Source organism: Streptomyces sp. NPDC058373, from assembly GCF_042723275.1.
Classification (GTDB): domain Bacteria; phylum Actinomycetota; class Actinomycetes; order Streptomycetales; family Streptomycetaceae; genus Streptomyces.
Genome location: NZ_JBHXJE010000049.1, coordinates 1 through 48,542 on the forward strand (window position 1 = coordinate 1; position 48,542 = coordinate 48,542).

A 48,542-nucleotide genomic window follows, 5' to 3' on the forward strand; every position below is an offset into this window, starting at 1 on the left:
GAGTACGTCCAGTACGAGGGAGATCCGGGCGCACGCCGAGAGCACGCACCAGACGCCGCAGGCTCTTCCACGAAGATCCGCCGGACAGGGCCTAGTCCCTCCGTCACCGCCGCACAGGGCTGTGATCAGGGCAACCGGGCCGGACGGAGTACGGCACGGGAACCCGTTCGGGCGGTCGGCGCCGTATGATCGAGGGAGTCCGGCAAGGCATGGCAGGTCGGTTCCTGGGGAATGGACGCCTCAGTGAATTGGTGTGTCGGCTCGAACCGGATGGCGAATTGGCGCAGAGGGGCGGGTTTCACGGGGGCGATTCCCTGCCTATCCTGAAGGGGACCCCCCTGTCGCCTCGGCGACTGCACGATGAGGAGGACTCCGTGCCGCTCTCAGAGCACGAGCAGCGCATGCTCGAGCAGATGGAGCGAGCGTTGTACGCCGAAGATCCCAAGTTCGCGACAGCGCTTGAGGGAAGCAAGCTGCGTACGTACACCCGTCGCCGGGTGTACCAGGCAGTCGTCGGCTTCCTCGTGGGTATCGTGCTCCTCATGGCCGGAATGGTCGCGCAGCAGATCTGGGTCAGCGTGGTGGGATTCCTCGTCATGCTGGGCTGCGCGGTACTCGCGGTCACCGGTTGGCGCAAAGCGCCGAAGCCGGGCGAGCAGCCGGCCCCTGGCTCCACGGATCCCGCGGATGCCGACATCAAGCGACGTCAGGGCAAGCAAGGCAGACAGCGCCGCTCCGTGATGAACCGTATCGAACAGCGCTGGCAGCAGCGCCGGGACGGACAAGGGCAGTAAGCGCGGGGGCCGGCCGGTCAGGCCGGTCCCGAGTGATGACGAGGTGGGGCTCGCCTTCCAGGGCGGGCCCCACCTCGTTGTGCGGTACATGGGTTTCGGCCGAGGCGGCGGGCGGAGGGCCGTGCCCGAGGGTGGCCGACCGGGCCGGGCACGCGCACGGCCGCCCCTGAGACCGCCCGGCGTACGTGAGCCCACGGGTACGCCCCACTCCGCTCCGCACACGGCACAGCGGAGGATGAGCCCGCCTCCCAGGCGGGCCCGCCCTCCGCTCAGCCGTCCCCCGGCCCGGCGCCTCAGCCGCCCTGAGCCCCGCGCCCCCGAAGCCGCGGCAGCCGGGCGGCCGCCGCCTCGCCGCGTCCCCGCAGCCGTGCCCAGCGGTCGGCCGCGGCCCAGATCACCCGGACGGCCGAACGCGGCAGCAGCAGTGCCCGCAGCCGGGTACGGCGGGAGGCCCGCGCGTGCAGGGCGGCCCGGACCAGGGCGACGTCGTCGGCGAGCCCCGCCACGGGGACCGGACGCGGCGCGTACAGCACCTGCTCCACCGCTCCCGCCACCCGGTGCACGGCCTCGGCGGCGTCCGGGCCCGGTTCGGCGAGCCGGACCAGCCGCTCGGCGGCCCGGCGGGGAGTCAGTGCCTCGTCTGGCGGGATGCCGTGGTCCCAGACGGTGTCGGTCAGCTCCTGCCACGCCGCGAGCGCGGAGACGCCGCGCTCGCCCGCGCCGCCGCCCACCGGGGTGAGCCGCAGCGTGCGGACCCGGCGGCGCCACACCATCGGGCCCAGCAGCGCGGCCGCCAGCAGCAGGAGGGCGCCGGTCACACCGAGCAGCGTGCCCCAGGGCGGGCCGCCGCCGCCCGCGGCCGCCCCGGCGTCGGGGTCCTCGGAGCCGCACTCGCCGAGCGCCCGCTCCGCGCGCGGGCAGTCCGGGTCGTCGCCCGACTCGGCGGAGGGGGCGGCGGAGGCCGACTCCTCGGGCTGCTCCGGGTCGTCCACCTCGCTGTCGGGGACGTCGGGCCGGGTGTACTCGGGCACCGAGCCGCGGTTCGGGGTCGGCTCGAACCGGGTCCAGCCGATGCCCTCGAAGTACAGCTCGGGCCAGGCGTGGGCGTCCCGCAGCCCCACCGACATCTCACCGGAGCTCTTCGCCGTTCCCGGCGTGAAGCCCACCGCCACCCGCGAGGGCATGCCGAGGGTGCGGGCCATCGAGGCCATCGCGAAGGAGAAGTGCACGCAGAACCCCTCCTTGTCGCGGAGGAACCGCGCGATGGCCTGCGCGCCGCTGCCCGCCCGTACCTGGGTGTCGTAGGTGAATCCGCCCTCCTGCGCGAACCAGTCCTGGAGCCGTACCGCCCGCTCGTAGTCGTTGGCGGCGCCTTCGGTCACGCGCCGGGCGGTGCGCTCCACCACGGCGGGGAGGGAGTCGGGGACGGAGGAGAACTCGCGGGGCAGCGTGTCGGCCACCCCGGCCGATTCGGCGGCGGAGAGCTGGGGGGCGGTGGGGCGCACCAGGAGGCTGTCGACGGAGTAGTTGACGCCCCGGGTGGTCTGGTCGCGGTCGCCGACCAGGGTGCGGCCGACCCGCTCGAACCGCCAGTCGCCCGGCACCTCGGCACGGGTCGCCGGATACGGCATCGGCAGCCAGTCCTGGGCGTACCAGTCGGCGGCCGCGACGTTGGTGGAGATCTCGGTGACCGGGACGTCGCCGGAGAGCCCGGCCGGGGGCGGCAGCCGCTCGGGCACGTCGGTGACCCGGCGGCCCGCCGACTTCCACGAGGAGCCGTCGAACTGGTCCAGCGAGACGATCCGCAGGTAGAGGTCGTCGGTCTCGGTGGCGTTGGTGCGGTACTTCAGCACCTCGCGGTTCTCCGGCTGGTTCAGGCTGTTCTGGAGCGAGACCAGCGGGTTGACGGCGGAGATCGTGCCCCCGCCGCCGCCCCCGCCGCCGCGTCCGGGACCGGTCCCGTCGAGCAGCCCCGTGCCGAGCGAGGGCAGCGCCAGCGGCACCACCAGGGCCAGGCCCAGCGCGACGGCGCCGATCCGGCGGCCCGAGCGCAGCGGGGCCGCGGTGCCGCCCGCTCCGCCCTCCGACCCCGAGGAGAGGCGGCCGCCGCGGGCCGGGCCGCCGAAGACCCGGCCCCACTGCGCCAGCCGGTCCCGGCTCTCGGCGAGGAGCAGCACCAGGTAGCCGGCGGCGGCCAGCGCGAACCACAGCGCGCCCGCGCCGTCGGCCGAGAGCCCGGCCGCGACCGAGTACAGCGCGAGCAGCGGCAGCCCGGCCGGGGCCGCGGCCCGGTAGGTGACGGCGAAGGTGTCGACCAGCAGGCCGATCGCCAGGACCCCGCCCACCAGCAGCAGCGCGATGCCGTCGGTCAGCGGCGCCGGAGTCGCGAACCGGCCCACGTCCTGCACCCCGGTGCCGATCAGCGTCCCCAGCTCGCGCACCGACCCCGGGGTCGGCAGGAAACCGAGGAACGCCTGGTTACGGGCGAAGACCAGGGTCAGCAGCAGCACCCCGACGACGAGCTGGGCGCCCGCCGTCAGCGGCCGGGCCAGCGGCACCCGGCGCGCCGCCGCGCCGGTGCCGGCCATCAGCCCCAGCAGCAGCGCGGCCTGGAGCAGCCAGGTGGAGCGGTCCACCAGCGGCAGCAGCGCGGCCGAGGCGAGCAGCGTCGCCGCCCACGAGGCGAGGAGAATGCCGATCCGTCCGCTCACGCGGTACCCCCCGAGGGCGTCGAAGCTGCGGTACGTGGTCCGGCCGGACCGGAACGGGGGACACCGGCGCCGCCCCACAGGGGGGCCAGCGCGACACCGGGCGGCACCGGGACCACGGTCCAGCCCGCCTCCCGCAGCCGCCGGGCCCGGGCGTCGAGCGCCTCGGTCCGCCCCTCGCCCGCCCAGACCTCGGAGTCCAGCAGGAACGCCACCGCCGTCGAGCCGGGGCGGCGGACCCGGGCGGCCAGCGTGGTCTGCTCCTCGTCCAGGTCGCCGAGGAAGGCCACCAGCAGGCCTTCGCCGCTCTGGCTGAGCGCCGCGTGGGCCCGCGAGAGACCGGCACCGTCGGAGTGCCCGACCACGGCGAGCAGGTCCATCATCAGCGCGGCCGTCTGTCCGGACTGGCCGCCGTACGCCTGCGGGGGCCCCTCGGCGGGGACCGCGTCGCCGGTGTCGGTGACCAGCCTGACCGTGACGTTGCGCTCCAGCAGGTGGAGCAGGGCCGAGGCCGCCCCCGCCACCGCCCACTCGAAGGCGGAGCCGGGGCCGGAACCGGCGTAACCGGCGGCCCGGGTGTCGAGCAGGACGGTGCAGCCCGCCCGTTGCGGCTGCTCCTCGCGGCGGACCATCAGCTCGCCGAGGCGGGCCGTGGAGCGCCAGTGGACCCGGCGCAGGTCGTCACCGTGACGGTAGCCACGCGGAATCAGGTCGTCCTCACCGGCCAGCGCCAGCGTGTGCTGCCGCCCCTCGCCGAAGCCCCGCGCCTCGCCGCCCGGCCGCAGCGGGGGCAGCCGTTCGACCCGCGGGACGACGGTCAGCGTGTCCTGGCCGGAGAAGGCGCGGTTCAGCTCGCACATCCCGAACGGGTCGGTCAGCCGGAGCTGGAGCGGGCCCAGCGGATAGCGGCCGCGCAGGTCGGAGCGGACACGGTAGGAGACCTCACGGCGGCCGCCCGGCTCCACCCGGTCCAGCAGGAAGCGCGGGCGCGGCCCGAGCACGTAGGGCACCCGGTCCTGGAGCATCAGCAGGCCGGTGGGCAGCCGCGAGACGCTGTCCACGCGGAGCGTCACCCGGGCCTCGGAGCCCGCCGGGACCTGGGCGGGGGTCAGCCGGCGGCTGCCCTCGACGCGGTGGCGGGTGCGGTACAGGAACAGGGCGCAGAGCAGCGGCAGCACGGCCAGCAGCAGGCCGACCCGGAGCAGGTCGCCCTGGCCGAGCAGGTAGGCGCAGAGCGCCGCGGCCAGCCCGGCGGCCAGGAACGAGCGGCCCCGGGTGGTGAGCCCGCCGAACGCCCCGCGCAGCCCGCCCCGGTCCTGCGCCTCCTCGGCGCCGGGGCCAGGGCCGGGCATCACATGCCCCGGGGGGCGGAGTACGGGCGCCTGCCGTGCGGCACCGAGCCGTTGGACGAGCCGGGGACGGGGGTGCCCTGGACGATCTCGTGGACCACCTGCTCCGAGGTGCGGTGGGCCAACTGGGCCTGGGCGGTCGGCAGCAGCCGGTGCGCGAGGACCGGTACCGCCAGCGCCTGCACGTCGTCGGGGAGCGCGAACTCCCGGCCGGCCAGCGCGGCGGCGGCCTTGGCGGCGCGCACCAGGTGCAGGGTGGCGCGCGGGGAGGCGCCGAGCCGCAGCTCGGGATGACTGCGGGTGGCGCCGACCAGGGCGACGGCGTAGCGGCGTACCGCGTCCGAGACGTGGACGGCGCGAACCGTGTCGATCAGTTTGAGGATGTCGTGGGCGTGCGCGACCGGCTGGAGGTCGTCCAGCGGGGAGGTGGCGCCGTGCACGTCGAGCATGCGCAGTTCGGCGTCGGGGGAGGGATAGCCGATGGAGACGCGGGCCATGAAGCGGTCCCGCTGCGCCTCCGGCAGGGGGTAGGTGCCCTCCATCTCGACCGGGTTCTGGGTGGCGACCACCATGAACGGGCCGGGCAGCGGGTAGCTGTGACCGTCCACCGTGACCTGGCGCTCCTCCATCGACTCCAGCAGCGCGGACTGGGTCTTGGGGGAAGCGCGGTTGATCTCGTCGCCGATGACGATCTGCGCGAAGATCGCCCCGGGCTTGAACTCGAACTCGGCGTGCTGCTGGTCGTAGACGCTCACGCCGGTGATGTCCGAGGGCAGCAGGTCGGGGGTGAACTGGATCCGGCGGACCGAGCAGTCCACCGATCTCGCCAGCGCCTTCGCCAGCATCGTCTTGCCGACGCCCGGCACGTCCTCGATGAGGAGGTGGCCCTCGGCCAGCAGGACGGTCAGGGAGAGCCGTACGACCTCCGGCTTGCCCTCGATCACCTCCTCGACCGACCTGCGCACCCGTTCCACTGTGGCGGTCAGATCTGTGAGGCTCGCTCGCCCGTCATAGGTCGTCACCCGGCCCTCCTCGGCCCCTTGTCGGGCCGGTGCGCGACGGCGCGGCCGGACCCTCCCCGATGCGTGGGCAGCGCGTACGGCCGGGGGCCGTCACGCGATGCCTCCTGCGCATTCTTGTTGCCGCCAAGGGCGTGTGTCACTCGCCCCCGGACGACAACTGCGGTTTTGCGGGGAATTGCCGTGTTCGGCGGGGAGGGTTCGGGGTGGGCGGCGGCTAGGCGGGGTCGATCTCGGTGAGAGCGCCGGTCTTCACGTCGAAGACGAAGCCGCGCACGTCGTCGGTGTGCAGGAGGAACGGTGAGGTCCGCACCCGCTGCATCGACTGGCGCACGTCCTGCTCGACGTCGCGGAAGGACTCCACCGCCCACGTCGGCCGCTGCCCGACCTCCGCCTCCAGGTCCTGGCGGAACTCCTCCGTCAGGCTCTCCAGGCCGCAGTTGGTGTGGTGGATGAGGATGACGCTGCGGGTCTCCAGCGCGCGCTGGCTGATGGTGAGGGAGCGGATCACGTCGTCGGTGACCACACCGCCCGCGTTGCGGATGGTGTGGCAGTCGCCGAGGTCCAGGCCGAGCGCGGCGTGCAGGTCGAGGCGGGCGTCCATGCACGCCACGACCGCGACCTTCAGCACGGGGCGAGCGTCCATGCCGGGGTCGGTGAACTTGGCCGCGTACCGGCCGTTGGCCTCGACGAGGCGGTCGGTGACGTCGGTGCCGGCCGGGGTGGGGCGGCCTTCGGTGTGAGCGGGAGTCGACATGGATACGAAGGTAATGCGCGCCGCCGCTCCGGGCTCGCGCGGAGGGGGGCGAAGCGCCCCGGCGGCACCCCTTGTGAGGTAACCCACACGGCGCAACCCGGCCACCCGCACCGCCCCGGGCGACGCGCGGAGCGGCTGATTGACCGCCGTCGGGAGTGGACTAAAGTGACGCGAAGTGGCAGGGGCGACACGCTCCCCGCCGCCACCGGGGGGACCACCGAACCGGCCCCCGAGAGATCTGACGCGTGCGGTGCGCGTACGGCGCGGCTCCCGACCGCTCGCCGCCCCCGGCGGGCACCCGGCCCCTCCGTGCGGCTCCGCGCCGGACCGAGAGGGCGCAATGCTGGGGCGCGACGCAGACGAGACGAGCGGCGCACAGAGCGCTGCCGGCCACCAGGCCCCGGCCCCCGAGGACGGCAACACCCGGCACGTCCCGGTGATGCTCAGCCGCTGCCTGGACCTCCTCGCCCCGGCCCTCGCCGAACCCGGCGCCGTCGTCGTCGACTGCACCCTGGGCCTCGGCGGTCACAGCGAGGCCCTGCTCGCCACCTTCCCCGCCGCCCGGCTCGTCGCCCTCGACCGCGACAAGGAGGCGCTGCGCCTCTCCGGGGAGCGCCTCGCCCCGTACGGCGACCGCGCCACCCTCGTGCACGCGGTCTACGACGAGCTGCCCGAGGTGTTGGCGAGGCTCGGCGTCCCCCGCGTCCAGGGCGTCCTCTTCGACCTCGGTGTCTCCTCCATGCAGCTGGACGAGGCCGACCGCGGCTTCGCCTACGCCCAGGACGCCCCGCTCGACATGCGGATGGACCAGACGACCGGCATGAGCGCCGCCGAGGTCCTCAACACCTACGCCCCCGGCGACCTGGTCCGCGTGCTGCGCGCCTACGGCGAGGAGAAGCAGGCCCGCCGCATCGTCTCCGCGATCGTGGACGAGCGCGCCAAGGAACCCTTCAGCCACAGCGCCCGCCTGGTCGAGGTCATCCGGGACGCCCTGCCGCAGGCCGCCAAGCGCACCGGCGGCAACCCGGCCAAGCGCACCTTCCAGGCGCTGCGCATCGAGGTCAACGGCGAACTGGCCGTCCTGGAGCGCGCCATCCCGGCGGCGGTCGGCTCGCTCGCCGTCGGCGGACGCATCGCCGTCCTGTCGTACCACTCGCTGGAGGACCGGCTGGTCAAGCAGGTCTTCGCGGCCGGGGCCGCCTCCACGGCCCCGCCCGGGCTGCCGGTGGTCCCCGAGCGCTACCAGCCGCGCCTGAAGCTGCTGACCCGGGGCGCCGAACTGCCCACCGATGCGGAGGTCGCCGAGAACCGGCGGGCCGCCCCCGCCCGGCTGCGCGGCGCCCAGCGCATCCGCGAGGAGTACCAGGAGTGAGCCGCCAGGTGGGCGGCCCCGAACTGCGCGGCCGTGCCGCCCGGCTGGCGCGGCTGCTGCCCGCCGGCCCGGCGAGCGCCGCCCGGACCCCGTTCGTGCTGCTCGTGGTGGTGCTGCTCGGCGGCGGCCTGATCACCCTGCTGGTGCTCAACTCCGCCCTCAACGAAGGCTCCTTCACCCTCAGCGAGCTCAAGCGCGAGACCACCGAGCTGACCGACGAGCAGCAGGCCCTCCAGCGCGACGTCGACGCCCGCTCCCGGCCCGACGCCCTGCGCCGCCGCGCCGACACGCTGGGCCTGGTCCCCGGCGGCATCCCGGTCTTCCTCGACCCGGACGGCACCGTCCGCGGCGTGCCCAGCCCCGCCCCCACCCCGGTCGTCGCCGAGGCGCCCCCGCCCCCCTCGCCCCAGGCGTCCCCCTCGCCCGGCGCGAGCCCGCCTTCGGGCGCCCCCGCCGCTCCCGCCGCCTCCGGCGCCCCGGCCCCCTCCCCGAGCCCGGCCCCACCGGACGCCCCCGCGCCCTCGGACACCCCCGCCCCGCCGCCCGCGGGCGAGCCCGCCCCCGCCGCCCCGACCCCTGGCAGGTGACGCCGTGTCCGACAGGCAACCCCCGCGCCGCCGCGTACCCGGCCCGGCCCGCCCGGCGGGCGGCTCCGGCGGTGGGCGCTCCGGCTCCGGCTCCGGCCGTTCCGGTGGCGGGGCCCGCTCAGGCGCCGCCGCCAGGAGCACGGCCCGCAAGCCCGCCGAGCGCCGCACGCCGCGCGCCGGGCAGGGCTCCGGCAGGCCCGCGCCCCGTCCCCGTAACCCACGGACCCCGCCCAGGGCCGCCAAGCTGCGGCTCGGCAGGCCCCGGCCCCGGCTGCGGCTGGTCGGGTTCGCGCTGACCCTGGTGATGGCGGTCTTCGTCGGGCGGCTGCTCCAGCTCCAGGCCGTCGACCCGCAGGCGTACGGCGCGGCCGCGGCCGCCAGCCGCTCGTACAGCGGGGTGCTGCCCGCCGAGCGCGGGCCGATCACCGACCGCAACGGCGTCGAACTCGCCTCCAGCGTCGACGCGTACGACATCACCGCCGACCCCTCGATGTTCACCCCGGAGAAGACCGGCGAGAAGGACGCGCCGCTGCAGGCCGCGCAGATCCTCGCCCCGATCCTCGGCGCCGAGGCCGAGGAGCTGACCGCCAAGCTCCGGCGCGACGACACCCGCTACGTGGTGCTGGCCCGGCGTCAGACGCCGCAGGTGTGGAAGCAGATCAAGGACCTCAGGAACACCTTCGCCGAGGAGCTCCAGAAGAGCGGGCGCAAGGCGGGCAACCCCGACCTGAACAGCGTCCTCGCCGGGATCTTCCCCGTCTCCACCAGCAAGCGCGTCTATCCGGGCGGCGACCTGGCCGCCGGGATACTGGGCTGGGTCAACGCCGACGGCAAGGGCGCGGGCGGCCTGGAGGCGCAGTGGGACAAGAAACTGGCCGGTGAGGACGGCCGGATCACCTACGCCCAGGCGGGCGGCCGCCAGGTGCCCACCGCCGGCAGCGAGGAGGACCCCGCGGTCCCCGGCTCAGGGCTGGAACTCACCATCGACCGCGACATCCAGTGGGCCGCCCAGAACGCCATCTCCGAACAGGTGGCCAAGTCCAAGGCCGCCCGCGGGTACGTCATCGTCCAGGACACCGCCACCGGCGAGGTCCTGGCCCTCGCCAACGCCCCCGGCTTCGACCCCAACGACCTGACCGGGGCCGCCGCCACCTCGATGGGCAACGCCGCCGTCCAGGACGCCTACGAGCCCGGCTCCACCGCCAAGGTCATGTCGATGGCGGCGGTGCTGGAGGAGAACGCGGCCACCCCCGGCACCCACGTCACCGTCCCCAACCGCCTCCACCGCGGCGACCGGCTCTTCCAGGACGACGTCGACCACCCGACCTGGTACCTCACGCTCAACGGCGTCCTCGCCAAGTCCAGCAACATCGGCACCATCCTCGCCGTCGAACAGCTCGGCAAGACCCAGCCCGAGGCCAACAAGGTGCTCCACTCCTACCTCAGGAAGTTCGGCATCGGCCGCCCCACCGGCCTGGGCTTCCCCGGCGAGACCCCGGGCATCCTCGCCCGGCCGGAGAGCTGGTCGACGTCGCAGCAGTACACGATCCCCTTCGGCCAGGGCGTCTCCATCAACGCCCTCCAGGCCGCCTCGGTCTACTCGACCATCGCCAACGGCGGCGTCCGGGTCGCCCCCACCCTGGTCCGCGGCACCCACGACGGCGAGGCGTTCACCCCCGCGCCCGAGGCCGAGAAGACCCGCGTGGTCAGCGAGAAGACCGCCAAGACCCTCGCCCTCATGCTGGAGTCGGTCGTCGACGACGAGGAGGGCACCGGCGTCAAGGCCCGCATCCCCGGCTACCGCGTCGCCGGAAAGACCGGCACCGCCAACCGCGTCGACCCCGAGACCGGCCGCTACAAGGGCTACACCTCGTCCTTCGCCGGCTTCGCCCCCTCCGACAAGCCCCGCGTCACCGTCTACTGCGCCATCCAGGACGCCACCAGGGGCAGCTACTTCGGCGGCCAGATCTGCGGCCCCGTCTACAAGCAGGTCATGGAATTCGCCCTGAAGAGCCTCCAGGTGCCGCCCAGCGGCGCCAAACAGGCCCGACTGCCCGTCACCTTCACCCCCGAGGACTGACCAGGAACCGCGTGGATACGATCACCCCCGAACCGGGGAACCACCGCCCGGACGGCAACGACGCCACCGGACCCGCCGCCCCCTCATTTCGCGACCCGAGGGGTGCGCCCGGTACGCTCACCGCCGTGCCACACGCTGATCACTCCGAAACACCGCAGGCCGCACTGAAGGGTGCTCCCGTGACCTACCCGGGGCCTCCGCGCCCGCTCCAGGTTCCCGCCACCACGCTGGAGGAACTGGCCGATCAGCTCGGCGTCGACGCCCGCGGGGCCGAGTACCCCGCCGCCGTCGCCATCAGCGGCATCACCCACGACTCCCGGGCCGTGCGCCCCGGCGACGTCTACGCGGCCCTGCCCGGCGCCCGCTTCCACGGCGCCGACTTCGCCGCCCAGGCCGCGGGCCTCGGCGCCGCCGTCGTCCTCACCGACCCGGCCGGAGCGGGCCCCGCCCTCGCCACCGGCCTGCCCGTGCTGGTCGTCGGCGACCCGCGCGGCCGGATGGGCGAGGTCGCCGCCACCCTCTACGGGCACCCCGGCCGCGACCTGCTCCAGATCGGCATCACCGGCACCTCCGGCAAGACCACCACCGCCTACCTCATGGAGGGCGGCCTGCGCGCCGCCCAGGAGGCCGAGGCGAAGGGGTCCGGCGAGGAGGTACCGCCGACCGGTCTGATCGGCACCGTCGAGATGCGCATCGGCGACGAGCGCATCAAGTCCGAGCGCACCACCCCCGAGGCCACCGACCTCCAGGCGCTCTTCGCCGTCATGCGCGAACGCGGCGTCCGCGCCGTCGCCATGGAGGTCTCCAGCCACGCCCTGGTCCTCGGCCGCGTCGACGCCTGCGTCTTCGATGTCGCCGTCTTCAACAACCTCAGCCCGGAACACATGGAGTTCCACTCCGACATGGAGGACTACTTCCGGGCCAAGGCGCAGCTCTTCACCGCCGCCCGCTCCAAACAGGGCGTCGTCAACTACGACGACGAGTACGGGCGCCGCCTGCTCACCGAGTCCGAGGTGCCCGTCATCTCCTTCTCCGCCGAGGGCCACCCCGACGCCGACTGGCGCGCCGAGGACGTGGTGGTCGGCAGCCTCGACTCCACCTTCACCGCGGTCGGCCCCAAGGGCGAGCGGATCAGCGCCCGTTCGCCGCTGGCCGGGCCGTTCAACGTCGCCAACACGCTGGCCGCCGTCGTCGCCCTGGCCGCCGCGGGCATCGACCCGCAGACCGCCGCCGACGGCATCGCCGCCGTCCCCGGCGTCCCCGGCCGCCTGGAGCGCGTCGACGCCGGACAGCCGTACCTCGCGGTCGTCGACTACGCCCACAAGACCGACGCCGTCGAATCGGTGCTGCGCGCCCTGCGCAAGGTCACCGAGGGGCGGCTGTACATCGTGCTCGGCTGCGGCGGCGACCGCGACACCACCAAGCGCGGACCGATGGGCGCGGCCGCCGCCCGCCTCGCCGACCTCGCCGTCCTCACCTCGGACAACCCGCGCTCCGAGGACCCCCTCGCGATCCTCTCCGCCATGCTCGCCGGTGCCGCCGAGGTACCCATCCACGAGCGCGGCGACGTCATCATCGACGCCGACCGGGCCGGAGCCATCGCCGAGGCCGTCGTCCGCGCCGAGGCCGGGGACACCGTCCTGGTCGCGGGCAAGGGCCACGAACAGGGCCAGGACATCAACGGCGTGGTCCGCCCCTTCGACGACCGGCTGGTGCTGCGTGCCGCCATCGAGCGGGCCGAGGCCCGCCGGGCCGCCGCGGACCGGCCGGGCACCACCCAGCAGGCCGCCGAGGCGGCCGCTGGCACACAGGCAGCCCCTCAGAAGAACGCGGGATGAACTTGTGATCGCCCTCTCCCTGGCCGAGATCAGCAGCATCGTCGGCGGGCAACCCGTCGACATACCGGACCTGGACGCCCAGGTCACCGGACCGGTCGTGATCGACTCCCGGCTCGCCGCCCCCGGCAGCCTCTTCGCCGCCTTCGCCGGTGAACGGGCCGACGGCCACGACTACGCGGCCACCGCCGTGGAGACCGGCGCCGTCGCCGTCCTCGCGACGCGGCCCGTCGGCGTGCCCGCCCTCGTGGTGGACGACGTGGAGCGCGCCCTCGGCGCGCTCGCCCGTGCCGTCGTCGAGCGCCTCGGCACCACCGTCGTCGCCCTCACCGGCTCCGCGGGCAAGACCTCCACCAAGGACCTCGTCGCGCAACTCCTGCAGCGCGCCGCGCCCACGGTGTGGACGCCCGGCTCCCTCAACAACGAGATCGGGCTGCCGCTGACCGCGCTGCGCGCCGACGCGGACACCCGCCACCTCGTCCTGGAGATGGGGGCCCGCGGCGTCGGCCACATCCGGTACCTCACCGGACTCACCCCGCCGCGGATCGGCGTCGTCCTCAACGTCGGCAGCGCGCACATCGGCGAGTTCGGCGGCCGCGAGCAGATCGCCCTCGCCAAGGGCGAACTGGTCGAGGCGCTCCCCGAGGACGGCGTCGCCGTCCTCAACGCCGACGACCGTTACGTCCGTGACATGGCGTCACGTACCAAGGCGCGCGTCGTCACCTTCGGCGAAGCGCCCGAAGCGGACATCCGCGCCGAGAATGTCCGGCTCACGGAGAACGGCCGCCCCGCCTTCACGCTGCACACACCCTCCGGGTGCGGCGATGTGACCATGCGCCTGTACGGTGAGCACCACGTGTCGAACGCGCTCGCCGCCGCCGCCGTCGCATCGGAACTGGGCATGCCCGTGGACGAGATCGCCCAAGCGCTCTCCGAGGCGGAGTCCCTGTCCCGCTGGCGGATGGAGGTCACCGAGCGCCCGGACGGTGTGACGATCGTCAACGACGCCTACAACGCGAACCCCGAATCCACGCGGGCCGCCCTGCGCGCGCTCGTGGCGATGGGCGGCGCCCGCCGCGGCGAGGGGGGCCGCACCTGGGCGGTGCTCGGACAGATGGCCGAGCTGGGGGACGAGGCGCTCACCGAACACGACGCCGTCGGACGGCTCGCCGTCCGGCTGAACGTGAGCAAGCTCGTGGCAGTCGGCGGCAGGGAAGCGGCCTGGCTGCGCATGGGCGCATACAACGAGGGTTCGTGGGGTGAGGAGTCGGTGCACGTGTCCGACGCACAGGCGGCGGTCGACCTGCTGCGCAGCGAGCTGCGCCCAGGAGATGTCGTACTCGTGAAGGCTTCCCGGTCCGTGGGACTGGAGAAGGTCGCCGCCGCTCTGCTGGCGGACGGTACGGGCGAGGGCGAGGTCGCCGCCCGATGATGAAGCAGATCCTGCTCTCCGGCGTCATTGGACTGTTCCTGACGCTGATCGGCACACCACTGCTGATCAAGCTGCTGGCCAAGAAGGGCTACGGCCAGTACATCCGCGACGACGGTCCGCGCGAGCACCACGCCAAGCGCGGGACGCCGACGATGGGCGGTATCGCCTTCATCCTCGCGACGATCATCGCGTACTTCCTGTCCAAGCTGATCACCGGCTACCAGGTGACCTTCTCGGGTCTCCTGGTCCTCGGACTGATGGCGGGCATGGGCCTCGTCGGGTTCCTCGACGACTACATCAAGATCGTGAAGCGGCGCTCGCTGGGCCTGCGCGCCAAGGCGAAGATGGCCGGACAGCTCACCGTCGGCATCGCCTTCGCCGTGCTCGCCCTCCAGTTCCCCGACCAGCGGGACCAGACACCGGCCTCCACCCGCCTGTCGTTCATCACCGACTTCGGCTGGAAGATCGGCCCGGTGCTCTTCGTCATCTGGGCGCTCTTCATGATCCTCGCCATGTCGAACGGCGTGAACCTCACCGACGGCCTCGACGGCCTCGCCACCGGCGCCTCCGTCATGGTCTTCGGCGCGTACACCTTCATCGGCGTCTGGCAGTTCCAGGAGTCCTGCGCCAACGCGGAGGTCCTCACCAACCCGGCGGCCTGCTTCGAGGTACGAGATCCACTCGACCTCGCCGTGGTGGCCTCCGCGCTGATGGGCGCCTGCTTCGGCTTCCTGTGGTGGAACACCTCGCCCGCCAAGATCTTCATGGGCGACACCGGTTCGCTCGCCCTCGGCGGCGCCCTCGCCGGTCTCGCCATCTGCTCCCGCACCGAGCTGCTGCTCGCCGTCCTCGGCGGCCTCTTCGTCCTCATCACCATGTCCGTGGTGATCCAGGTCGGTTCGTTCCGCCTCACCGGCAAGCGGGTGTTCAGGATGGCGCCACTCCAGCACCACTTCGAACTCAAGGGGTGGTCCGAAGTCCTTGTGGTGGTCCGCTTCTGGATCATCCAGGGCATGTGCGTCATCGTCGGCCTCGGCATCTTCTACGCGGGATGGGCAGCCACCAAGTGACCTGGAAGGACCAGCACATCACCGTGGCCGGCCTCGGTGTGAGCGGCATCAGCGCCGCCCGCGCCCTGGCCGGCCTCGGCGCGCACGTCACCGTCGTGGACGGCGGCGAGGGCGAGGCGCACCTGGCGCGCGCCGCCGAACTCACCGCCGCCTTCGACGCACCGGACACCCCCGGCACCGTCGCGGTCCGCCTCGGCGACGCCGACACCCTCCCCGAGCCGACCGACCTGGTCGTCACCTCACCCGGGTGGAAGCCCACCTCGCCGCTCTTCGCGGCCGCCGCCGAGGCGGGCGCCGAGGTCGTCGGCGACGTCGAGATCGCCTGGCGGCTGCGGCCCGAGGGCGCCGCCGACTGGCTCTGCGTCACCGGCACCAACGGCAAGACCACCACCACCCGGATGCTGGCCTCGATCCTCACCGCCGCCGGACTGCGCACCGCCGCCGTCGGCAACATCGGCACCCCGCTGATCGACGTGGTCCTCGCCGAGGAGTCCTACGACGTCCTCGCCGTCGAACTCTCCAGCTACCAGCTGCACTGGACGCCCTCGCTGCGCGCCCACTCCGGGGCGGTCCTCAACCTCGCCCCCGACCACCTCGACTGGCACGGCTCCATGGAGGCGTACGCCTCCGACAAGGGCCGGATCTACGAGGGCAACCGCGTCGCCTGCGTCTACAACACCGCCGACCCGGCCACCGAGGCCCTGGTCCGCGCCGCCGACGTGGAGGAGGGCGCCCGCGCCGTCGGGTTCACCCTCGGCGCCCCCGGCCCCTCCGAACTCGGCGTGGTCGAAGGGCTCCTGGTCGACCGGGCCTTCGTCCCCGACCGGCACCGGCAGGCCCAGGAACTGGCCGAGACCGCCGACGTGGACCCCCCGGCCCCGCACAACATCGCCAACGCCCTGGCCGCCGCCGCCCTCGCCCGCGCCTACGGGGTGCCCGCCACCGCCGTACGCGACGGGCTGCGCGCCTTCGCCCCGGACCCGCACCGGATCGAGAAGGTCGCCGAGATCGACGGCGTCACCTACGTCGACGACTCCAAGGCCACCAACACCCACGCCGCCGAAGCATCCCTCAACTCCTACCGGCCGATCGTCTGGATCGCCGGCGGGCTGGCCAAGGGAGCCACCTTCGACGAACTGGTCGCCTCCGCCGCCGACCGGCTGCGCGGCGCCGTCCTCATCGGCCAGGACCGCGCCCTGATCCGTGAGGCCCTCGCCCGACACGCCCCCGACCTCCCGGTCGTCGACCTGGACCGGACCGACACTGGGGCGATGTCCGCGGCGGTCACCGCCGCCCGCGGCCTCGCCGAGGCGGGCGACACCGTGCTGCTGGCCCCGGCCTGCGCCTCGATGGACATGTTCACCAACTACAACCGGCGCGGCGAGGCGTTCGCCGAGGCGGTGCGGGCGCTGGCCCCCGACGCCTGAGGGCCCGCGCCCGCCCACGGCGCGGCCCGCCCCGCCCTCGGAGGGCGGGGCGGGCCGCCGGGCGAGGACCGCCGCGCCGGGGACGACTGGAGGGGACAGCGACCATGCCGGCCGACACCGACCGGAGCCGGCGCACCGCGCCGCGCCCGCGCAGCGCCGCGCCCCCGGCCCGGCGCCCCCTCGGCGCCCGCCTGCGCGACAACCCGGCCGCCCGGTTCCGGCGCCGCGTGCAACGGGCCTGGGACCGGCCGCTGACCGCCTACTACGTCATCGTCGGCGCCAGCGTACTCATCATCGTGCTCGGGCTGATCATGGTGTACTCCTCCTCGATGGTGTACGCCATCAACAAGAACCTGGGCAGCTCCTACTTCTTCTCCAAGCAGCTCGTCGCCGCCCTCATCGGCGGGGTCCTGCTGGTGATCGCCTCCCGGATGCCGGTCAAGCTCCACCGGGCGCTGGCGTACCCGATCACCGTCGGCTCGGTCGCGCTGATGGCGCTGGTCCAGGTCCCCGGGGTCGGCCAGGAGATCAACGGCAACACCAACTGGCTCTCCTTCGGCGGCCCCTTCCAGATCCAGCCCAGCGAGTTCGGCAAGCTCGCCCTCGTGCTGTGGGGGGCCGACCTGCTCGCCCGCAAGCAGGAGCGGCGGCTGCTGACCCAGTGGAAGCACCTGCTGGTGCCGCTGGTCCCGGCCGCCTTCATACTGCTCGGCCTGATCATGCTCGGCGGCGACATGGGCACCGCGGTCATCGTCACCGCGATCCTCTTCGGGCTGCTGTGGATCGCCGGCGCCCCCACCCGGCTCTTCGCCTCGGTCCTCGCGGTGGCCGCCGCCATCGGCGCGCTGCTGATCTGGACCAGCCCCAACCGGATGGCGCGGCTCAGCTGCCTGGGGGCGACCGACGCCGGGCCCGCCGACATCTGCCTCCAGCCGCTGCACGGCAGCTACGCCCTCGCCTCCGGCGGATTCTTCGGTTCCGGGCTCGGTGCGGGTGTGGAAAAATGGGGTCAACTGCCGGAAGCGCACACCGACTTCATCTTCGCCGTCACCGGGGAGGAACTCGGCCTCGCCGGGACGCTGTCGGTACTCGCGCTCTTCGCGGCTCTAGGCTATGCGGGTATCCGCGTGGCCGGACGCACGGAGGACCCCTTCGTGAGGTACGCCGCGGGAGGTGTGATCACCTGGATCATGGCGCAAGCCGTGATCAACATCGGTGCGGTGCTCGGCCTGCTGCCGATCGCCGGGGTCCCGCTCCCGCTGTTCTCCTACGGTGGGTCCGCCCTGCTGCCGACCATGGCCGCCATCGGGCTGCTCATCGCGTTCGCGCGGGCGGACCCGGCCGCACGGGCGGCACTGGACACGAGACTGCCCGGCAGGAAGCGGGCAGCGGTGAGATGGAACACGATGCGACGGCGCGCCCGCGGGCGCACGTCCGGAGAGCGGTGAATTTCGGTGCATGTCGTACTCGCCGGTGGGGGGACCGCCGGTCATATCGAGCCGGCGCTCGCCCTCGCGGACGCCCTGCGCAGGCAGGACCCGACCGTGGGGATCACGGCGCTGGGCACGGAACGAGGCCTGGAGACCAGGCTCGTGCCGGAGCGCGGCTATGAACTGGCGCTGATCCCCGCCGTCCCCCTGCCCCGCAAGCCCACCCCCGAGCTGATCACCGTCCCCGGGCGGCTGCGCGGCACGATCAAGGCTGCCGAGCAGATCCTGGAGCGCACCAAGGCCGACGCGGTCGTCGGCTTCGGCGGCTACGTGGCCCTGCCCGGCTACCTCGCCGCCAAGCGGCTCGGCGTGCCCATCGTCGTCCACGAGGCCAACGCCCGCCCGGGCCTGGCCAACAAGATCGGATCCCGGTACGCCCACGGGGTCGCCGTCTCCACCCCCGACAGCAAGCTGCGTGACGCCCGCTACATCGGCATCCCGCTGCGCCGCGCCATCGCCACCCTCGACCGCGCCCGGGTCCGGCCCGAGGCCCGCGCCGCCTTCGGCCTCGACCCGAACCTGCCGACGCTGCTGGTCTCCGGCGGCTCCCAGGGTGCCCGGCGCCTCAACGAGGTCGTCCAGCAGGCCGCGCCCTCGCTCCAGCGGGCGGGCATCCAGATCCTGCACGCGGTCGGCCCGAAGAACGAACTGCCGCATGTCGACAACATGCCCGGGATGCCGCCCTACATCCCGGTACCGTACGTGGACCGCATGGACCTCGCCTACGCGGCGGCGGACATGATGCTCTGCCGCGCGGGCGCGATGACCGTCGCCGAACTCTCCGCCGTCGGACTCCCGGCCGCCTACGTCCCGCTGCCCATCGGCAACGGCGAACAGCGGCTCAACGCCCAGCCGGTGGTCAAGGCCGGCGGCGGACTCCTCGTCGACGACGCGGAGCTGACGCCGGAGTGGGTGCAGCAGAATGTGCTGCCGGTCCTCGCGGACCCGCACCGGCTCTACGAAATGTCCCGCGCAGCCTCCGAGTTCGGCCGCCGGGACGCCGACGACCTGCTCGTCGGCATGGTGTACGAGGCGATCGCCGCACGGCGCGCCAACCACTGAGGGGCGGCCTACGCCCCGCGTGACGCAGGAGGCGACAGGGAGCGTGGCCGCAACGACGACCGCCCGGCGCGGGCGGACCCCCGAGACCGAGGAACCGCCCGCGCGGACCGCGAAGGCACCGGGGTCCGGCCCGCGCCGCGGACGCCTCCTCCTGCTCCTCGCGGCCGCCACCGCCCTGCTGGGCGGGGCGGCCGTCTGGGCGCTCTACGGCTCCTCGTGGCTGCGGGTGGAGGACGTCCGGGCCGAGGGGACCCGGGTGCTGACGCCCGCACAGGTCCGCGAGGCCGCCGCCGTGCCCACCGGGGTCCCCCTGGCCTCCGTCGACACCGACGCCGTCGCCGTCCGCCTGCTCGACCGACTGCCCCGGCTGCGTACCGCCGAGGTCGAACGCTCCTGGCCGCACGGTGTCCTGCTGCGGGTGACCGAGCGCCGACCCGTTCTGATCATCGAGAAGAACGGACAATATGGTGAAGTGGACCGCGAAGGAGTGCGGTTCGCGACGGTGGGTACACGGCCGAAGGGCGTGCCCCTGCTGAAGCTGGACGCCGCCCGCTCCCCGAGCCTGAAGCGCTTTCCCGCGAGCAGGCTCCGGACCGAGGCGGTCACCGCGGCCGCCGACGTCCCCGCGGCGGTGCGGGGGGAGCTGAGGGCCGTACGGGTGCGTTCCTTCGACGCCATCTCGCTGGAGTTGAGCGGGAACCGCACGGTGGTCTGGGGGAGTGGTGAGAAGGGTGATACGAAGGCGAAGGCGCTCACCGCGTTGCTGAAGGCGGCGCCGAAGGCCCGTCACTTCGACGTGAGTGTGCCCACCGCCCCTGCGGCATCAGGTGGTTGACGGGAAATCCGCAGGCCAGCACCCTGGTTGGCCCGTGCTACGGGTGATCACATAGGGTGAAAAGAAAAACGGGAGGTTCGGCGTGTTCGTTGAACGCGCGCCGCTTGTCGACTTAGTGTCCTGTCCGGAACAGTCCAGGAAACAGGCACACTGGTAACCCTGAACTTCAACGTTAGGGTTCGGGTCGGCGTTCGGACCGTCCCCATTCGACATCAGTCGTCCGCCGAGCGGCATCGCCCGGCGGCGACACGTAATCGAGGCGAGAGGCCTTCGACGTGGCAGCACCGCAGAACTACCTCGCAGTCATCAAAGTCATCGGTGTCGGCGGCGGTGGTGTCAATGCCATCAACCGGATGATCGAGGTCGGTCTCAAGGGCGTCGAGTTCATCGCCATCAACACCGACGCCCAGGCGCTGTTGATGAGCGACGCCGACGTCAAGCTCGACGTCGGCCGGGAACTCACCCGCGGACTCGGCGCCGGAGCCAACCCGGCCGTCGGCCGCAAGGCGGCAGAGGACCACCGCGAGGAGATCGAAGAGGTCCTCAAGGGGGCCGACATGGTCTTCGTCACCGCCGGTGAAGGCGGCGGCACCGGCACCGGCGGCGCCCCCGTCGTGGCCAACATCGCGCGCTCGCTCGGCGCCCTCACGATCGGCGTGGTCACCCGCCCGTTCACCTTCGAGGGACGCCGCCGCGCCAACCAGGCGGAGGACGGCATCGCCGAACTCCGCGAAGAGGTCGACACCCTCATCGTCATCCCCAACGACCGCCTGCTGTCCATCTCGGACCGCCAGGTGAGCGTTCTCGACGCCTTCAAGTCCGCGGACCAGGTGCTCCTCTCCGGCGTCCAGGGCATCACCGACCTCATCACCACCCCCGGCCTGATCAACCTCGACTTCGCCGACGTCAAGTCGGTCATGTCCGAGGCCGGTTCGGCCCTGATGGGCATCGGCTCGGCCCGCGGCGACGACCGCGCGGTGGCCGCCGCCGAGATGGCCATCTCCTCCCCCCTCCTGGAGGCGTCGATCGACGGCGCCCGCGGGGTCCTCCTCTCCATCTCCGGCGGCTCCGACCTCGGCCTGTTCGAGATCAACGAAGCCGCCCAACTGGTCAGCGAGGCCGCCCACCCGGAGGCCAACATCATCTTCGGCGCCGTCATCGACGACGCCCTCGGCGACGAGGTGCGGGTCACCGTCATCGCCGCCGGGTTCGACGGCGGCCAGCCCCCGTCCAAGCGGGACAACGTCCTCGGCTCCTCCTCCGCCAAGCGCGAGGAGCCGGCGCCCGCCGCCCGCCCGGCGGCGACGCCCGAGCCCACCCGCCCCGCCTTCGGCGGCCTCGGCAGCGTGACCCCGCGCGAGGAGCCCACCCAGCAGCCGGCCGCCACCCCCGAGCCGGAGCCGGTTCCGGCCACCGAACTGCCCACCCCGCCGGTGACGCCGCCGCAGGTTCCCCCGGCCCGGTACGACAGCCAGGCCGAGGAACTGGACGTGCCGGACTTCCTCAAGTGATATCGCCGGTGCCCGGACCCGTGTCCGGGGAGCACGGCACCGCGGGCGGCGCCCACTTCGCCTTCACCGACCGGTGGGGCGGGGTGAGCGCCGTTCCGTACGAGCGGCTCAATCTCGGCGGGGCCGTCGGTGACGACCCCGCCGCCGTGCGCGCCAACCGCGCCCGCGCCGCCGAGGCCCTCGGGCTCGACGCGGCCGACGTCGTCTGGATGAACCAGGTGCACGGCCGGGACGTCGCCGTGGTCGACGGGGCGTGGGGCGAGCGGCCGGTCCCCGAGGTGGACGCCGTGGTGACCGCCCGGCCCGGCCTCGCCCTCGCCGTCCTCACCGCCGACTGTGTCCCGGTGCTGCTGGCCGATCCGGTCGCCGGGGTCTGCGCCGCCGCCCACGCCGGACGCCCCGGCATGGCCGCCGGGGTGGTGCCCGCGACCGTCGAGGCCATGGTGCGGCTCGGCGCCGACCCCGCCCGGATCACCGCCCGCACCGGCCCGGCCGTCTGCGGCCGGTGCTACGAGGTGCCCGAGGCGCTGCGCGCCGAGGTGGCGTCGGCGGAGCCGGCGGCGTACGCCGAGACGCGTCGGGGTACGCCGGCGGTCGACGTGGTCGCCGGGGTGCACGCCCAGCTGGAGCGGCTCGGGGTGACGGACCGGCAGGCCTCGCCGGTCTGCACCCTGGAGTCGGCCGACCACTTCTCGTACCGGCGCGAGGGGACCACGGGGCGGCTCGCCGGTTATGTGTGGCTGGCGCCGCGGCAGGCGAAGTTCGCCGGGGCACTGGACCGATGAGCGTGGCGGGACTGGAAGAGATGACCGACCGAAAGACCGAACTCGCCGCCAACCTCGAGCGGGTGGAGCAGCGGATCGCCGGAGCCTGCGCGGCCGCGGGCCGGGACCGGAGCGAGGTGGCCCTGATCGTGGTCACCAAGACCTACCCCGCCTCCGACGTGCGGCTGCTGGCCGAACTGGGTGTCAGGCAGGTCGCCGAGAACCGCGACCAGGACGCCGCCCCGAAGGCGGCCGACTGCGCGGATCTGGACCTCACCTGGCACTTCGTGGGCCAGTTGCAGACCAATAAGGCCCGTTCCGTGGCGGGTTACGCCGATTTCGTGCAGTCGGTCGACCGCGCGAAGCTGGTGACCTCTCTCTCCTCCGCGGCCGGGCGCGCCGGGCGCGAACTGGGTTGCCTGGTCCAGATCGCCCTCGACGCGGAGGCCGGCGGCCGGGGTGACCGGGGTGGCGTGGCGCCGGACGGTGCCGAGGAGTTGGCCGGCCTGATCGACGCGGCCCCGGGGCTGCGGCTCGGCGGCGTGATGACCGTCGCACCTCTGTCCGGCGCGTACGCCGGGCGGCCGTCAGCGGCCTTCGAACGACTGAGGGAAATCTCAACCTCCCTGCGCTCGGCCTGGCCTGCTGCCACCATGGTTTCTGCGGGGATGAGCGGGGATCTCGAACACGCCGTGGCCGCCGGGGCGACACATGTACGCGTCGGCAGTGCGGTACTCGGAGTCCGACCCGCGCTCGGGTAACGTCGCGAAGCAAGTCGGACCACAGCAGAAAATATGGTCATTCCCGCAGTTCGGCGGGGTGACTTCGTGGATCGCGGGCACGTTTGACGTCAGTTGATCCACCACAGAGCGGAGGACTCAGAGCATGGCCGGCGCGATGCGCAAGATGGCGGTCTACCTCGGCCTCGTGGAGGACGATGGGTACGACGGCCCGGGGTTCGACCCCGACGACGAGTTCGAGCCCGAGCCGGAGCCCGAGCGCGACCGGCGCCGACACGCTCCGGCGCACCAAGAGCCTGTCGAGGAGCCGGTACGCGCCCCCCAGCCGCCGGCGCAGCGCGAGCGCGAACCCGTTCCGCTGCCGGCGGAATCCGGACGACCCGCCCGAATCGCCCCCGTGGCATCCATCACACCTGAACGTCAGAGCCTGGAGAAGAACGCCCCGGTGATCATGCCCAAGGTTGTCTCCGAGCGTGAGCCCTACCGCATCACGACTCTGCACCCCCGGACCTACAACGAAGCCCGTACCATCGGGGAACACTTCCGCGAGGGCACTCCGGTGATCATGAATCTCACGGAGATGGACGACACCGACGCGAAGCGACTTGTCGACTTTGCCGCGGGTTTGGTCTTCGGTCTTCATGGAAGCATTGAGCGGGTGACGCAGAAGGTGTTCCTGTTGTCGCCTGCTAACGTCGATGTCACGGCGGAGGACAAGGCTCGCATCGCAGAGGGCGGGTTCTTCAACCAGAGCTGAGACGCCGACGACAAGACGACAGCATGAGTCAGGGGAGAGGGCAGCGCGGCAATGAGCGTTTTCGGGGATGTGCTCTACATCGCGCTGATGTGTTTCCTCATCGTGCTGATCTTCCGTTTGGTCATGGACTACGTGTTCCAGTTCGCCCGCTCGTGGCAACCGGGCAAGGCGATGGTCGTGCTTCTGGAGGCGACCTACACTGTCACCGATCCACCGCTCAAGCTTCTGCGGCGGTTCATCCCGCCTCTCCGTCTCGGGGGCGTAGCGCTCGACCTGTCCTTCTTCGTACTGATGATCATCGTCTACATCTTGATCTCCGTCGTGAGCCTGCTGTGAGCGTGATGTCAGCTACGTTCTTGCCGAATGCCGACGACTACGTTGAGGTGAAGAGATGCCGTTGACCCCCGAGGACGTGCGGAACAAGCAGTTCACGACCGTCCGCCTCCGAGAAGGCTATGACGAGGACGAGGTCGATGCCTTCCTCGACGAGGTCGAGTCCGAACTGACGCGCCTGCTCCGTGAGAACGAGGACCTGCGCGCCAAACTCGCCGCCGCCACGCGGGCGGCCGCGCAGAACCAGCAGCAGCAGGGGATGCGCAAGCAGCAGGAGCAGCAGGATCGTCCCGGTGCTCCGGTGCCCGCCGCCATATCGGGACCGCAGCCGGTGCCGCCCCAGCAGCAGCAACAGCAGCAGCACATGGGTGGCCCGCCGCAGCTTCCGGGCGGTGCCCCGCAGCTTCCGGCAGGCCCCGGCGGCCACGGCCACGGTCCCGGCCCGCAGGGTCAGCACGGCCCCGGCCCCCAGGGCCAGCACGGCCCCGGCCCGATGGGCCAGCAGGGTCCCGGCCCCATGGGCCAGCAGGGCCCCGGTGGTCCGATGGGCCAGCAGGGTCCCGGTCCGATGGGCCAGGGTGGTCCGATGGGTGGCCCCATGGGCGGCCACGGCGGCCCGCAGCTGCCCCAGCCCGGTCAGGGCCCCGGTGGCGACAGCGCCGCCCGGGTGCTCTCGCTCGCTCAGCAGACGGCCGACCAGGCCATCGCCGAGGCGCGTTCCGAGGCCAACAAGATCGTCGGTGAGGCGCGCAGCCGTGCCGAGGGTCTGGAGCGGGACGCCCGTGCCAAGGCCGACGCCCTGGAGCGGGACGCGCAGGAGAAGCACCGTGTCGCGATGGGCTCCCTGGAGTCCGCCCGCGCCACGCTGGAGCGCAAGGTCGAGGACCTGCGCGGCTTCGAGCGCGAGTACCGCACCCGCCTGAAGTCGTACCTGGAGAGCCAGCTGCGTCAGCTGGAGACCCAGTCCGACGACTCGCTGGCGCCGCCGCGTACCCCCGCCGCCGCCTCGCTGCCGCCGGCCCCGCAGATGAGCGGGTCCATGGCAGGAGCCGGTGCGAACGGCATGGGTGGGCACCCGAACCAGTCCATGGGCGGCAACCAGCAGTCCGGCGGCCCGTCGTACGGCGGCGGTCAGCAGCAGATGTCCCCGGCCATGACCCAGCCGATGGCTCCGGTCCGGCCGCAGGCACCCGCACCGATGCAGCAGGCTCCGGCCCCGATGCGCGGTTTCCTGATCGACGAGGACGACAACTGACGGCGCCCTAGGGTGTCCTAGGCATTCAGACGCGGGCCCGGCCCCCCTGGTGGGGGCCGGGCCCGCGTCGTCGTGCGTGCGGACCACGCGCGGGTCGCCGGGAAAGCGAAGAGCCGGGCGGTCCTCCGAGGAGGTCCGCCCGGCTCTTCGTCCGGGTGCGGCGTCCGTCAGACGCGGCGCAGCTGGAAGGTGAGGGTCAGCGGCTCGTCGGTGAACGGCTCGCCGTACGCCTCGTCACCCGAACCGGTGGCGAAGTCCGTGGCGAGGACCTCGTCGGCGATGAGCCCGGCGTGCTCGGTGAGCGCCTCCGCCACGGCCGGGTCGGTCGCGGACCAGCGCAGCGCGATCCGGTCGGCGACGTCCAGGCCGCTGTTCTTGCGGGCCTCCTGGATCAGCCGGATCGCGTCCCGGGCCAGGCCCGCCCGGCGCAGCTCCTCGGTGATCTCCAGGTCGAGGGCGACGGTGGCACCGGCGTCGGAGGCGACCGACCAGCCCTCGCGCGGCGTCTCGGTGACGATGACCTCCTCGGGGGCCAGCTCGATCACCTCGCCGTCCACGGTGACGGTGGCGTTCCCCTCGCGCAGGGCCAGTGAGAGCGCCGCCGCGTCGGCCGCGGCGACCGCCTTGGCGACGTCCTGGACGCGCTTGCCGAACCGCTTGCCCAGCGTCCGGAAGTTGGCCTTGGCGGTGGTGTCGACCAGCGAGCCGCCGACCTCGGAGAGGGACTCCACCGAGGAGACGTTCAGCTCCTCGGTGATCTGCGCGCGCAGCTCCGCGGGCAGCTCGGCGAAGCCGGTCGCGCCGACCAGCGCGCGGGAGAGCGGCTGGCGGGTCTTCACGCCGGACTCGGCGCGGGTGGCCCGGCCCAGCTCGACCAGGCGGCGCACCAGCGCCATGTGCCGGGACAGCTCGGGATCGACGGCGGCGGTGTCGGCCTCGGGCCAGGCCGCGAGGTGGACCGACTCGGGGGCGTCCGGGGTGACCGGCACCACCAGGTCCTGCCAGACCCGTTCGGTGATGAACGGCACCAGCGGCGCCATCAGCCGCGTCACCGTGTCGAGCACGTCGTGCAGGGTGCGCAGCGCGGCCGGGTCGCCCTGCCAGAAGCGGCGGCGCGAGCGGCGCACGTACCAGTTGGAGAGGTCGTCGACGAAGGCCGAGAGGAGCTTGCCGGCGCGCTGCGTGTCGTAGCCGTCCAGCGCCTCGGTGACGCCCTGCACCAGGGTGTTCAACTCGCCGAGCAGCCAGCGGTCCAGGACGCTCCGGTCGGCCGGGGCCGGGTCGGCGGCGGACGGCGCCCAGGTGGCCGTACGGGCGTACAGGGCCTGGAAGGCGACGGTGTTCCAGTAGGTGAGGAGCGTCTTGCGGACGACCTCCTGGATGGTGCCGTGGCCGACCCGGCGGGCCGCCCACGGGGAGCCGCCGGCCGCCATGAACCAGCGGACGGCGTCGGCGCCGTGCTGGTCCATCAGCGGGATGGGCTGGAGGATGTTGCCCAGGTGCTTGGACATCTTCCGGCCGTCCTCGGCCAGGATGTGGCCGAGGCAGACGACGTTCTCGTAGCTCGACTTGTCGAAGACCAGGGTGCCCACGGCCATCAGCGTGTAGAACCAGCCGCGGGTCTGGTCGATCGCCTCGGAGATGAACTGCGCCGGGTAGCGCTGCTCGAACAGCTCCTTGTTCCGGTGCGGGTAGCCCCACTGTGCGAACGGCATCGAGCCCGAGTCGTACCAGGCGTCGATGACCTCCGGGACGCGGTAGGCCTCCAGCTGGCAGTTGGCGTGGGTGCAGGTGAAGGTGATCTCGTCGATGTACGGGCGGTGCGGGTCCAGCTCGGACTGGTCGGTCCCGGTCAGCTCGCTCAGCTCGGCCAGCGAACCGACGCAGGTGAGGTGGGACTCCTCGCAGCGCCAGATGGGCAGCGGCGTGCCCCAGTAGCGGTTGCGGGAGAGCGCCCAGTCGACGTTGTTCTGGAGCCAGTCGCCGAACCGTCCGTGCTTGACCGAGTCGGGGAACCAGTTGGTCCGCTCGTTCTCCTCCAGCAGCCGGTCCTTGACCGCGGTGGTGCGGATGTACCAGGACGGCTGCGCGTAGTAGAGCAGCGCGGTGTGGCAGCGCCAGCAGTGCGGGTAGCTGTGCTCGTACGGCACGTGGCGGAAGAGGACGCCGCGGGCGTCCAGGTCGGCGGTGAGCGCCTCGTCGGCCTTCTTGAAGAAGACCCCGCCGACCAGCGGCAGCTCCTCCTCGAAGGTGCCGTCCGGGCGGACCGGGTTGACCACCGGCAGGCCGTACGCCTTGCAGACCTGGAGGTCGTCCTCACCGAAGGCGGGGGACTGGTGGACCAGACCGGTGCCGTCCTCGGTGGTGACGTACTCGGCGTTGACGACATAGTGCGCCTCGGCCGGGAACTCCACCATCTCGAAGGGGCGCTGGTAGCTCCAGCGCTCCATCTCCCGGCCGGTGAAGGACTCGCCGGTCGCCTCCCAGCCCTCGCCGAGCGCCTTCTCGAGCAGCGGCTCGGCGACGACCAGCTTCTCGGCGCCGTCGGTGGCGACGACGTACCGCACGTCGGGGTGGGCGGCGACGGCGGTGTTGGAGACCAGGGTCCACGGCGTGGTCGTCCAGACCAGCAGGGAGGCCTCGCCGGCGAGCGGGCCCGAGGTGAGGGGGAAGCGGACGAAGACCGACGGGTCGACGACCGTCTCGTACCCCTGCGCCAGCTCGTGGTCGGAGAGGCCGGTGCCGCAGCGCGGGCACCAGGGGGCGACGCGGTGGTCCTGGACCAGCAGCTCCTTCTCGAAGATCTGCTTCAGCGACCACCAGACCGACTGGACGTACGAGGGGTCCATGGTGCGGTAGGCGTCGTCCATGTCGACCCAGTAGCCCATGCGGGTGGTCAGCTCGGCGAAGGCGTCGGTGTGCCGGGTCACCGACTCGCGGCACTTGGCGTTGAACTCGGCGATGCCGTACGCCTCGATGTCCTTCTTGCCGTTGAACCCCAGCTCCTTCTCCACCGCCAGCTCGACGGGGAGGCCGTGGCAGTCCCAGCCGGCCTTGCGGCCCACGTGGTAGCCGCGCATGGTGCGGAAGCGGGGGAAGACGTCCTTGAAGACGCGGGCCTCGATGTGATGGGCGCCGGGCATGCCGTTGGCGGTCGGCGGGCCCTCGTAGAAGACCCATTCCGGGCGGCCCTCGGACTGCTCCAGGGTCTTGGCGAAGATCTTGTTCTCACGCCAGAAGTCGAGCACCGCGTGCTCCAGGGCGGGAAGGTCGACCTGGGCGGGTACCTGGCGGTACTGGGGCGGGGTCACCGGGGGTGTCATCGACGCGCTCCTCCAACGGACTGCTGCATTCCGTCGGAGGGACGACGGCCTCTCGGACCGCCGCGGTACCACCCTCCTTGGCCTGCGCCGTCGCCGGGACGGCGCCGCCCACTCATTGGGGGCGCGATGCCGGTTCTACTCGCCCTGCCGCGGGCTTTCCTCCGGCGGCTCCGGGGTGATCTTCACGTCGGGCGGACCCCCGGGCTTCCACCGTCCCCGGGTCGCTCACGGCCGCTGACGACGCTACTCGTCCCCATCGTCGCTTCTCGCTGCCGCCAGTGTACGGCGCCGGAGCGGACCGGCCGACCGGGTTTCCCCGGGCGCCGCGGGCGGCCGTCCGGGGCCGTCCGGCGGGCCGGGGGCATATCCGGCGGGCCGCGGGGGCACAAAGGAGTTCGGGCGCCCGACCGGCGTCCGGCGGGCGGTGACAGGTGGTGGCGTGCCCCGTTGCCGTCGGCCGGAAGTCGATTTATCGTCCCAGCACGACGCGCGAGCAGGTCACACCGGGTGAAGGGGCTGCCGGATGGCGACGGACAGAACAGCGGCAGCCGACCCGCCGCGCGACGGACAGGACGCGAGTGCGGGTGCCGCGGGCAGGATCCCGGAGAGGGCGGCCACGTCCCCGGGCAGGAAGGCCGCCGCCCCGGCGCCGGCCGACGAGACGCAGGAGGTCGGCTCCGTGGTGGCGAAGAAGACGGGTACGGCGGAGAAGTCCGGGCCGGTGCCGCAGGCACGCGCCGGGCACGAGGCGCTGGCGGTACGGCCGGGGGAGGACCCCTGGACCGAGGCCGAGGCCGAGGAGGCCCGGGCGGGGCTGCGCACCGACGCCGAGCGCATCCGCACCGAGATCGACGCGTCGGGCCAGGCGCTGGCCGGACTGATGCGGGACAGCGGCGGCGGGGCCGGGGACGACGAGGCCGACACCGGCACCAAGAACATCACCCGCGAGCACGAGCTGTCGCTCGCCGCCAACGCCCGCGAGATGCTCCGCCAGACCGAGCAGGCCCTTGTCCGGCTCGACGAGGGCACCTACGGCAACTGCGAGAACTGCGGCAATCCGATCGGCAAGGCCCGCCTCCAGGCGTTCCCCCGCGCCACCCTCTGCGTCGACTGCAAGCAGAAGCAGGAGCGCCGGGGCTGAGCGGCCCGCCCTCCGCCGGGGCGCGCCCCGGCGGCGTACGCGCCCGGGCGCTGCCCCGGGGGCGTACTGGCACCCGGGCGCGCGCGGCGGTGTCGTACCCTCGGGGCATCTATCCCATCGTCGAGGGACACACGTGGCAGAGGCGGAGCGCATCATCGGTATGCCTGAGACCCCTGAAGCGCAGGAGCCCGGCCGGGCCGAGCCGCCGGAGCCGACCGAGGACGGGCAGGACGGGGCCACCCCGGCCGCGCCGCGCGGGCCGCGCCGGGTCGCCGTGCTCTTCGCCGTCGCCGTCGTCGCGTACCTGCTGGACCTCGGCAGCAAGCTGCTGGTGGTGGCGGAGCTGGAGCACCACGCGCCGATCCAGGTCCTCGGCGACTGGTTCGAGCTGCGGGTCATCCGCAACGCGGGCGCTGCCTTCGGCATCGGTGAGGCGTTCACCATCATCTTCACGGTGATCGCCGCCTCCGTGATCGTCGTCATCGCCCGGCTCGCCCGCAAGCTCCACAGCCTGCCGTGGGCGATCGCGCTCGGCCTGCTGCTCGGCGGAGCCCTCGGCAATCTCACCGACCGCATCTTCCGGGCCCCCGGGGTCATGGAGGGCGCGGTGGTGGACTTCCTCGCGCCGAAGAACTTCGCGGTCTTCAACCTCGCCGACTCCGCGATCGTCTGCGGCGGCATCCTGATCGTGATCCTCTCCTTCCGCGGCCTCGACCCCGACGGCACCGTCCACAAGGACTGAGTTCCCCGGGGGCCGAGCACCCCCCCCGGGTCGTACCTCTGTCCGACGGCGGCGTCCGGCGCGCCTCCGCCGTCCGGCATACTCGACGGGTGAGCACGATTCCCGAGATCCGCACCCTGCCCGTGCCGGACGGCCTGGAGGGCGAGCGCGTCGACGCCGCCATCTCCCGGATGTTCGGCTTCTCCCGCACCAAGGCCGCCGAGCTGGCCGCAGCAGGCAAGGTGCTGGTCGACGGCGCCGCGGTCGGAAAGTCGGAGCGCGTGCACGGCGGCGCCTGGCTGGAGGTCGAGATGCCGGCCGCCCCCGCACCCGTCCAGGTCGTCGCCGAGCCCGTCGAGGGCATGGAGATCGTCCATGACGACGACGACATCGTCGTCATCGTCAAGCCGGTCGGCGTCGCCGCGCACCCCAGCCCCGGCTGGACCGGCACCACCGTCATCGGCGGCCTCGCCGCCGCCGGCTACCGCATCTCCACCTCCGGCGCCGCCGAACGCCAGGGCATCGTCCACCGCCTCGACGTCGGCACCTCCGGCCTGATGGTGGTCGCCAAGTCCGAGCGGGCGTACACGCTGCTCAAGCAGCAGTTCCGCGAGCGGACCGTCGACAAGCGCTACCACGCCCTCGTCCAGGGCCACCCCGACCCGATGAGCGGCACCATCGACGCCCCCATCGGCCGCCACCCCCAGCACGACTACAAGTGGGCCGTCACCGCCGAGGGCAAGCCCTCGGTCACCCACTACGACCTGATCGAGGCCTACCGCGCCGCCTCCCTGCTCGACATCAAGCTGGAGACCGGCCGCACCCACCAGATCCGGGTGCACATGTCGGCCCACCGCCACCCCTGCGTCGGCGACCTCACCTACGGCGCCGACCCCACCCTCGCCAAGCGGCTCGGCCTGACCCGGCAGTGGCTGCACGCGGTCCGGCTCGGCTTCGAGCACCCGGCTGACGGGAGCTGGGCGGAGTTCGCCAGCGAGTACCCGGCCGACCTCCAGCACGCGCTGGACACGGTGCGCGCCGAGAGCGGCGCCTGACCGCCCCGGCCCCGGTGCCGGGACCGACCCGCGAAGGAGACCCCGCGTGAGCAACCCCGCCCCCAGCGACGTGCGCGTACGCGTCGCCGAAGACCCCGCCGACCGCGAGGCCTGCTTCGCGGTCCGCAAGGAGGTCTTCGTCGCCGAGCAGGGCGTCCCCGAGGACATCGAGTACGACGCCTTCGACGCTCTGGGCGGCGACACCGTGCACGTCCTCGCCGAAGGCCCCGACGGACCGCTCGGCACCGGCCGGCTGCTGTACGGACCTGCCGCGGCCGACCGCACCGGCGGCGACCTGGGTGTGGGCGCCCTCGGCCGGCTCGCGGTGCTCCAGGCCGCGCGCGGCCTCGGCGTCGGCGCCGCCCTGGTGCGCGGGCTGGAGCGGGCGGCGGCTCAACGGGGACTGCGCGCGGTCGACCTGCACGCCCAGACCCACGCCCTCGGCTTCTACGAGCGGCTCGGATACCAGGCGTACGGACCGGAGTTCGAGGACGCGGGCATCCCGCACCGGGCGATGCGCCGGGAGCTCCAGGAGAGCTGACCGGCGCCTGTCCGCGCCCCTGACCAGCGGCGCGACGCTGCCGGGTAGGGGGGCGCGGGCCGGGCCGGGGCGGTGACGTGGCAGAGTGGGGACGTTTTCCTGACGTACCGACCTTGCCGGAGGGCACACAGTGGACCAGTTGGCGCTGCTGCTTCTGCTACTGCTCGGCTCCGTGATCACGGTGCCGCTGGGGGACCGGCTGGGGCTGCCCGCGCCCGTGCTGATGACCCTCGGCGGCATCGTCCTCGCGCTGCTGCCGTTCGTCCCCAACGTGAACGTGCCGCCGGAGTACATCCTCCCGCTGGTCCTGCCGCCCCTGCTCTACGCCGCGGTGCAACGGACCTCCTGGCGGCAGTTCACCGCCAACTACCGGCCCATCCTGCTGCTGGCGGTCGCGCTGGTCTTCGTCACCACCGCGGCCGTGGCGGGCGTCGCCAACGCCATCGTGCCGGGGCTGCCGCTCGCCGCCGCCGTCGCGCTCGGCGCGTTGGTCGCGCCGCCCGACCCGGTCGCCGCGACCGCCGTCGCCGGACAGCTGGGGCTGCCCCGGCGCCTGGTCTCCGTACTGGAGGGCGAAGGGCTCTTCAACGACGTCACCGCCATCGTGCTCTACCACGTGGCGATCGCCGCGGCGCTGACCGGCACCTTCTCCTGGGGCGGGGCCGTCGCCCAGTTCTTCCTCTCCGCCGCGGTCGCCGTCGCGGTCGGTCTGGCGCTCGGCTGGATCAGCAAGAAGGCCATGTCCATGCTGGGCGACGCCACGCTCCAGACCGGTCTGACCCTGCTGGTGCCGTTCGCCAGCTACATCCTCGCCGAGGAGCTGCACGGCTCCGGCGTCCTCGCCGTCCTCACCACCGCGCTGCTGCTGGCGGGCACCGCCCTCGACGCCGACGACGTGCTGGGGCGCATCACCGGGCAGACCTTCTGGCACGTGGTCGACACCCTGGTCACCGGTATCGCCTTCGGCCTGATCGGGCTGGAGCTGCACACCGTCATCCGCGCCGCCGAGGGCCGCGAGGGGCAGATGATCGGCTGGGGCGTGGCGATCGTCGCCGTCGTCGTCGGGGTACGGCTGCTCTGGCTGCTGCCCACCACCTGGCTCGCCCAGAAGATGCACGGGCTGCGCGACGAGAACGAGGAGCTCCCCGCCTCCTGGCGCGAGACCGTCGTCATGTGGTGGTCGGGGATGCGCGGGGTGGCCTCGGTCGCGCTGGCCCTCGCCATTCCGCTCACCACCGACGACGGGGAGCCCTTCCCGGCGCGTGACGAGATCATCTTCATCGCCTTCTGCGTGATCATGGCCACCCTGCTGGTGCAGGGGCTGACCCTGCCGTGGCTGGTGCGCAAGCTCGGGGTCAAGGCCGACACCGACGCCGAGCACCGGCTGGAGCACGATCTGGCGATCCGGGCGGCGAAGGCGGCGCGGCGGCGGCTCAAGGAGATCGAGGCGACCGAGGAGCTGCCCGAGGACATCAGCGAGCGGCTGCAGCGTGGGGCGCTCGACATCGGGGTGCGGATCAGCCCCGACCTTCTCGACGACGAGCGGCGTGAGTGGTACTTGCAGCGGGCCGAGAGGGTGGCCGCGATGTCGCGGGTGCAGCGGGAGATGATGTCCGCTGCGCGGCACGAGGTGCTGTCGGCTCGGAATGAGCCCGGGGCCGATCCCGAGGTGGTCGACCGGGTGCTTCGGCAGCTCGATGTGCGCAGCTTGCGGTGACCTCAGGCGCCGGCCGGGCTGTACCGGGGGCGGTGGTGTCGGTGCCGGGCCGGAGTTTCGGCTGGGTGTGCCCCTGACGGGGCCGCGGTGGGGTGGCCTCAGGCGCCGGCCGGGCTGGGTTTTGGCCGCTCGTTGTACTTGAGTGGCGGTCACTGATTGGCCTCAAGCGCCGGCCGGGCTGGAGGGGGCGGTGGTCGGGCTGAGGAGGGCGCCGGTCGGGCTGGAGGGGGCGGTGGTCGGGCTGAGGAGGGCGCCGGCCGGGCTGGAGGGGGCGGTGGTCGGGCTGAGGAGGGCGCCGGCCGGGCTGGAGGGGGCGGTGGTCGGGCTGGAGTGGGGACCGTGCCCGGGCGGGGGTTGAGGGGTGCTTCGGGTGGGGGTGGGAGGATGCGGGTATGGAGATTTTGTTGATCCACTCCGTGTACGGGGTGCGGCCTGCCTTGCGGCAGGCGGCGGAGCGGCTGCGGGCTGCTGGGCATGAGGTGCATGTGCCCGATCTGTTCGAGGGGCGCAGCCCGGCGGACATGGAGGAGGGGCTGGCGCTGCGCGACGAGATCGGGACGGACGAGCTGTTGAAGCGCGCCGTACGGGCCGCTGCGCCCCACTCCGACAAGGGCCTGGTCTACGCCGGCTTCTCGCTGGGCGGTGCCATCGCGCAGAACCTGGCCCTCGCCGACGAGAAGGCCCGCGGCCTGGTCCTCTTCTCCGGCACCTCCGACCTCCCCGACGACGCCAGTGCCGAGGAGCTCCCGGTCCAGCTGCACGTCACCGAGAACGACCCGTTCGAGCCGCACGACTGGCTCAACGCCTGGTACCTGCGGATGCAGCGCGCCGGAGCCGACGTGGAGATCTACCGCCACCCGGGCGCCGGGCACCTGTACACCGACCCCGAGCTGCCCGACTACGACGCCGAGGCGGCGGAGGCCACCTGGCGGACGGTCCGGGGTTTCCTCGACTCGCTCTGACCGGACCCTGACCGGCCCGGCTCACGGCCGGGTGCAGCGGCCCTTCGGGCTGCCCGCCGGAGGGTGGCAGATGGCGTCGGCGTCGCCCCGGTCGTCGCTGAGGTAGCGCCCCACGCACTCGTTGCCCGTGGTCCGCCCCTTCCCGGCGCAGAACCGCAGAGCCGCGTGCCCGTCGTCGAACGGCCCGGGCACGTAGAAGACCCAGTACCCCGGGCGCAACGAGGCGTAGTCGTCGCTGCGCAGGTAGCGGGCCTCGGGCACCTCGGCGCGTACCGCGGCCAGGCGCCGGTCGCGGGTGGCGGTGCCGGTGGAGACGGGCTCGGAGAAGAGCTGGGCGATCCACGACCCGCCGGACGGGGGCTGCGGCGTACCCGAAGCGGACGGGGCGGGACCGGACTCCGGCTGGGAGCCGGAGTCGGAGTCGTCGGCCTGGTCGCCGTCATCGGCGGCGTCCTCCCCGGATGGGGCGTCGTCCGCTTCCGTGCTCCGGTCCGCGTCGGGGAAGGGCTGCCCGCCGCCGTTCCCGGCCGGGTCCTGGGTCGCCGTCGGCGTGGGGTCCGGGCCGGGGCCGGAGAGGTCGTCCCGTTCCCAAGGGGCGAGGACCAGGACCGTCGCCGTCACCGCGACCGCGACCAGCGCGGCGGCGCCCGCGACCAGGGCCGCCGTACGGCGCCGGGGCGGGGTGACCGCCGTGGTGGCGGCGGGGCGAGGCGGCGGGGGAGTACCCGGTGCGGGTGGCGCCGGGGGCGGGGGCGTACCGGGGGAGGCGGCCGGGGCCGGGCGATCGCCGGAGACGGTCGGCTCGGCCCAGGAGGGGGCGTTGCCCGAGGCGACCTCGGCGAGGAGGCGGTCGAGTGTGGCGGCGTCGGGCCGGGCGGCGGGGTCGCGGACCAGCAGGGCGCCGAGGACGGCGGCCAGCGGGCCGGAGCGGACCGGCGGCGGCACCGGCTCGTCGAGGACGGCCGCGAGGGTGGCGAGGGTGGTGGCCCGGCGCAGCGGACTGTGCCCTTCCACGGCGACGTAGAGGACCAGGCCCAGCGACCACAGGTCGGAGGCGGGGTGGTCGTCGCGGCCGCGGATCCGTTCGGGGGCGATGTACTCGGGCGAGCCGATCAGGTCGCCGGTGGCGGTGAGCGCGGTGGAGCCCTGGAGGGCGGCGATGCCGAAGTCGGTGAGGACGGCGCTGGGCGGGCCGGGAACGCCCGGATCGGTGCGGAGCAGGATGTTGGCGGGCTTCACGTCGCGGTGGTGGATGCCCGCGGCGTGCGCGGCGCGCAGCGCGGCGAGGATCTGCCGGCCGAGAACGGCCGCCTCCTGGGGGAGGAGCGGACCGCGCCCGAGCCGGTCGGCGAGGCTCTCGCCGGGTACGAGTTCCATCACGATCCAGGGGTGCGTCCCGGCTCCGGCGTCCACGATCTGGTGGATGGTGACGACGTGCGGGTGGCTGAGCCGGGCCAGTGCGCGGGCCTCGCGCAACACGCGTTCGCGCAGGGTGGCGGCGGCCTCCGGGCCGGTCAGCGCCGGGTCGGGCGGACGGACCTCCTTCAACGCCACCTCTCGGTGGAGCACCTCGTCCCTGGCCCGCCAGACGGTCCCCATGCCGCCGCTGCCGAGCGGCCCCAGCAAGGTGAAACGGCCGCCGATCGACTCCCCCGGTGCGCTCATGGGGCACAGCGTATAGAGCCAAGCGCCCGCCGCCGCCGGTCGCCTGACGGAACGACACGTCCCGTCAGGAGGCCGGAGCGGGGGGTGCCGCTCGTGTCAGGCGACCGGCGCATCCGCCCGCTCCACCCGCTGGGTGCCGCGGCGGGTGCGGTACGACCGGAGCCAGGCGGCCGGGTCGGCCCGGTCGGAGAGCAGGTAGTAGTCCATCTGGGAGCGCTCGGCGGTGACGTCGAGGACGCCGAAGCCGTGCCCGTCCATGTCGAGCCACTTCACGTGCCGGTTGGCGGCCTTCACCGCGCCCTCGGCCACCGTGGAGACAGTGCCCGGGGCGACGTTCAGCAGGTCGTCGAGATTGTCCGAGGTGACCGAGGTGACGACGAACTCGGTGGCCGCCGACTCCGAGAGCGGGTACGTCGCCGCCGTCACCGGCACGTCGTTGGCCCACGCCATGTGGATGTCGCCGGTGAGGAAGACGGTGTCGCGGACGCCGGCGGTGCGCAGGTGCCGGATCAGCTCGGTGCGGTCGGCGGTGTAGCCGTCCCACTGGTCGACGTTGATCGCGAGGCCCTGCGTGGGCAGGCCCAGGAGTTCGGCGAGCGGCCGCAGCAGATGGGCGGGGACCGAGCCGAAGGCGACCGGGGAGATCATCACGGAGGTGCCGACCAGCTGCCAGGCGGCCTGCGAGCCGGAGAGTCCCGCCTTGAGCCAGTCCAGCTGGGCGCGCCCGGTGATGCTGCGCTCCGGGGAGTCGACCGCGCCGTTGCCGATGGACGCCTGCTGCGAGCGGAAGCTGCGCAGGTCCAGCAGGTGCAGATCGGCGAGACGGCCGAAGCGCAACCGCCGGAAGACGGTGCCCTCGGTGGAGGCTCGGACCGGCATCCACTCGAAGTACGCCTGCCGGGCGGCGGCCGCCCGCTCGCTCCACTCGCCCTCCGCGCCCGGCGTGTGGTTCTCCGCCCCGCCCGACCAGGCGTCGTTGGCGAATTCGTGGTCGTCCCAGACAGGTCGCCCCGGGCCGCGAGGTGGCGGTAGGCGGAGAACCAGCCGGCCTCCCAGTGGGCGCAGGAGACCACGCCGAACCGCAGCCCGGCGGGGGCGGCCTCGGCGGCCGGGGCGGTCCGGGTGCGCCCGACGGGGGAGACGGTGGAGCCCGAGGTGAAACGGAACCAGTAGCCGGTGGCGGGGGCGAGGCCGCGTACGTCGGCCTTGACGGTGTGGTCGGTGGCGGCCCGCGCGATGACCGTGCCGCGGGCGACGACCGCGGCGAAGGAGGCGTCGGCGGCGACCTCCCAGCCGACTTCGGTGTCCGGGCCCGCGCCGGAACCGGGCCCCGCCTCCTCGGTGGGGGTGACGCGGGTCCACAGCAGGACGCCGTCGGGCAGCGGGTCTCCGGAGGCGACGCCGTGCAGGAACTGGGGCGTGGCCGCGGCCGTGGCGGTGGTGGCCGCGGCGAGCGGCAGCAGGGCGCCGGTGGCGGCCGCGGCCTTGACGACGGTGCGGCGGCTGGGGGCGCCGGGGGTCTGATGGTGCTCGGTTCGACTGGTCACGGCTGAGTACCGTAGACGCGCACCACTGTCCCGTACACGCCAAGAAAGGGCGAACCAGGGAAAGTTCGCCCGCTCGTCGGCCGGATGCCGCCCGTACGGCGCGGCGGGGCGGGCCGCCGCGCCGTACGGGCGGGCGGGTCAGCCCTTCAGCGCCTTGTCGACGGCGGCGTTGAACTGCTCAGGGGTCTGCGGCGCGTTGTCGCTGCCCTCGGCGGTGACCTTCTTGCCGTCCATGATCAGCGACGGGGTGCCCTTGACGTCGTCCTTGTTGTCGTCGAAGACCTTCGACATCTCCAGCGCCCACTTGTCGTAGGTGCCGTTCTCCACGTCCTTCTTGAAGGCGCTGTTGTCCTTCAGCTCGGGCACCTGGTTGGCGATCTCCAGCAGCCTGCTGTCCTTGGCGAACTCGTCCTTCGACTCCTCCGGGTGGTTCTCCACCGAGAAGAGCGCCGACTTGTACGCCATGAACGCCTCGTCGCTGACGTTGAGCGCCGCGCCCAGCGCGCTCAGCGCGTTCTTGGAGCCCTCGCCGCCCAGGCCCCGGTCCAGGAAGGAGGCGCCGACGAACTGGAGCTTGTACTTGCCGTCCTTGAGGTCCTGGTCGATGGTGTCGCCGACGTTCTGCTCGAAGGTGGCGCAGACCGGGCAGCGCGGGTCCTCGTAGATCTTCAGCGTCTTGGCGGCGTCGTCCTTGCCGATGACGACGGTGGTGCCCTGGGCGCCGGAGGTGTTGGCGGGCTTGACCAGCTTCTGGTCGGCGGCCTTCTCCCAGTGGCCCGGCTCGTTGGCCTTGACGACGGCGAAGCCGACGCCGCCCGCTATCGCCAGGACGCCGACGACCGAACCGGCGACGATCAGCTGCCGCCGCATCTTGTCCTTCTTCGCCTGCTTCTCGCGCTCGATCCGCAGCCGCTCGCGTGCCGCGCTCTTCGCCGCCTGGCTGTTCCGCTTGCTCATGGGTGTGCTCTCCGTGTGGGACGTCGCTGGGGGTGACCGGATGATGACCGGAGGGAGCCCGCCGCGCCATGGCCCGGGAGGGCCTGTGTCAGGCGGGACGGAGCAGCACGGGAGGCCCGCGGCGGCCCACCGAGTGCGCGATGAGCAGGCCCGGGCGCCCGGCGGGACCCGCCTCGGGCCGCACCCGGGCGGTGCCGGCGGCGAGGGGCGCCGGAACCCGCGCCACGGCCAGCCGCAGCGGGCGGAAGGCCTGCGCGGCCGCAGCCCGCAGCACCTGTGCCAGGGCCCGCTCGCCGTACCGCAGCCAGGCGGCGGCCAGCAGGCCCACGCCGACGTGCGCGCCGAGCAGCAGCCAGGCCAGCTCGGGCCGGGGGTGCGCGGCGGTCGCCTCCGGCGGCGTGCCCAGCAGCCGGGCCAGGGGCGCGCCGAGCGCGCCGCCGCCGCAGAGCAGGTCGACGCCGACGGTGCGCAGGGGGCCCGCGACCGGGCCGCCCGCCGCCCCGTAGCAGAGGTGCTGGCCAGCGGTGAAGACCGTGTCCGCGGCCAGTTCCAGGGGCACCAGCAGGGCGGCGATCCGCCCGAAGCGGCGCTCGCGACCCGCCAGGGTCCACGCGAGGGCGAAGACGGCCGCACCCACCAGGGTCACCGTGCCGAGCGGCAGCGGGGCTCCGGAGAGCAGGACGTGCGAGGTGGTGGACAGGGTGACCGCGAGCACGGTGAACAGCGCCGCGCGCAGCAGGCGCGGCGCCGTCTCGGCTATCGGCGTGTCCACGGGCGTCTTCGTTCCGTCGGCTAGGGGCGCGCCACCGTGGGCGCGCTTTCTTCTCATCCCATTGTGCCGTCGAGTCTGCCACGGGGGCCCGTAAGGGATGGCTAAGAGGGCTGGGGCCCTCGTATTCCGGCTGGGCTCTCTTCGGCCGCCTGTCCGTCTCGACCGTGCCGGTCGCCGGTGGGCTCAAGCGCCGGCCGGGCTGCTCTTTCGGCTGGGCGCCGCTCGTCCGCGCCCGTCACAGATGGCCTCAGGCGCCGGCCGGGCTGTTTTATGGCTGAGCGCCGGTCGACCGTGCCGGTCCTAGATGGCCTCAAGCGCCGGTCGGGCTGTTTTGAGGTTGAGCGCCGGTCGACCGTGCCGGTCCTAGATGGCCTCAAGCGCCGGCCGGGCTGGGATTTTTTGGTTGCCGGTGGTCTTGAGAGGCGGGGCCGCCACGGGGTTCGCGGTTGCTCCGGTGCGGCCCCGCCCGCGCCACCCGGCGGACAAACCGCGGATCCCACAGCCCGGCCGGCGTTTGAGGCCATCTGTGACCGGCACGGGCAATCGGGCCGCGGCCAAAGACAGCCCAGCCGGCGCTTGAGGCGAGTCAGTGGGCGCCACGGGCAAGCCGGGCCGCGGCCGAAGGACAGCCCGGCCGGCGCTTGAGGCCGATCGGCGACGGGCGCGGGGAAGCGGCGCCCGGCCCAGGACGGCCCAGCCCCCCCCGGCAGGGGAGGACCCGGGGGGTGTCAGTGGTCCCACGTAGACTCCGGAGCTGCCAGACCCCGCCCTGCCGACGCCCCGGAGGCCAGTCCGTGTCCACGACGTCCAAGCCGCCCTTCACGCACCTGCACGTCCACACCCAGTACTCGCTGCTGGACGGTGCCGCGCGGCTCAAGGACATGTTCGACGCGTGCAACGAGATGGGCATGAGCCACATCGCCATGTCCGACCACGGCAACCTCCACGGCGCGTACGACTTCTTCCACAGCGCCCAGAAGGCCGGCGTCACGCCGATCATCGGCATCGAGGCGTACGTGGCGCCCGAGTCCCGGCGGACCAAGCGGAAGATCCAGTGGGGCCAGCCGCACCAGAAGCGCGACGACGTCTCGGGCTCCGGTGGTTACACCCACAAGACCATCTGGGCGGCCAACTCCACCGGCCTGCACAACCTCTTCCGCCTCTCCTCCGACGCGTACGCCGAGGGCTGGCTCCAGAAGTGGCCCCGGATGGACAAGGAGTCCATCTCCCAGTGGTCCGAGGGGCTGATCGCCTCCACCGGCTGCCCCTCCGGCGAGGTGCAGACCCGGCTGCGCCTGGGCCAGGAGGAGGAGGCGCTGCGGGCCGCCGCCGAGTACCAGGAGATCTTCGGCAAGGACCGGTACTTCCTGGAGCTGATGGACCACGGCATCGAGATCGAGCGCCGGGTCCGCCAGGGCCTGCTCGACATCGGCAAGAAACTCGGCATCCCCCCGCTGGTCACCAACGACTCGCACTACACGTACTCCCACGAGTCGGTCGCGCACGACGCCCTGCTCTGCATCCAGACCGGCAAGAACCTCTCCGACCCGGACCGCTTCCGCTTCGACGGCACGGGGTACTACCTCAAGTCGACGGAGGAGATGTACGCCATCGACTCCTCCGACGCCTGGCAGGAGGGGTGCCGCAACACCCTGCTGGTCGCCGAGCAGATCGACACCACCGGCATGTTCGAGAAGCGCGACCTCATGCCGAAGTTCGACATCCCCGAAGGCTTCACCGAGGTCACCTGGTTCCAGGAGGAGGTGCGCCGCGGCATGGCGCGGCGCTTCCCCGCCGGCGTCCCCGAGGACCGCCAGCGGCAGGCCGAGTACGAGATGGACGTCATCATCCAGATGGGGTTCCCCGGGTACTTCCTCGTCGTCGCCGACTTCATCATGTGGGCGAAGAACAACGGCATCGCGGTCGGCCCCGGCCGAGGTTCCGCCGCCGGTTCGATCGTCGCGTACGCCATGGGCATCACCGACCTCGACCCGATCGAGCACGGCCTGATCTTCGAGCGCTTCCTCAACCCGGAGCGCGTCTCCATGCCCGACGTCGACATCGACTTCGACGAGCGCAGGCGCGTCGAGGTCATCCGGTACGTCACGGAGAAGTACGGCGCCGACAAGGTCGCCATGATCGGCACGTACGGCAAGATCAAGGCGAAGAACGCCATCAAGGACTCGGCCCGCGTGCTGGGGTACCCGTACGCCATGGGTGACCGGCTCACCAAGGCGATGCCCGCCGACGTCCTCGGCAAGGGCATCGACCTCGACGGCATCACCAACCCGCAGCACCCGCGTTACTCCGAGGCGGGCGAGATCCGGGGGATGTACGAGAACGAGCCGGACGTCAAGAAGGTCATCGACACCGCCAAGGGCGTCGAGGGCCTGGTCCGGCAGATGGGCGTGCACGCCGCCGGCGTGATCATGTCCAGCGAGCCGATCGTCGACCACGCCCCGCTGTGGACGCGGCACACCGACGGCGTCACCATCACGCAGTGGGACTACCCGCAGTGCGAGTCGCTCGGCCTGCTGAAGATGGACTTCCTGGGCCTGCGCAACCTCACCATCATGGACGACGCCCGCAAGATGGTGGAGGCCAACAAGGGCATCGACCTCGACCTGCTCTCCCTGCCGCTGGACGACCCCAAGACCTTCGAGCTGCTCTGCCGCGGCGACACCCTGGGCGTCTTCCAGTTCGACGGCGGACCCATGCGGTCCCTGCTGCGGCTGATGAAGCCCGACAACTTCGAGGACATTTCCGCCGTCTCGGCGCTGTACCGCCCGGGCCCGATGGGCATGAACTCGCACACCAACTACGCCCTGCGCAAGAACGGCCAGCAGGAGATCACCCCGATCCACCCGGAGCTGGAGGAGCCCCTCAAGGAGATCCTCGGCCTCACCTACGGCCTCATCGTGTACCAGGAGCAGGTGCAGAAGGCCGCCCAGATCATCGCCGGGTACTCGCTCGGCGAGGCCGACATCCTGCGCCGCGTGATGGGCAAGAAGAAGCCCGAGGAGCTGGAGAAGAACTTCGTCCTCTTCCAGGCCGGAGCCCGCAAGAACGGCTTCTCCGACGAGGCCATCCAGGCCCTCTGGGACGTCCTGGTGCCGTTCGCCGGATACGCCTTCAACAAGGCCCACTCCTCCGCGTACGGCCTGGTCACCTACTGGACCGCCTACCTCAAGGCCAACTACCCGGCCGAGTACATGGCGGCGCTGCTCACCTCGGTCCGCGACGACAAGGACAAGTCGGCGGTCTACCTCAACGAGTGCCGCCGTATGGGCATCAAGGTCCTCCCGCCCAACGTCAACGAGTCCGTCTCCAACTTCGCCGCCCAGGGCGACGACGTGATCCTCTTCGGCCTCTCCGCCGTCCGCAACGTCGGCTCCAACGTCGTCGAGTCGATCATCCGCAGCCGCAAGGCCAAGGGGAAGTTCGCCACCTTCCCCGACTACCTCGACAAGGTCGAGGCCGTCGTCTGCAACAAGCGCACCACCGAGTCGCTGATCAAGGCCGGCGCCTTCGACGAGATGGGCCACACCCGCAAGGGCCTCACCGCGCACTACGAGCCCATGATCGACAACGTGGTGCAGGTCAAGCGCAAGGAGGCCGAGGGGCAGTTCGACCTCTTCGGCGGCATGGGTGACGAGAGCGCGGACGAGCCGGGCTTCGGGCTCGACATCGAGTTCACCGACGAGGAGTGGGACAAGACCTACCTCCTCGCCCAGGAGCGCGAGATGCTCGGCCTCTACGTCTCCGACCACCCGCTCTTCGGCCTGGAGCACGTCCTCTCCGACAAGGCCGACGCCGGAATCGGCCAGCTCACCGGCGGCGACTACGGGGACGGCGCCGTCGTGACGGTCGGCGGCATCATCTCCGGCCTCCAGCGCAAGATGACCAAGCAGGGCAACGCCTGGGCGATCGCCACCGTCGAGGACCTGGCCGGTTCCATCGAGTGCATGTTCTTCCCCGCCACCTATCAGCTCGTCTCCACCCAACTCGTCGAGGACGCCGTCGTCTTCGTCAAGGGGCGCCTGGACAAGCGGGAGGACATTCCGCGGCTGGTCGCGATGGAGCTCCAGGCCCCCGACCTGTCCAACGCGGGCACCAACGCGCCGGTGATCATCACCATCCCGGCCGTCAAGGTGACCCCGCCGATGGTCAGCCGCCTCAGCGAGGTGCTCGACTCCCACCGCGGCAACTCCGAGGTGCGGATCAAGCTCCAGGGCCCCCGCAAGACCACCGTTCTCAGGCTCGACCGCCACCGGGTCCAGCCGGACCCGTCGCTCTTCGGCGACCTGAAGGTGCTCCTCGGCGCCTCCTGCCTGGCAGGCTGAGAGCGGGCGGCGGCCGAACCACGGCGCGACGAGAAGGGGCGCACCCCCGGTACGGGGTGCGCCCCTTCTCGTCAGCTCTGCCCTCGGGGAGACGCCCCCAGGGGCCGCGACCGGCCGGTCAGTTGTGGCCGAACCGGCGCTGGTGCTTGCGCGCCACGTCGGCCGGGCTGCCCTGCGCCGTGGACTGGATCGAGGAGATGGTCTCGGTCGACTTCTCCTTCGCCTGCTGCGCCGGGTTCTCGGCCGACTCGCGGCCCTTACTACTGCCCTGCTTGCGGTTCTTGTTCTTGGCCATGGAAATCTGCCTCCCGAAAAGGTGTGGGTCCGGGGCCGACTCCAGATTCACACAGGCGGACACTCTGCGCATTTCGTGTAATTACCGTGCGTGAGCGGGCAAGTGGTGGATTCCTCGCCCGATGCGCCACGCCGAAGATCGAGTTCGGGCCGTTAACGCCCACCAGGTCGGGCAGACTCGAAGGAAACCCGGCGCCGGGCCCCCGCCCGCCCCGGGACCAAGGGGAAAGAGGTGGTACGCGTGGACCGCTGCGTCGTTCTGGTGGACGCCGGATACTTGTTGGGCGCCGCCGCCAGCCTGCTCGCAGGAGACCCCTCCCGGTCCCGTATCTCCGTCGACCACGCCACCCTCGTCCGGCAGCTCCGCGAGCGCGCCGAGGTCGAGACTGCCCAGCCCCTGCTGCGTATCTACTGGTTCGACGGCGCGCCCGACCGCGTCCCCCAGCCCGAGCACCGCCGCCTGCGCGTCATGCCCCGCGTCACCGTCCGACTCGGCGCCCTGACCCGCAGCGACGGGCGGTGGGCGCAGAAGGGCGTGGACGCCGCCATGCACGCCGAACTCACCGAACTCGCCCGCAACAAGGCCTGCTCCGACATCGTCCTCGTCACCGGCGACGGCGACCTGCTGCCCGGCATGACCGCCGCCAAGGAACACGGCGTCGCCGTCCACCTCTGGGCCGTGCAGGCGGCAGGCGGCGACTACAACCAGTCCGAGGACCTCGTCGCCGAGGCCGACGAGCGCCGCCTGCTCGACCGCACCTGGATCACCCGCGCCATCCGCGCCCGCGACGCCGTCGGCGCCTGCGCCCCGCAGCCGACGCCCGGCCCCGAGATCGCCGCCATCCTCTCCGCGCCGCTGCCCGACACCGCCACCCGCCCCGGCCGCGACTCCGAGCCCGAGCACGCCCCGGCCCCCGCCGAGGCCAACGGCACCGACCCGGGCACCACCCACCCCCGCACCGTCCCCACCCCCAAGGACCTCGCCGCCCTGCGCGCCCCCGGCGACCGGCCCGCCCCCGCCGCCAAGGAGCAGCCCGCCACCGCCACCCTGCGCTGGTCCTCCGACAAGGGCCTGGTCGAACGCTCCGGCCCCGCCGACTCCCCGGACGACGCCGCCCTGCCCACCCTCGCCCAGCTCACCACGGCCGAGCAGCGGTGGGCCGACCGCGAGGAGGACATCACCACCGTCGGCGGCGACCCCTTCGAGGTCGGCCAGGTCTTCGCCCGCCGCTGGCTCGGCCGCCTCGCCGACCGCACCCTGCTGCCCCGCCTCGCCACCCTCTACCCGCGCATCCCGCACCGCATCGACGGCGAGCTGCTGCGCTACGCCGCCCGGTTCGGCCTCCTCGCCCACAAGGACGACCAGATCGACGAACACGACCGGTACGCGATCCGGGCCGGGTTCTGGCGCGAGATCGATCTCCCCGCCACCGGCCAGCCGACCGCCCCGCAGCCCCTCCACCACGTCCGCCCGCTGAGCTGAGGGGACCGCCCCGCCGGTCAGGGCCGCACCGCCGCCGCACCCCGTCCGAGGGTGCCGCAGGCGTGCCTGCCGCCTCGGCACGGCACCCCGGCCCCGGGCACAAAGCAGGCAACGCGACCCCGTAGGCTCGTCCCTCGTGAGCATGGACCGCACGGACTCCGCATCCGCCCCCCAGGAGCAAGCCGTCTGCGTCGTGCGTGACCTCGTGAAGACGTACCCGGCGACCCGGGGCAGACGCGGCGCCCCCGCGATCTCCGAGGTCCGCGCCACCGACCACATCGACCTCGACGTGCGCGGCGGCGAGATCTTCGGCCTGCTCGGCCCCAACGGCGCCGGCAAGTCCACCCTCGTCCGGCAGCTCACCGGACTCATGCGGCCCGACTCCGGCACCGTCCACCTCCTCGGCCACGACGTCGTCCGCCACCCCGAGCGGGCCTCGCGGCTCCTCGCCTACCTCGGCCAGGAGTCCACCGCCCTGGACGAGCTGACCGTCGCCCTCGCCGCCGAGACCACCGCCCGGCTGCGCGGCCTCGACGCCCCGGCCGCCCGCGCCCAGCGCGACGACGTCCTCGACGAACTCGGCCTCGGCCCGCTCGCCTCCCGGCCGCTGAAGAAGCTCTCCGGCGGACAGCGCCGCCTCGCCTGCTTCGCCACCGCCCTGGTCGGCAGCAGGCCGCTGCTCGTCCTGGACGAGCCCACCACCGGCATGGACCCCGTCGCCCGCCGCGCCGTCTGGGCCGCCGTCGACCGCCGCCGTGCCGAAGAGGGCACCACGGTCCTGCTCGTCACCCACAACGTCATCGAGGCCGAGACCGTCCTCGACCGGGTCGCCGTCCTCGAACAGGGCCGCGTCATCGCCTGCGACACCCCCTCCGGCCTCAAGACGCGGGTCGCCCACGAGGTCCGGCTCGACCTGCTCTGGCGCGAGCGGCCGCCGCTCGACGTGCCCGAGGTCGCCGCCCTGCGCGACTCCGCCGCCGAGTCGGGCCGCCGCTGGGTGCTGCGGCTCGCACCCGACGAGGCACGCGCCGCCGTCGCCGCCGTCACCGGCGGCTCGGCCTTCGCGGCACTGGACGACTTCACCCTGGCCACGCCGAGCCTCGAAGACGTCTACCTGGCACTCGGCGGCAGCGGAACGGGACTGGTGAAGACATGACAGGCGGCCCCCCGACCCCCACGACCGACCGCCGGGTCCCCGCGCCCGGCCGCGCCGCCCACGGAACGGGACCCGGCATGAGCACCACCGCCCCAGCGGCCACCCCCCGGCCCGTCGCCGCACCCGCCGCGCTCGCGCCCCGCGCCCGGCTGCTGCCCTCCCTCGCCGCGGTCTACCGGGCCCAGCTCTCCCGGGCCCGCGTCGCCCGCATCCCGCTGCTCTTCGTCGCGACCTTCCAGTCCGTCGGCATCATGATCCTGATGCGCGGCGTGGTCGACGGCGGCACCGAGGCGCACGCGGTGGTCGCCGGGTCCAGCGTCCTCGTCGTCGCCTTCGTCGCCCTCAACCTCCTCGCCCAGTACTTCGGGCAGCTCCGCGCGGGCGGCGGCCTCGACCACTACGCGACGCTGCCCGTGCCGCCCGCCGCGGTCGTCCTGGGCGCCGCCGGGGCGTACGCCTCCTTCACCGTCCCCGGCACCCTGGTGACCGCCCTCGTCGGCTGCGTCCTCTTCCAGCTGCCGCTGGCCCAGCTCTGGGTGCTGATCGCCGTCATCCCGCTCGCCGGGGCCGCCCTCTCGGGCCTCGGCGCCGCCCTCGGCCTGCTCGCGCCCCGCGCCGAGCTCGCCACCCTCCTCGGCCAGCTCGGCATGTCCGCGGCGCTGCTCCTCGGCGTGCTGCCCCCCGACCGGCTGCCCGCCCTGCTGGTCCTCGCCCGCGACCTGCTCCCCTCCACCTACGGCGTGGAGGCCTTCGCGCGGACCTTCGCGCCGCACCCCGACTGGGCGGCCGTCCTCGTCGACCTCGGGGTCTGCGCGGGCGTCGGCGTCGTCTCGCTGACCCTCGCCACCTGGGCGTACCGCCGGGCGGCCGTCCGCTGACCGCGCGCCCCGCCCCCACCGCCCCACGATCGGCCCTCCCGGCCCGCGTCCCCCCGGCCGGGCCTGGCACGATGTCCGGGTGACCGCACCGCTGAACCCGCCCACGCCACCGCACGGCCACCCCGGGTACGACCCCTGGCAGACGCCCGAGGGCGCGTACCCGTCCCACCCCGGTACGGTCCGGGACGAGCCGCTCGGCCGCGAGATCCGCCGCGCCGCGCTGACCGGCCTCGCCGTGGCCGTCCTGGGGCTGGCGCTCGGTTTCCTCTGGTCCCGGCTGGCCCCGCACGTCCCGCTGGTCTCCGACGGCGACGCCGTCTACCTCAAGGACACCGAGGGCGAACAGGCCATCGGCGCCGACGGCACCTTCGCCCTCCTCGCCCTGGCCTTCGGCGCGCTCGCCGGCGCCGCCGCCTTCCTCGTCCACCGCGCCGGCGGCATCCCCATGGTCTGCGGCCTCGCCCTCGGCTCCCTCGGCGGCGCCGCCATCGCCTGGCAGCTCGGCATGGCCCTCGGCCCCGACGGAGACGTCGCCGGGCACGCCCGGAGCGCCGGCCAGGGCGTCACCTTCGACGCGCCGCTGGAGCTCGGGGCGCTCGGGGTGCTGGTCGCCTGGCCGATCGCGGCACTGCTGGTGCATCTGGGATTGACGGGGCTCTTCGGGCCCCGGGAGGAGGAGCGGGGGGGCACCCCCTAGGTGTATTGACCACGAGCGTTGTTAACGCCGACGGGTCTTGATCATGGCGAAGACCTCCGGTGTGGTGGAGGTGTCGAGTCTTCACCGCACGGAGGTCTTCGTGTCCCACCGTA

At 73.0% G+C, this 48,542-nt stretch carries 37 protein-coding genes and 1 pseudogene; 28 read left to right on the forward strand and 10 right to left on the reverse strand.

The window, feature by feature from the left end; translation table 11 throughout:
• Nucleotides 1–374 precede the first annotated feature (374 nt).
• Nucleotides 375–794, forward strand: coding sequence for a DUF3040 domain-containing protein (locus tag ACFWMZ_RS23520; protein ID WP_383177450.1), 420 nt, complete (start codon nucleotides 375–377; stop codon nucleotides 792–794).
• A 293-nt stretch (nucleotides 795–1,087) separates the two neighbouring features.
• Here the strand turns inward: ACFWMZ_RS23520 and ACFWMZ_RS23525 are convergent, their stop codons facing one another.
• From ACFWMZ_RS23525 to ACFWMZ_RS23540, 4 genes are all read right to left on the reverse strand, one after another.
• The gene (locus ACFWMZ_RS23525) at nucleotides 1,088–3,505 is read right to left on the reverse strand and encodes a DUF3488 and DUF4129 domain-containing transglutaminase family protein (protein ID WP_383203894.1); all 2,418 of its coding nucleotides are present in this window, start codon (nucleotides 3,503–3,505) and stop codon (nucleotides 1,088–1,090) included.
• Complete coding sequence (locus tag ACFWMZ_RS23530; RefSeq protein WP_383203897.1) at nucleotides 3,502–4,854, reverse strand: DUF58 domain-containing protein; 1,353 nt, start codon at nucleotides 4,852–4,854, stop codon at nucleotides 3,502–3,504. The genes ACFWMZ_RS23525 and ACFWMZ_RS23530 overlap by 4 nt, the downstream gene beginning before the upstream one ends.
• Nucleotides 4,854–5,873 carry an AAA family ATPase gene (locus ACFWMZ_RS23535; protein WP_383177441.1) on the reverse strand — a complete coding sequence of 340 codons (1,020 nt, stop codon included), beginning with the start codon at nucleotides 5,871–5,873 and terminating at the stop codon, nucleotides 4,854–4,856. Before ACFWMZ_RS23535 ends, ACFWMZ_RS23530 begins: the two co-directional genes overlap by 1 nt.
• Nucleotides 5,874–6,087: 214 nt before the next feature.
• The gene (locus tag ACFWMZ_RS23540) at nucleotides 6,088–6,627 is read right to left on the reverse strand and encodes a beta-class carbonic anhydrase (RefSeq protein ID WP_383177438.1); all 540 of its coding nucleotides are present in this window, start codon (nucleotides 6,625–6,627) and stop codon (nucleotides 6,088–6,090) included.
• Between the two features lie 439 nt (nucleotides 6,628–7,066).
• Here ACFWMZ_RS23540 and rsmH point away from each other — a divergent pair, with 439 nt between their 5' ends.
• From rsmH to ACFWMZ_RS23620, 16 genes are all read left to right on the forward strand, one after another.
• Complete coding sequence (rsmH, locus tag ACFWMZ_RS23545; protein ID WP_383177465.1) at nucleotides 7,067–7,999, forward strand: 16S rRNA (cytosine(1402)-N(4))-methyltransferase RsmH; 933 nt, start codon at nucleotides 7,067–7,069, stop codon at nucleotides 7,997–7,999.
• A complete protein-coding gene (locus ACFWMZ_RS23550) occupies nucleotides 7,996–8,586 on the forward strand; it encodes a septum formation initiator family protein (protein ID WP_383177435.1) in 591 nt (196 codons plus the stop codon). Before rsmH ends, ACFWMZ_RS23550 begins: the two co-directional genes overlap by 4 nt.
• Nucleotides 8,587–8,590: 4 nt before the next feature.
• Entirely contained in the window at nucleotides 8,591–10,666 is a 2,076-nt protein-coding gene (locus tag ACFWMZ_RS23555) for a peptidoglycan D,D-transpeptidase FtsI family protein (protein WP_383177432.1), read from the forward strand.
• An 11-nt stretch (nucleotides 10,667–10,677) separates the two neighbouring features.
• Nucleotides 10,678–12,504 carry a UDP-N-acetylmuramoyl-L-alanyl-D-glutamate--2,6-diaminopimelate ligase gene (locus ACFWMZ_RS23560; RefSeq protein WP_383177429.1) on the forward strand — a complete coding sequence of 609 codons (1,827 nt, stop codon included), beginning with the start codon at nucleotides 10,678–10,680 and terminating at the stop codon, nucleotides 12,502–12,504.
• A gap of 4 nt (nucleotides 12,505–12,508) precedes the next feature.
• Nucleotides 12,509–13,933: a UDP-N-acetylmuramoyl-tripeptide--D-alanyl-D-alanine ligase gene (gene murF / locus ACFWMZ_RS23565; RefSeq protein WP_383177426.1), complete on the forward strand. Its 1,425-nt coding sequence runs from the start codon at nucleotides 12,509–12,511 to the stop codon at nucleotides 13,931–13,933.
• A complete protein-coding gene (gene mraY, locus ACFWMZ_RS23570) occupies nucleotides 13,930–15,003 on the forward strand; it encodes a phospho-N-acetylmuramoyl-pentapeptide-transferase (RefSeq protein WP_383177423.1) in 1,074 nt (357 codons plus the stop codon). Before murF ends, mraY begins: the two co-directional genes overlap by 4 nt.
• The gene (gene murD, locus ACFWMZ_RS23575) at nucleotides 15,000–16,430 is read left to right on the forward strand and encodes a UDP-N-acetylmuramoyl-L-alanine--D-glutamate ligase (protein WP_383203915.1); all 1,431 of its coding nucleotides are present in this window, start codon (nucleotides 15,000–15,002) and stop codon (nucleotides 16,428–16,430) included. The genes mraY and murD overlap by 4 nt, the downstream gene beginning before the upstream one ends.
• A gap of 104 nt (nucleotides 16,431–16,534) precedes the next feature.
• Entirely contained in the window at nucleotides 16,535–17,878 is a 1,344-nt protein-coding gene (ftsW, locus tag ACFWMZ_RS23580) for a putative lipid II flippase FtsW (RefSeq protein ID WP_383177421.1), read from the forward strand.
• 6 nt (nucleotides 17,879–17,884) lie between these two features.
• Entirely contained in the window at nucleotides 17,885–18,982 is a 1,098-nt protein-coding gene (murG, locus tag ACFWMZ_RS23585; protein ID WP_383177418.1) for an undecaprenyldiphospho-muramoylpentapeptide beta-N-acetylglucosaminyltransferase, read from the forward strand.
• Nucleotides 18,983–19,025: 43 nt separating this feature from the next.
• Nucleotides 19,026–19,817: a cell division protein FtsQ/DivIB gene (locus tag ACFWMZ_RS23590; protein ID WP_383203900.1), complete on the forward strand. Its 792-nt coding sequence runs from the start codon at nucleotides 19,026–19,028 to the stop codon at nucleotides 19,815–19,817.
• 275 nt (nucleotides 19,818–20,092) lie between these two features.
• Nucleotides 20,093–21,328 (forward strand): cell division protein FtsZ, encoded by a 1,236-nt coding sequence (gene ftsZ, locus ACFWMZ_RS23595; RefSeq protein ID WP_383203903.1) that lies wholly within the window; start codon nucleotides 20,093–20,095, stop codon nucleotides 21,326–21,328.
• 8 nt (nucleotides 21,329–21,336) lie between these two features.
• Complete coding sequence (gene pgeF / locus ACFWMZ_RS23600) at nucleotides 21,337–22,113, forward strand: peptidoglycan editing factor PgeF (protein WP_383177409.1); 777 nt, start codon at nucleotides 21,337–21,339, stop codon at nucleotides 22,111–22,113.
• Between the two features lie 20 nt (nucleotides 22,114–22,133).
• On the forward strand, nucleotides 22,134–22,853 hold the full coding sequence (locus tag ACFWMZ_RS23605) for a YggS family pyridoxal phosphate-dependent enzyme (RefSeq protein WP_383177406.1): 720 nt from the start codon (nucleotides 22,134–22,136) through the stop codon (nucleotides 22,851–22,853).
• A 124-nt stretch (nucleotides 22,854–22,977) separates the two neighbouring features.
• The gene (locus ACFWMZ_RS23610) at nucleotides 22,978–23,589 is read left to right on the forward strand and encodes a cell division protein SepF (RefSeq protein WP_383177403.1); all 612 of its coding nucleotides are present in this window, start codon (nucleotides 22,978–22,980) and stop codon (nucleotides 23,587–23,589) included.
• 51 nt (nucleotides 23,590–23,640) lie between these two features.
• Nucleotides 23,641–23,925: a YggT family protein gene (locus tag ACFWMZ_RS23615; RefSeq protein ID WP_003947575.1), complete on the forward strand. Its 285-nt coding sequence runs from the start codon at nucleotides 23,641–23,643 to the stop codon at nucleotides 23,923–23,925.
• A 55-nt stretch (nucleotides 23,926–23,980) separates the two neighbouring features.
• Nucleotides 23,981–25,177: a DivIVA domain-containing protein gene (locus tag ACFWMZ_RS23620; RefSeq protein ID WP_383177400.1), complete on the forward strand. Its 1,197-nt coding sequence runs from the start codon at nucleotides 23,981–23,983 to the stop codon at nucleotides 25,175–25,177.
• A 167-nt stretch (nucleotides 25,178–25,344) separates the two neighbouring features.
• Here the strand turns inward: ACFWMZ_RS23620 and ileS are convergent, their stop codons facing one another.
• Nucleotides 25,345–28,488 (reverse strand): isoleucine--tRNA ligase, encoded by a 3,144-nt coding sequence (ileS, locus tag ACFWMZ_RS23625; RefSeq protein WP_383203918.1) that lies wholly within the window; start codon nucleotides 28,486–28,488, stop codon nucleotides 25,345–25,347.
• A gap of 535 nt (nucleotides 28,489–29,023) precedes the next feature.
• Here ileS and ACFWMZ_RS23630 point away from each other — a divergent pair.
• The 6 genes from ACFWMZ_RS23630 to ACFWMZ_RS23655 all read left to right on the forward strand — a co-directional run bounded on the left by ACFWMZ_RS23630 (nucleotide 29,024) and on the right by ACFWMZ_RS23655 (nucleotide 34,637).
• Nucleotides 29,024–29,641, forward strand: a complete 618-nt coding sequence (locus ACFWMZ_RS23630) for a TraR/DksA family transcriptional regulator (protein ID WP_383177398.1) — start codon at nucleotides 29,024–29,026, stop codon at nucleotides 29,639–29,641.
• Nucleotides 29,642–29,774: 133 nt separating this feature from the next.
• On the forward strand, nucleotides 29,775–30,383 hold the full coding sequence (gene lspA / locus ACFWMZ_RS23635) for a signal peptidase II (RefSeq protein ID WP_383177395.1): 609 nt from the start codon (nucleotides 29,775–29,777) through the stop codon (nucleotides 30,381–30,383).
• A gap of 89 nt (nucleotides 30,384–30,472) precedes the next feature.
• On the forward strand, nucleotides 30,473–31,417 hold the full coding sequence (locus ACFWMZ_RS23640) for an RluA family pseudouridine synthase (RefSeq protein WP_383203906.1): 945 nt from the start codon (nucleotides 30,473–30,475) through the stop codon (nucleotides 31,415–31,417).
• 46 nt (nucleotides 31,418–31,463) lie between these two features.
• Nucleotides 31,464–31,958: a GNAT family N-acetyltransferase gene (locus tag ACFWMZ_RS23645; protein WP_383177389.1), complete on the forward strand. Its 495-nt coding sequence runs from the start codon at nucleotides 31,464–31,466 to the stop codon at nucleotides 31,956–31,958.
• Between the two features lie 130 nt (nucleotides 31,959–32,088).
• The gene (locus tag ACFWMZ_RS23650) at nucleotides 32,089–33,675 is read left to right on the forward strand and encodes a Na+/H+ antiporter (RefSeq protein WP_383177386.1); all 1,587 of its coding nucleotides are present in this window, start codon (nucleotides 32,089–32,091) and stop codon (nucleotides 33,673–33,675) included.
• Nucleotides 33,676–34,067: 392 nt separating this feature from the next.
• Nucleotides 34,068–34,637 carry a dienelactone hydrolase family protein gene (locus ACFWMZ_RS23655; protein WP_383177383.1) on the forward strand — a complete coding sequence of 190 codons (570 nt, stop codon included), beginning with the start codon at nucleotides 34,068–34,070 and terminating at the stop codon, nucleotides 34,635–34,637.
• A 21-nt stretch (nucleotides 34,638–34,658) separates the two neighbouring features.
• On the opposite strand, the gene ACFWMZ_RS23660 is transcribed toward ACFWMZ_RS23655, so the two are convergent.
• From ACFWMZ_RS23660 to ACFWMZ_RS23675, 4 genes and pseudogenes are all read right to left on the reverse strand, one after another.
• Nucleotides 34,659–36,302 (reverse strand): serine/threonine-protein kinase, encoded by a 1,644-nt coding sequence (locus ACFWMZ_RS23660; RefSeq protein ID WP_383203909.1) that lies wholly within the window; start codon nucleotides 36,300–36,302, stop codon nucleotides 34,659–34,661.
• A gap of 96 nt (nucleotides 36,303–36,398) precedes the next feature.
• Nucleotides 36,399–37,849 (reverse strand): annotated as a pseudogene (locus ACFWMZ_RS23665) (alkaline phosphatase D family protein).
• A gap of 138 nt (nucleotides 37,850–37,987) precedes the next feature.
• Nucleotides 37,988–38,806 (reverse strand): thioredoxin domain-containing protein, encoded by an 819-nt coding sequence (locus tag ACFWMZ_RS23670; protein ID WP_383177377.1) that lies wholly within the window; start codon nucleotides 38,804–38,806, stop codon nucleotides 37,988–37,990.
• An 88-nt stretch (nucleotides 38,807–38,894) separates the two neighbouring features.
• Nucleotides 38,895–39,578: a hypothetical protein gene (locus ACFWMZ_RS23675; RefSeq protein WP_383177374.1), complete on the reverse strand. Its 684-nt coding sequence runs from the start codon at nucleotides 39,576–39,578 to the stop codon at nucleotides 38,895–38,897.
• 794 nt (nucleotides 39,579–40,372) lie between these two features.
• Here ACFWMZ_RS23675 and dnaE point away from each other — a divergent pair.
• Complete coding sequence (gene dnaE, locus ACFWMZ_RS23680; RefSeq protein ID WP_383177371.1) at nucleotides 40,373–43,921, forward strand: DNA polymerase III subunit alpha; 3,549 nt, start codon at nucleotides 40,373–40,375, stop codon at nucleotides 43,919–43,921.
• A gap of 118 nt (nucleotides 43,922–44,039) precedes the next feature.
• On the opposite strand, the gene ACFWMZ_RS23685 is transcribed toward dnaE, so the two are convergent.
• Entirely contained in the window at nucleotides 44,040–44,216 is a 177-nt protein-coding gene (locus ACFWMZ_RS23685) for a hypothetical protein (protein WP_383177368.1), read from the reverse strand.
• A gap of 240 nt (nucleotides 44,217–44,456) precedes the next feature.
• Here ACFWMZ_RS23685 and ACFWMZ_RS23690 point away from each other — a divergent pair, with 240 nt between their 5' ends.
• The 4 genes from ACFWMZ_RS23690 to ACFWMZ_RS23705 all read left to right on the forward strand — a co-directional run bounded on the left by ACFWMZ_RS23690 (nucleotide 44,457) and on the right by ACFWMZ_RS23705 (nucleotide 48,429).
• Nucleotides 44,457–45,698 (forward strand): NYN domain-containing protein, encoded by a 1,242-nt coding sequence (locus ACFWMZ_RS23690; protein WP_383177365.1) that lies wholly within the window; start codon nucleotides 44,457–44,459, stop codon nucleotides 45,696–45,698.
• 142 nt (nucleotides 45,699–45,840) lie between these two features.
• On the forward strand, nucleotides 45,841–46,854 hold the full coding sequence (locus ACFWMZ_RS23695) for an ABC transporter ATP-binding protein (protein WP_383177456.1): 1,014 nt from the start codon (nucleotides 45,841–45,843) through the stop codon (nucleotides 46,852–46,854).
• Nucleotides 46,855–46,931: 77 nt separating this feature from the next.
• Nucleotides 46,932–47,732 carry an ABC transporter permease gene (locus ACFWMZ_RS23700; RefSeq protein WP_383177362.1) on the forward strand — a complete coding sequence of 267 codons (801 nt, stop codon included), beginning with the start codon at nucleotides 46,932–46,934 and terminating at the stop codon, nucleotides 47,730–47,732.
• A gap of 79 nt (nucleotides 47,733–47,811) precedes the next feature.
• Nucleotides 47,812–48,429, forward strand: a complete 618-nt coding sequence (locus ACFWMZ_RS23705; protein WP_383203912.1) for an AAA family ATPase — start codon at nucleotides 47,812–47,814, stop codon at nucleotides 48,427–48,429.
• Nucleotides 48,430–48,542: the final 113 nt, after the last annotated feature.

Coding starts and splice junctions, on each gene's coding strand:
- ACFWMZ_RS23660 (WP_383203909.1), bottom strand. CDS start 36,302: ATGAGCGCACCGGGGGAGTCGATCGGCGGCCGTTTCACCTTGCTGGGG.
- ACFWMZ_RS23530 (WP_383203897.1), bottom strand. CDS start 4,854: ATGCCCGGCCCTGGCCCCGGCGCCGAGGAGGCGCAGGACCGGGGCGGG.
- ACFWMZ_RS23695 (WP_383177456.1), top strand. CDS start 45,841: ATGGACCGCACGGACTCCGCATCCGCCCCCCAGGAGCAAGCCGTCTGC.
- ACFWMZ_RS23605 (WP_383177406.1), top strand. CDS start 22,134: ATGACCGACCGAAAGACCGAACTCGCCGCCAACCTCGAGCGGGTGGAG.
- ACFWMZ_RS23630 (WP_383177398.1), top strand. CDS start 29,024: ATGGCGACGGACAGAACAGCGGCAGCCGACCCGCCGCGCGACGGACAG.
- ACFWMZ_RS23685 (WP_383177368.1), bottom strand. CDS start 44,216: ATGGCCAAGAACAAGAACCGCAAGCAGGGCAGTAGTAAGGGCCGCGAG.
- ACFWMZ_RS23655 (WP_383177383.1), top strand. CDS start 34,068: ATGGAGATTTTGTTGATCCACTCCGTGTACGGGGTGCGGCCTGCCTTG.
- ACFWMZ_RS23700 (WP_383177362.1), top strand. CDS start 46,932: ATGAGCACCACCGCCCCAGCGGCCACCCCCCGGCCCGTCGCCGCACCC.
- ACFWMZ_RS23620 (WP_383177400.1), top strand. CDS start 23,981: ATGCCGTTGACCCCCGAGGACGTGCGGAACAAGCAGTTCACGACCGTC.
- rsmH (WP_383177465.1), top strand. CDS start 7,067: ATGCTCAGCCGCTGCCTGGACCTCCTCGCCCCGGCCCTCGCCGAACCC.
- ACFWMZ_RS23615 (WP_003947575.1), top strand. CDS start 23,641: ATGAGCGTTTTCGGGGATGTGCTCTACATCGCGCTGATGTGTTTCCTC.
- mraY (WP_383177423.1), top strand. CDS start 13,930: ATGATGAAGCAGATCCTGCTCTCCGGCGTCATTGGACTGTTCCTGACG.
- ACFWMZ_RS23670 (WP_383177377.1), bottom strand. CDS start 38,806: ATGAGCAAGCGGAACAGCCAGGCGGCGAAGAGCGCGGCACGCGAGCGG.
- ACFWMZ_RS23540 (WP_383177438.1), bottom strand. CDS start 6,627: ATGTCGACTCCCGCTCACACCGAAGGCCGCCCCACCCCGGCCGGCACC.
- ACFWMZ_RS23610 (WP_383177403.1), top strand. CDS start 22,978: ATGGCCGGCGCGATGCGCAAGATGGCGGTCTACCTCGGCCTCGTGGAG.
- ftsW (WP_383177421.1), top strand. CDS start 16,535: ATGCCGGCCGACACCGACCGGAGCCGGCGCACCGCGCCGCGCCCGCGC.